At 75.6% G+C, this 56,290-nt stretch carries 48 protein-coding genes and 1 pseudogene (1 of these 49 only partly in view); 19 read left to right on the top strand and 30 right to left on the bottom strand.

The genetic code is table 11. From position 1 onward, the window contains the following. Both ACIRBY_RS02440 and ACIRBY_RS02435 read right to left on the bottom strand, forming a co-directional pair. Window positions 1-1,621, bottom strand: the 5' end (the start) of a protein-coding gene (locus ACIRBY_RS02440; RefSeq protein ID WP_403894860.1) for a hypothetical protein. The gene continues 1,913 nt to the left of window position 1, outside the view; 1,621 of the gene's 3,534 nt are visible here — the first part of the coding sequence; it begins with the start codon at window positions 1,619-1,621; the stop codon falls past the left edge of the window. A gap of 66 nt (window positions 1,622-1,687) precedes the next feature. Then, the gene (locus ACIRBY_RS02435) at window positions 1,688-2,347 is read right to left on the bottom strand and encodes a DUF4360 domain-containing protein (RefSeq protein WP_403894857.1); all 660 of its coding nucleotides are present in this window, start codon (window positions 2,345-2,347) and stop codon (window positions 1,688-1,690) included. A gap of 256 nt (window positions 2,348-2,603) precedes the next feature. Between ACIRBY_RS02435 and ACIRBY_RS02430 the strand changes: the two genes are divergently transcribed. After that, window positions 2,604-3,551: a nucleoside hydrolase gene (locus ACIRBY_RS02430; RefSeq protein ID WP_403894854.1), complete on the top strand. Its 948-nt coding sequence runs from the start codon at window positions 2,604-2,606 to the stop codon at window positions 3,549-3,551. Here ACIRBY_RS02430 and ACIRBY_RS02425 read toward each other — a convergent pair. Further along, window positions 3,548-4,369 carry a helix-turn-helix transcriptional regulator gene (locus ACIRBY_RS02425; RefSeq protein ID WP_403895263.1) on the bottom strand — a complete coding sequence of 274 codons (822 nt, stop codon included), beginning with the start codon at window positions 4,367-4,369 and terminating at the stop codon, window positions 3,548-3,550. The genes ACIRBY_RS02430 and ACIRBY_RS02425 overlap by 4 nt on opposite strands. 141 nt (window positions 4,370-4,510) lie before the next feature. On the opposite strand from ACIRBY_RS02425, the gene ACIRBY_RS02420 reads away from it, so the two are divergent. Then, window positions 4,511-5,926, top strand: a complete 1,416-nt coding sequence (locus tag ACIRBY_RS02420; RefSeq protein WP_403894851.1) for an MFS transporter — start codon at window positions 4,511-4,513, stop codon at window positions 5,924-5,926. Between the two features lie 213 nt (window positions 5,927-6,139). Here the strand turns inward: ACIRBY_RS02420 and ACIRBY_RS02415 are convergent. The 4 genes and pseudogenes from ACIRBY_RS02415 to ACIRBY_RS02400 all read right to left on the bottom strand — a co-directional run. Next, window positions 6,140-6,877: pseudogene (locus tag ACIRBY_RS02415) on the bottom strand (IclR family transcriptional regulator); the annotation flags it as partial. 893 nt (window positions 6,878-7,770) lie between these two features. Beyond that, window positions 7,771-8,349, bottom strand: a complete 579-nt coding sequence (locus ACIRBY_RS02410; protein WP_403894849.1) for an RNA polymerase sigma factor — start codon at window positions 8,347-8,349, stop codon at window positions 7,771-7,773. A gap of 401 nt (window positions 8,350-8,750) precedes the next feature. Further along, window positions 8,751-9,383: an NADPH-dependent FMN reductase gene (locus ACIRBY_RS02405; RefSeq protein ID WP_403895260.1), complete on the bottom strand. Its 633-nt coding sequence runs from the start codon at window positions 9,381-9,383 to the stop codon at window positions 8,751-8,753. 338 nt (window positions 9,384-9,721) lie between these two features. Further along, window positions 9,722-10,678 (bottom strand): hypothetical protein, encoded by a 957-nt coding sequence (locus ACIRBY_RS02400; RefSeq protein WP_403894847.1) that lies wholly within the window; start codon window positions 10,676-10,678, stop codon window positions 9,722-9,724. A gap of 309 nt (window positions 10,679-10,987) precedes the next feature. Between ACIRBY_RS02400 and ACIRBY_RS02395 the strand changes: the two genes are divergently transcribed. The 3 genes from ACIRBY_RS02395 to ACIRBY_RS02385 all read left to right on the top strand — a co-directional run bounded on the left by ACIRBY_RS02395 (window position 10,988) and on the right by ACIRBY_RS02385 (window position 14,405). Then, entirely contained in the window at window positions 10,988-12,094 is a 1,107-nt protein-coding gene (locus tag ACIRBY_RS02395) for a mechanosensitive ion channel family protein (protein ID WP_403894844.1), read from the top strand. 105 nt (window positions 12,095-12,199) lie between these two features. Further along, the gene (locus ACIRBY_RS02390; protein ID WP_403894841.1) at window positions 12,200-12,733 is read left to right on the top strand and encodes a hypothetical protein; all 534 of its coding nucleotides are present in this window, start codon (window positions 12,200-12,202) and stop codon (window positions 12,731-12,733) included. A 145-nt stretch (window positions 12,734-12,878) separates the two neighbouring features. Then, entirely contained in the window at window positions 12,879-14,405 is a 1,527-nt protein-coding gene (locus ACIRBY_RS02385; protein WP_403894838.1) for a glutamate synthase subunit beta, read from the top strand. Window positions 14,406-14,449: 44 nt separating this feature from the next. Here ACIRBY_RS02385 and ACIRBY_RS02380 read toward each other — a convergent pair whose 3' ends face one another. After that, window positions 14,450-14,944 (bottom strand): hypothetical protein, encoded by a 495-nt coding sequence (locus ACIRBY_RS02380; RefSeq protein WP_403894835.1) that lies wholly within the window; start codon window positions 14,942-14,944, stop codon window positions 14,450-14,452. Window positions 14,945-15,121: 177 nt separating this feature from the next. Between ACIRBY_RS02380 and ACIRBY_RS02375 the strand changes: the two genes are divergently transcribed. Next, window positions 15,122-16,036 (top strand): alpha/beta fold hydrolase, encoded by a 915-nt coding sequence (locus ACIRBY_RS02375; RefSeq protein WP_403894833.1) that lies wholly within the window; start codon window positions 15,122-15,124, stop codon window positions 16,034-16,036. Here ACIRBY_RS02375 and ACIRBY_RS02370 read toward each other — a convergent pair. Then, on the bottom strand, window positions 16,026-17,258 hold the full coding sequence (locus ACIRBY_RS02370) for a cation diffusion facilitator family transporter (RefSeq protein ID WP_403894830.1): 1,233 nt from the start codon (window positions 17,256-17,258) through the stop codon (window positions 16,026-16,028). The two genes, ACIRBY_RS02375 and ACIRBY_RS02370, sit on opposite strands and share 11 nt — an antisense overlap. 230 nt (window positions 17,259-17,488) lie before the next feature. Between ACIRBY_RS02370 and ACIRBY_RS02365 the strand changes: the two genes are divergently transcribed. Then, a complete protein-coding gene (locus ACIRBY_RS02365) occupies window positions 17,489-18,538 on the top strand; it encodes a methyltransferase (RefSeq protein ID WP_403894827.1) in 1,050 nt (349 codons plus the stop codon). Between the two features lie 21 nt (window positions 18,539-18,559). Here the strand turns inward: ACIRBY_RS02365 and ACIRBY_RS02360 are convergent, their stop codons facing one another. After that, window positions 18,560-19,108, bottom strand: coding sequence for a hypothetical protein (locus tag ACIRBY_RS02360; protein ID WP_403894825.1), 549 nt, complete (start codon window positions 19,106-19,108; stop codon window positions 18,560-18,562). Window positions 19,109-19,310: 202 nt separating this feature from the next. Here ACIRBY_RS02360 and ACIRBY_RS02355 point away from each other — a divergent pair, with 202 nt between their 5' ends. Beyond that, entirely contained in the window at window positions 19,311-19,982 is a 672-nt protein-coding gene (locus ACIRBY_RS02355; protein ID WP_403894820.1) for a hypothetical protein, read from the top strand. Window positions 19,983-20,110: 128 nt separating this feature from the next. Beyond that, window positions 20,111-21,655 (top strand): alpha/beta hydrolase, encoded by a 1,545-nt coding sequence (locus ACIRBY_RS02350; protein ID WP_403894814.1) that lies wholly within the window; start codon window positions 20,111-20,113, stop codon window positions 21,653-21,655. A gap of 10 nt (window positions 21,656-21,665) precedes the next feature. On the opposite strand, the gene ACIRBY_RS02345 is transcribed toward ACIRBY_RS02350, so the two are convergent. Both ACIRBY_RS02345 and ACIRBY_RS02340 read right to left on the bottom strand, forming a co-directional pair. Next, on the bottom strand, window positions 21,666-22,424 hold the full coding sequence (locus tag ACIRBY_RS02345) for an SDR family NAD(P)-dependent oxidoreductase (protein ID WP_403894811.1): 759 nt from the start codon (window positions 22,422-22,424) through the stop codon (window positions 21,666-21,668). A gap of 104 nt (window positions 22,425-22,528) precedes the next feature. Then, window positions 22,529-23,113, bottom strand: a complete 585-nt coding sequence (locus tag ACIRBY_RS02340; RefSeq protein WP_403894808.1) for a TetR/AcrR family transcriptional regulator — start codon at window positions 23,111-23,113, stop codon at window positions 22,529-22,531. A gap of 152 nt (window positions 23,114-23,265) precedes the next feature. Here ACIRBY_RS02340 and ACIRBY_RS02335 point away from each other — a divergent pair, with 152 nt between their 5' ends. Both ACIRBY_RS02335 and ACIRBY_RS02330 read left to right on the top strand, forming a co-directional pair. Further along, the gene (locus tag ACIRBY_RS02335; RefSeq protein ID WP_403894806.1) at window positions 23,266-23,700 is read left to right on the top strand and encodes a CBS domain-containing protein; all 435 of its coding nucleotides are present in this window, start codon (window positions 23,266-23,268) and stop codon (window positions 23,698-23,700) included. Between the two features lie 165 nt (window positions 23,701-23,865). Continuing rightward, complete coding sequence (locus ACIRBY_RS02330; RefSeq protein ID WP_403894804.1) at window positions 23,866-24,978, top strand: peptidoglycan recognition protein; 1,113 nt, start codon at window positions 23,866-23,868, stop codon at window positions 24,976-24,978. Window positions 24,979-24,995: 17 nt separating this feature from the next. Here the strand turns inward: ACIRBY_RS02330 and ACIRBY_RS02325 are convergent, their stop codons facing one another. The 4 genes from ACIRBY_RS02325 to ACIRBY_RS02310 form a co-directional block, all read right to left on the bottom strand. Further along, window positions 24,996-25,664 (bottom strand): DUF2278 family protein, encoded by a 669-nt coding sequence (locus ACIRBY_RS02325; RefSeq protein ID WP_403894802.1) that lies wholly within the window; start codon window positions 25,662-25,664, stop codon window positions 24,996-24,998. Window positions 25,665-25,763: 99 nt separating this feature from the next. Then, entirely contained in the window at window positions 25,764-27,278 is a 1,515-nt protein-coding gene (locus ACIRBY_RS02320; protein WP_403894799.1) for an alpha/beta hydrolase, read from the bottom strand. A 64-nt stretch (window positions 27,279-27,342) separates the two neighbouring features. Beyond that, window positions 27,343-30,555 (bottom strand): amidohydrolase family protein, encoded by a 3,213-nt coding sequence (locus tag ACIRBY_RS02315; RefSeq protein ID WP_403894796.1) that lies wholly within the window; start codon window positions 30,553-30,555, stop codon window positions 27,343-27,345. Between the two features lie 150 nt (window positions 30,556-30,705). After that, window positions 30,706-32,142, bottom strand: a complete 1,437-nt coding sequence (locus ACIRBY_RS02310) for a multicopper oxidase family protein (RefSeq protein WP_403894793.1) — start codon at window positions 32,140-32,142, stop codon at window positions 30,706-30,708. Window positions 32,143-32,467: 325 nt separating this feature from the next. Here ACIRBY_RS02310 and ACIRBY_RS02305 point away from each other — a divergent pair, with 325 nt between their 5' ends. The 3 genes from ACIRBY_RS02305 to ACIRBY_RS02295 all read left to right on the top strand — a co-directional run bounded on the left by ACIRBY_RS02305 (window position 32,468) and on the right by ACIRBY_RS02295 (window position 35,849). Continuing rightward, window positions 32,468-34,369, top strand: coding sequence for a hypothetical protein (locus ACIRBY_RS02305; protein WP_403894790.1), 1,902 nt, complete (start codon window positions 32,468-32,470; stop codon window positions 34,367-34,369). 33 nt (window positions 34,370-34,402) lie between these two features. Continuing rightward, entirely contained in the window at window positions 34,403-34,981 is a 579-nt protein-coding gene (locus tag ACIRBY_RS02300) for a TetR/AcrR family transcriptional regulator (RefSeq protein WP_403895257.1), read from the top strand. 82 nt (window positions 34,982-35,063) lie between these two features. After that, entirely contained in the window at window positions 35,064-35,849 is a 786-nt protein-coding gene (locus ACIRBY_RS02295; RefSeq protein WP_403894787.1) for an oxidoreductase, read from the top strand. Between the two features lie 75 nt (window positions 35,850-35,924). Here the strand turns inward: ACIRBY_RS02295 and ACIRBY_RS02290 are convergent, their stop codons facing one another. The 5 genes from ACIRBY_RS02290 to ACIRBY_RS02270 all read right to left on the bottom strand — a co-directional run bounded on the left by ACIRBY_RS02290 (window position 35,925) and on the right by ACIRBY_RS02270 (window position 41,131). Then, on the bottom strand, window positions 35,925-36,182 hold the full coding sequence (locus tag ACIRBY_RS02290) for a hypothetical protein (RefSeq protein ID WP_403894785.1): 258 nt from the start codon (window positions 36,180-36,182) through the stop codon (window positions 35,925-35,927). A 95-nt stretch (window positions 36,183-36,277) separates the two neighbouring features. After that, window positions 36,278-36,559 (bottom strand): ATP-binding protein, encoded by a 282-nt coding sequence (locus tag ACIRBY_RS02285; RefSeq protein WP_403894782.1) that lies wholly within the window; start codon window positions 36,557-36,559, stop codon window positions 36,278-36,280. A gap of 446 nt (window positions 36,560-37,005) precedes the next feature. Continuing rightward, window positions 37,006-38,193 (bottom strand): anhydro-N-acetylmuramic acid kinase, encoded by a 1,188-nt coding sequence (locus ACIRBY_RS02280; RefSeq protein WP_403894779.1) that lies wholly within the window; start codon window positions 38,191-38,193, stop codon window positions 37,006-37,008. Then, entirely contained in the window at window positions 38,190-39,686 is a 1,497-nt protein-coding gene (locus tag ACIRBY_RS02275; RefSeq protein ID WP_403894776.1) for an MFS transporter, read from the bottom strand. Before ACIRBY_RS02275 ends, ACIRBY_RS02280 begins: the two co-directional genes overlap by 4 nt. Further along, the gene (locus tag ACIRBY_RS02270; RefSeq protein WP_403894773.1) at window positions 39,683-41,131 is read right to left on the bottom strand and encodes an Ig-like domain-containing protein; all 1,449 of its coding nucleotides are present in this window, start codon (window positions 41,129-41,131) and stop codon (window positions 39,683-39,685) included. The genes ACIRBY_RS02275 and ACIRBY_RS02270 overlap by 4 nt, the downstream gene beginning before the upstream one ends. A 171-nt stretch (window positions 41,132-41,302) precedes the next feature. On the opposite strand from ACIRBY_RS02270, the gene ACIRBY_RS02265 reads away from it, so the two are divergent. After that, on the top strand, window positions 41,303-41,923 hold the full coding sequence (locus ACIRBY_RS02265; RefSeq protein WP_403894770.1) for an L-threonylcarbamoyladenylate synthase: 621 nt from the start codon (window positions 41,303-41,305) through the stop codon (window positions 41,921-41,923). A gap of 48 nt (window positions 41,924-41,971) precedes the next feature. Here the strand turns inward: ACIRBY_RS02265 and ACIRBY_RS02260 are convergent, their stop codons facing one another. Further along, window positions 41,972-42,622, bottom strand: coding sequence for a MerR family transcriptional regulator (locus ACIRBY_RS02260; protein ID WP_403894767.1), 651 nt, complete (start codon window positions 42,620-42,622; stop codon window positions 41,972-41,974). 88 nt (window positions 42,623-42,710) lie between these two features. Between ACIRBY_RS02260 and ACIRBY_RS02255 the strand changes: the two genes are divergently transcribed. From ACIRBY_RS02255 to ACIRBY_RS02240, 4 genes are all read left to right on the top strand, one after another. After that, entirely contained in the window at window positions 42,711-43,229 is a 519-nt protein-coding gene (locus ACIRBY_RS02255; RefSeq protein WP_403894764.1) for a DUF4188 domain-containing protein, read from the top strand. A gap of 8 nt (window positions 43,230-43,237) precedes the next feature. Continuing rightward, the gene (locus ACIRBY_RS02250; RefSeq protein WP_403894761.1) at window positions 43,238-43,870 is read left to right on the top strand and encodes a hypothetical protein; all 633 of its coding nucleotides are present in this window, start codon (window positions 43,238-43,240) and stop codon (window positions 43,868-43,870) included. A gap of 74 nt (window positions 43,871-43,944) precedes the next feature. After that, complete coding sequence (locus tag ACIRBY_RS02245) at window positions 43,945-44,178, top strand: DUF6296 family protein (protein ID WP_403894758.1); 234 nt, start codon at window positions 43,945-43,947, stop codon at window positions 44,176-44,178. 138 nt (window positions 44,179-44,316) lie between these two features. After that, on the top strand, window positions 44,317-45,207 hold the full coding sequence (locus tag ACIRBY_RS02240; protein WP_403894755.1) for a carbonic anhydrase: 891 nt from the start codon (window positions 44,317-44,319) through the stop codon (window positions 45,205-45,207). A gap of 85 nt (window positions 45,208-45,292) precedes the next feature. On the opposite strand, the gene ACIRBY_RS02235 is transcribed toward ACIRBY_RS02240, so the two are convergent. From ACIRBY_RS02235 to ACIRBY_RS02200, 8 genes are all read right to left on the bottom strand, one after another. After that, window positions 45,293-46,555 carry an MFS transporter gene (locus ACIRBY_RS02235; protein ID WP_403894752.1) on the bottom strand — a complete coding sequence of 421 codons (1,263 nt, stop codon included), beginning with the start codon at window positions 46,553-46,555 and terminating at the stop codon, window positions 45,293-45,295. Beyond that, window positions 46,552-49,110, bottom strand: a complete 2,559-nt coding sequence (locus tag ACIRBY_RS02230) for an ATP-grasp domain-containing protein (protein WP_403894749.1) — start codon at window positions 49,108-49,110, stop codon at window positions 46,552-46,554. The genes ACIRBY_RS02235 and ACIRBY_RS02230 overlap by 4 nt, the downstream gene beginning before the upstream one ends. A gap of 118 nt (window positions 49,111-49,228) precedes the next feature. Then, window positions 49,229-50,188, bottom strand: a complete 960-nt coding sequence (locus tag ACIRBY_RS02225) for a PLP-dependent cysteine synthase family protein (RefSeq protein ID WP_403894746.1) — start codon at window positions 50,186-50,188, stop codon at window positions 49,229-49,231. Window positions 50,189-50,369: 181 nt separating this feature from the next. Then, window positions 50,370-51,170 carry an RNA polymerase sigma-70 factor gene (locus tag ACIRBY_RS02220; protein WP_403895254.1) on the bottom strand — a complete coding sequence of 267 codons (801 nt, stop codon included), beginning with the start codon at window positions 51,168-51,170 and terminating at the stop codon, window positions 50,370-50,372. Between the two features lie 181 nt (window positions 51,171-51,351). Beyond that, entirely contained in the window at window positions 51,352-51,942 is a 591-nt protein-coding gene (locus tag ACIRBY_RS02215) for a HutD family protein (protein ID WP_403894743.1), read from the bottom strand. Window positions 51,943-52,026: 84 nt separating this feature from the next. After that, window positions 52,027-53,787, bottom strand: a complete 1,761-nt coding sequence (locus ACIRBY_RS02210; RefSeq protein WP_403895251.1) for a glycosyl hydrolase family 18 protein — start codon at window positions 53,785-53,787, stop codon at window positions 52,027-52,029. A gap of 117 nt (window positions 53,788-53,904) precedes the next feature. Beyond that, complete coding sequence (locus tag ACIRBY_RS02205) at window positions 53,905-55,320, bottom strand: VWA domain-containing protein (RefSeq protein WP_403895248.1); 1,416 nt, start codon at window positions 55,318-55,320, stop codon at window positions 53,905-53,907. A gap of 99 nt (window positions 55,321-55,419) precedes the next feature. Continuing rightward, the gene (locus ACIRBY_RS02200) at window positions 55,420-56,082 is read right to left on the bottom strand and encodes an NADPH-dependent F420 reductase (RefSeq protein ID WP_403894740.1); all 663 of its coding nucleotides are present in this window, start codon (window positions 56,080-56,082) and stop codon (window positions 55,420-55,422) included. Window positions 56,083-56,290 lie beyond the last annotated feature (208 nt).

The following is a 56,290-nucleotide window of genomic DNA, read 5'->3' as shown; positions in this document are numbered from 1 at the left end:
GCGCCGCCGGGGTTTGCGGCGGCTGCGGCTCCTGCTGCTCCCGGGGCCCGTCCGGTGCCGCCCGGCCGGCCAGGGCGATCAGTTCGCCCAGGGTGCCCCGGTGTCCGGGCAGGCCGGCGTCCAGTGCGGCCCATGCCTCGGGGCGGTCGCCGAGGTGGGTGCCGGTGAGGGTGCGCAGTTCGTCCAGGGCGGTGTCGGTGAGCAGGTTCCGCTCGGTCAGCCGGGCCAGGGCGGCCGCCGCGTGTTCGGCGGGGCGTGCGGTGCGGACCAGTTCGACGGGGTCCAGCAGTCCCGCCGCGGCCATGCCCTCCGCCCACGCCGCCGCCGAGTCGTCGAGCGCCTCCCGGGCCAGGCGCCGTTCGGGCGGCTCCGAGTTGCCGACGCGCCGGCCCCCGACGCGCCAGGGCTCGTTGAGGACGCCGAGCCGGAACACCAGGCGCTGGGCGTCGTCCGCCGCCTCGTGCCGGGCGAGTTCCTCGCAGGCCTTGGGCATGAACGGGGTCGTGGCGTGTGCCTCGGCGAGGGCCCGCATGTCGTGGGCGTACGGCTCGGACAGCAGGGCGGCGAGGGAGCTCGTGCCCCGGGTGGCGGCCAGCAGCCCGGGCAGCCGGGCGGGGTCCCCGTAGGGTTCGCCGCCCTCGCGCAGGCCCCGCAGGCCGTTGCCCGAGCCGTCCTCCGCGGCCAGGGCCGCGAAGACGGCGTCGAGGACGGGGGTGGTCAGGTGGCGCAGGACGTCCGGGCCGTCGAGCAGGGCGGCGAGCGCCTCCCGTCCGGCGGCCTCCCATACGCGGACGAGTGCGTACCGCTGGGCGACGCCGCGGACCTGCTGGGTCCTCAGCGCGCGCAGCGTGAGCTCCGGGTCCCCGGAGGCGAGCAGGGGGGTGAGCCAGGTGCCCGGGGGCAGCCGGGCGGGGTCGGTCAGTTCCGCGCGCAGGCCCTCGTCCATCGGGAGCTGCGCGAGCCGCCCGGCGACGGTGCGGCGCAGGGACATGGTGCAGCGCGGGTTGCGGTACACGGCGGCCGCGACGGCGGCGTCCCCGACGGCGAGCAGCCGGGCCAGTACCCGGGCGTCGAGCCGGGGGTGCCCGGCGAGGACCGCCCGGGCGGCCGGGTCGCCGTGTTCCGTGACGGCGGTGACGAGCACCGGGCCGGGGAGCGGGCCGCCCCCGAGCAGCGCGTCGCGGGTGCGGGCGGGCAGGACGGCCAGCGCGGCCGCGGCCCACTCGGGCCGGGCGTGCTCCAGCAGCAGGGCCAGGGTGGTGTGGACGCTGCGGGGCACGGGCCGGCGGACCTCGCCGGGGGCGGCGGGCGGTGCGGGCGGCGGTACGTCGGCCAGCAGCCCGGGCAGCGTGCCGCGGTGGCCGGCGAGCGCGTCGTGCACGCCGAGCCACCGGTCGGTGCGGTCCGCGAGCAGGTCGGCCACCCACCCGCGAAGCCGTCGCGCGGTGTCGCCGTCCACCCCGCCGGCGGCCGCGACGCCCGCGGCCACGGTGCGGGCGGGGCGGGCCTCCTCGACCACCCGGAGGGCGGCGCCGGGCGCGGCTCCGTCCGCTGCGGGGCGGGGCGATGCCAGGGCGGCACGCACCGCCCGGGAGACCGGACTGCTCTGCGAGTTGCTCATGGCGCCATGCTAGGGAGCGGGTCCGACAACGCCCCTCCCCCGGTCCGCGTCCGTCCCGGTGCGGGGTCAGCGGCGCTGGGGACAGCGCTTCCAGGAGAAGTGGTACGTGGTGTTGATGCTGCCGTCGGTGGAGTCCATCGAGATGAAGCTGGTGGCGGCCGGGCTGGAGGTGCCGGCCTGGGCGAGCAGTTCGGTGTTGATGTTCAGGTTTCGCTGCGCCCCGCAGGGGTGGAAGACGAGGGCCTCGACGGGGACGGCGTCGGTGGCCTGCCAGTTGTTCTGGAACGGGCCGCGCAGGGTGTGGCTGCGGCTGACGGTCTGGGACATGCCCTGGAAGTAGTAGCTGGCCTTCTCGGTGGCGGTGGCGCCCGTCTCGACGCTGGCGAAGCCGCGGTAGTCGGCCTGGGCGATGGCGTAGGTGTAGCCCTGCGGGACGTTGAGGCTGAGTCCGAGCTGGCAGTTCTTGCGGAAGTCGGTCGGACTGGAGCCGGGGCCCACCTTGGCCATGTAGTCGCTGTACGTCACGGTGAAGGCCGTGTTGTCCGGGGCGACGGCCACGGCGGCGGTGCCGGGGCGGCAGCCCGAGCCGTTGACCTGGACCACGTCGATGGTGATCTGCTCCGGGGGTACGAAGGACGGACCGCCGGTGGCGGCTCCCGCCGGGGGCGTGAGAGCGGCGGCGGCGAGCGCGGCGGCCGCGCCGGCGGTGAACACCGTTCTGAACATGGGGAGTCCTTCCGATCGCTGCGGTGCGTGATCGGCTCGAACGTTCCACACTCCCCGGGCCCGTCGGCGCAGGCGCGGCAGGCTCCGTCACCGGAGCGGCGCCGGGGCCACCCGCCCGGGGGAATCGTGCGACCGACGGACCGGTGCACGGGTACGCGCCACCGGTCCCGGGCGTTTTGGCGCACAAACGGCGGCCCGCGCGGCCCCGCCGGGGCAGACTGGGCGGGCCAGCGGCCCCCACCGGGAGGAACTGCCCGTGCCCGTCCCGATCATCATCGACTGCGACCCCGGACACGACGACGCCCTCGCGATCATGCTGGCGGCGGCCGATCCCGCGGTCGAGCTGCTCGCGATCACCACGGTCGCCGGGAACCAGACGGTGGAGAAGACCACCCTCAACGCCCGCCGGGTGTGCACCGTGGCCGGGATCACGGACGTGCCCATCGCCGCCGGGTGCGGACGTCCGCTGCTCCAGCCGCTGTCGGTCGCCGACGACGTGCACGGCGCGTCCGGCCTGGACGGCCCGCGGTTCCCGGCTCCCTCGGTCGACGTGGTGGCGGAGCACGCGGTGGAGCTGATCCACCGGATCCTCATGGAGCACCCGGAGCCGGTGACGCTGGTGCCCACCGCCCCGCTCACCAACATCGCCCTGCTGCTGACCCGCTACCCCGAGTGCGCCGCCCGGATCCGCGAGATCGTGCTGATGGGGGGTTCCACGGAGCGTGGCAACCGGACCCCCGCGGCCGAGTTCAACGTGTACACCGATCCGGAGGCCGCCGACATCGTCCTGCGCAGCGGCGTGCCGGTGACCCTGTGCGGGCTCAACGTCACCCACCAGGCCCTGGCCACCCCGGAGATCGTGGCGCGCTTCGAGGGTCTGGGCACGGAACTCGGCACCGTCTGCGCCGGGTTGCTGACCTTCTTCGCCTCCACGTACCACCGGCTGTGGGGCATGCCCCACCCGCCGCTGCACGACCCGGTCGCGGTGGCCCGGGTCATCGATCCCTCGATCGTGGACTGTGTGGACGCGCACGTCGCGGTGGAGCTGCGGGGCACCCACACGCGCGGCGCCACCGTCGTGGACCCGCACGGCTACCTGGGCCTGCCCGCGAACGCGCGCGTCGCGGTCTCCCTGGACCGCGAGGCCTTCTGGGACCGCATGGTCGGCGCGGTCGCCACCCTCGGCAGCGCCCGCGGACGCTAGCCCGCGACCGGGTACATGAGTCCGCGGCGCCCCTCCGGCGAGGTCAGCCACTCCAGCTTCTCGGCCGTGTCCGTGCCCGGCAGCGGGGTGTGCAGCACGATCGCCAGGTCGGGGCGCGCCGGGACGCGCAGCTGGGTCGACTCCACGTGCAGGGTGCCGACGACGGGGTGCTCCATCCGCTTGCGGAGCTGGCCGCCGGGCCGGATCTCCTGCCGGTCCCACAACTGCGTGAAGCGGGGGCTGAGTTCCCGCGCCTGCTCCAGGACGGCCCGGAAGCCCTCGTCCTCGGGGTGCTCGGAGCAGGCCGCCCGGAACTGGGCCACGACCTCGACGGCGATCTCCTCCCAGTGCGGGGAGCGGGCCATGTAGACGGGGTCGGTGAAGAAGGCGACCAGGCAGTTCTGCACGATCTCCGGCCGCATGCCCAGGACCAGCGCGGCCGCGTCGTTGTACATCACGGTGTTCCAGTAGGTGTCCATGATGTGTGCGGGGAAGGGCATCCAGGCGTCGATCAGCCGCTGCAGGCCCTGGCACATGTCCCGGTCGCCGGGGGCCACTTCGAGGGCGGGCGGGTTGAGCCCGGCGAGGACGTAGAGGTGCCGGCGTTCGGCGCTGGTCAGCTTGAGCACGCGGCTCACCGCGTCGAGGACCTGCCCGGACACCGTGATGTCGCGGCCCTGTTCCAGCCACTGGTACCAGGACGCCCCGACCCCGGCGAGGACGGCGACCTCCTCGCGGCGCAGCCCCGGGGTGCGGCGGCGGGCCCCGCCGTCCGGCAGGCCGGCCTCCGCCGGGGAGATCCTGGCACGCCGGCTCATCAGGAACTCGCGCAGTTCCGTACGGCGGTTCCGGTCGATCGGTATGGCCACGCTTTCCCCCTGTCCGGCTGCCTGGTGGTGGCGCCAACAGGATAAGTTCCCACTCTCCACGGTCGTTCCCGGGCCGCGAGGGTGGTTCCCATGACGACAGACACCCGGACCCCCGAGGTCACCGGGCCGCGCACGGCGGCCCCCGAGGACGCCCGGCTCTCCGGCCGGGCCCGGCTGGTCCTCTTCGTGCTCTGCGCCGCCCAGTTCATGGTGGCGCTCGACTTCTCCGTCCTCAACGTGGCCCTGCCGGCGCTGGGCAGGGACCTGGAGCTGAGCCCGTCCGCCCTCCAGTGGGCGGTCACCGCGTTCACCCTGCCGTCCGGCGGGTTCCTGCTCCTCTTCAGCCGGATCGGCGACCTGTACGGCCGCAAGAGGCTGTTCCTGGCCGGTCTCGCGCTCTTCGGCGCGGCCTCGCTGCTCGCCACCCTGGCCTGGAACCCGGCGGCCTTCCTGACCGGGCGGGCCCTCCAGGGCCTGGGCGCGGCCGCCGTCGTGCCGGCCGGCATGTCCCTGCTGACCACCACCTTCCCGGAGGGCCCGCAGCGCGACAGGGCGCTCGGCATCTCCGGCACGCTGCTGTCCCTGGGCTTCACCGTCGGCATGGTCCTCGGCGGGGTCATGACCGACACCCTCGGCTGGCGCTCGACGATGGCCCTGCTCGCGGTCGCCGCGCTGGTGGTGCTGGTCCTCGCCCCCGCCCTGCTGGCCGAGTCCCGCACCCCGGAGCGGCCGCGCCTGGACGTGCCGGGCGCCGTCACCGTCACCGCGGGGCTGCTCGCGCTGATCTACGCCCTGTCGACGGCGGCCGACCGCGGGTTCGGCGGGGCGGACGTCCGGGCCGGCCTCGTGGCCGGTCTGGTGCTGCTCGCCGCCTTCACGGTGGTGGAGTCGAAGTCCCCGGCCCCGCTGGTCTCCCTGCCGATGCTCAGGCGGCGCACCGTGGCCTGGGGCAACGCCGGCGGGCTGGTGACCTTCTCGATGATGTCGACGGTCGTGTTCGTGCTGACCCTCTATCTCCAGGAGACGCTGCGGCTGTCCTCCTTCCTGACAGGCCTGGTCTTCGGCGTCCAGGGCGTCGCCTCGGCCCTCGCCGGTCCGCTGGTCCCCCGGGTCGTCGGACGCTTCGGCGTCCGCCGCACCCTGGTGGGCTCCCTGGCCGGGCAGGGGCTGTTCACCGCGGCGCTGCTGGCCGTGGGTCCGGACTCGGGCGCGCTGGTGGCGACCGTCGCCGTGTCACTGGGCAGCATGTGCCACCTGGGCGCGATCATCTCGTACGGGCTGACCGCGACGAGCGGGGTGCCCGACGCGGAGCAGGGACTGGCCACCGGTCTGGTCACCACCACCCAGCAGGTCGGCCTCACCATCGGGATCCCGCTGCTGGGCGTCCTGGCCACGACGCGGGCGCCGCTCTTCGACGGGGTGCGCACCGTCCTGGCGGTGGACGCGGCCCTGGTGGTCGGCGCGGCCCTGCTGGTGGCCGTCGGCCTGGGGCGCCGCAGGGCCTGAGCCGTACGAGCGGGCCCGGTCCGGGGTTTCCGGTCCGGGCCCGCTCGGCTCCGCGCCCGCCCCGTCCGTGCGGGCGGGCGGGCGGTCCGGCTAGACGGTCGTGGACAGGAACGTGCCCGCCAGGCCCCGCGCCGCGGCCGGTTCGGGCGGGCGCCGGCGCGTCCCGCGGGGCTGGAACGCGGGCCGGACCGGGGTGGGGTGGGTACTGCCCGCGACGATCAGGGCCAGTAAGACCGCGGCGGCCTCGCTCTGCAGGATCCGGGCGGCCTGCCGCAGCCGCGCCGGGTCGGCGACGGGGATCGACAGGGCCACGCACTCGGCGTTCGGACCCGAGGTGATCGGTACGGCCGCGCAGACCGTGCCGACCGCGTACTCCTGGAAGTCGAGGAGGGGGGTGTTGGGCCGGCGGGTGTCGAGCTGGTGGAAGAGGGCCGCCTGGCTGGTGACGGTGTGGGAGGTGAAGCGGGACATCTCGTGCCGGGCGAGGTGGTCCTTGCGGTCGTCGTAGTCGAGCTGGGTCAGCAGGGCCTTTCCGACGGCGGAGGCGTGCGCGGCGGCGCGGAAGTCGACCCACTCGTGGACGGCGGGTGCGCTCGGCCCGTCGGCGTACTGGGTGATGGAGACCTCGCCGTCGGTGTAGCGGGCGACGTACACGGCCGCGCCGACCGCGTCCCGCACCCAGGCCAGGGTCTCGCGCAGGTGCCCCCCGCCCGTTCCGCCGGCCGCGTCGGCCAGCAGCAGGGCGTGGCCCGCGACGTAGGCGTCGGGTCCGGTGGGGGTGGCGAGGTCGGCGCGGACGAGCTGCTCCGTGGCCCGGGCGAGGACCAGCTGCGGCAGTTTCGTCTCGCGGGCGATCTGGCTGAGGCTGACGCCGCCCGAGTAGCGGTTGACGACCTCCAGGACGCGCAGCGCCTGGTGGACGCAGGCCAGTGCGGCGGGGGCCGGGCGCACTTCGGGGGTCTTGCGGGCGGCGTGGGTCAGCCGGGGCTGCCTGAGGGCCTCCAGGGCCCAGGCGTTCGCCTCGTCCGTCAGGTGCACGGGGTTGAGGCGGGCGTGCCGTGCGACGGCGACGGCGACCGGTGGGCTCGGTGTGACGATGTCGCCCAGCTCCGGGTGCTCCTTGCGGGGGCGCGCCGCGACGGCCTGGCGCAGCCGCGCCGGCAGCCGGTACGGGGGGCGCCCGGCCCGGCCGGGGCTGAAGGGGGTGAGGTCCCTGGTGCTGATCGGCGGGGAGGTCCAGATGACCGAGGCTCCCAGGGTCTCCTCCAGGTCCTCCGGGATCCGGGGCAGGGGCGGCAGGTGCTCCTCGGCGGGCAGGACGCGGGCCTGGTGCTTCCAGTGGCGGGCCGTACGCACCTCGGCGCGGGCCAGGTGGTGGAGGTAGAGGCACTGGGCGGCCGTGCGCGAGCCCGCGCCGGCGGCGTACTGGAACCAGAACTGCGCCGCCTCCTGCCGGTCCGTCAGGTGCAGCAGGCAGCCGAACAGCAGGGCCGAGTCCACGCCGTGGGGCCAGGACCGGACGTGCAGGGCGAGCTCCGCGAAGTCCCGGCTCTCGGCCAGGGACCAGGTCAGGTCGTCCAGGCAGCGCGCGGCCCGTACGTGGCAGGCGGCGTCCAGCACCAGGTCGTCCCAGGCGGCCGCCGCGGCCTCCTGCCCCCGGGCCGCGTCCGCCCCCGCGGGGGCGCCGAGCGCCGAGCGGGCGCGGTCGGCGGCGATGCGCCGGGCGACGCGGCGCCGGGCGGCCCCCTCGTCGTAGCCGGCGTACTCCTCGGCGAGCACCGCCGCGTCCTCCAGGGCCGCGTCCAGTTCGCGCAGCGGCATGTCACGGTCAGCGGGCATGTCGCTCACTGGTCCTTCTCCTCTCCGGGGATCCAGTCCACCCCGAGCTTGCGGGACAGGGTTCGGCGTGCGCCGCGGACGTGCGACCGGACGGTCGCGGGGGAGATCCCCATCATCCGGGCGACCGTGTCGGAGTCGTTGCCCAGCAGGAAGGCCAGCAGCACCACGTCGTACTGCCGCTCGGACAGTTCGGCGATCGCCGCGTACAGGCCGAGCTTCGACTCCAGCAGTTCGAGCCGCTCCCTGGAGGAGCGGCGCAGGGCCGAGAACCATGCCGTCTCCACCATGGCGACCTGGCGCCCGAGGGCCGCCAGCCGCCGTTCCACGTGTTCGCGCAGCACCGCCCAGGCGAAGCCGTGGAGGCTCGCCTCCTTGAGCGCCTGGCGCCACACCTTCAGCAGGAAGGTGAACACGTCGTCGACGACTTCCTCGGCGTCCTTGGCGTTGCCCAGTTGCAGGTGGGCGTAGCGCAGGTACGCGCGGTGCTGCTGGGAGTGGAACGCGGTGAATTCCACCGGGAGCACGCCCACCAGTTCGCTGGAGACCGTCTGGTCCCCCGATGGATCGAACTCGCCTTCACTCATGTGTTCCCCCACCGTTGCTCGTCGCCGCCCGTGCGGGCGGTGGGTGGCCGCGGGTGCCTGTGCACCCTGGTCGCATGGGTCGTGAGGCCCGCTCTCGGGTGGGAGCGGACCGCGGTGGCGTCTATCAGTACGAGGGCGGCGGTCCGTTCAGCGTTCACGTCGGCGTGGAACCTTCCCGGTGTCTGGTGAGTGGCGGCCGCCTGCCCCCGTGTCCGGCAGCCGTGGAGCGACAGGCTCCCCCCAACACCACCCCATCGGAAAAGGGGCCCGATCGTGCAGACCGACGTGGGAAATCTTCGGGAAGCGTCGCATCCGCCCCGGCGCGCGCCCCCCGTACAACCGCGCACGCCCCGCCTCCGGGTGGGGGCGGGGCGTGCGTCGGCGGTGGGGCGCGCGGCGGCTCAGTCCTGGGCGCGGCCGGTGACCGGCGCGTCGGTCCGGTCGCCGAGGAACTCGTACCAGCGGCGCTGCAGGCACAGGTAGCGGGTGTCGGCCTCGGCGAGGTCCAGGAAGGAGCCGACGGTCGACGCCAGCCGTTCGCCGAGGCCCCGGTCGGCGAGGGCGCCGTCCTCGGTGAACTCCTGGTGGGCCGCCGCGAGGCTGAACATGTCGGGGTAGACCCGTGCGCCGAGGTGTTCCAGCGGGACGCGCAGGGCCCACAGGCCCCGGTTGCCGCCCACCATCGACGGGGAGGCGGAGACCAGCAGGACCTGCTTGTCCTTGAAGGGCTGCGGCCGGACGCGCGAGACCCAGTCGATGGCGTTCTTGACCGGTCCGGGGACGGAGGCGTTGTACTCGGGCGAGGCGATGACGACGGCCTGCGCCGACTCGATCCGCTCGCGCAGCGCCAGGGCGCCCGGGGGCATGCCGTCGTCGGCCTCGACGTCCCCGTCGTACAGCGGCATCGGGAAGTCCCCGAGCAGCGCGGGCTCGGCGGTGGCCCCCGAGCGCACCACCAGGCCGGCGACGAGCGCCGCCAGACGGGCGTTGACCGAGCCGGTACGGGAGGACCCGGAGAGCACGAACACGTGCATCGAGGCACGGCCGGCGGGCTGCCCGTCGTGCGGACGGGCCGGATCCGTCGGGAAATGGGCCTGGTCGTTCGAGGTCACGGCTGTCTCCCTTGCCGGTGCGCGCCCCCGGCGCCGGAGGCGGAGGTTCCCAGCGGACTGTACGGGCGGGCGGACCGCGCCGGCCGGGTCCGCGCGCGCGTCCGTGCGCACGTCACCCGGCTGCCACGGGCGTCGCCCGGCGGTACGCGGCCGCCCGCTGCCGTGGCGGTGCCGCCGGCACGGTGCCCGGCCGGGGGAAGGGGGGCGGCCGATGCCCGCTCCCCCGGCCGGGGCCCGGCGGGAGCGGGCGGTTCAGCCGGCTACCACCAGATGACGACGTAGCCGGCGCCGCCCGGCTCTCCGGCCGTGCCAGGGGCGACGGGCGTGCCTCCCTCGCCCCCGTCACCGCCGTCCGCGGTGCCCGCGGGACGGCCGACGACGCCGTCGGGGGCGGTGCCTCCGACGGCCGCGGTGCCGTCGCCGCCGGGCAGGTTCACCCCGCCCGTGGAGCACGAGCCGTCGCCGCCGCTCCCCGGGGTGCCCTGGGCGCCGTCGGCGTCCGCCGTGCCGTTCCCGCCGGCGCCGCCCCCGGTCCCGCCGGTGGCGGCGAGGAGCACGGTGTTGGTGGCCGAGGCGACCAGGGTCGAGGTGCCGCCGGTTCCGCCGGTGGCACCCCGGGCGCCCGCCCCTCCCGCGCCGCCGACGTCCACGCCGTAGTCGGTGAGCGGGACGACCCTGAGGGTGCACCAGGTGAATCCGCCGGCGCCGCCGCCCCCGCCCCGGCCGCCCGTGTGGGAGGTGGAGGCCCCGCCGCCGCCCCCGCCCCCGCCGCCCGCGCCCCAGGCCTGGACGAACACGGAGGTGACGCCGGCCGGCGGGGTGAAGGTGTTGTCGGAGGTGAACTGCCGCAGTCCGTGCGCCACCGGGGCCGGCTTCTTCTTCTGCGGGTGCTCCCCCTTGTCCTGTTCCCGGCCCCGGTCGTCATCCCGGTCCCGGTCGCGGTCCGGGCCCGGGTCGCGGCCCCGGTCCTTGGCCGGGGGCCGCTGCTTCGCGGGGGGCTGCTGCTTCGCGGGCGTCCGCTGCTTGTCCGGGGTCCGCGGTCCGCCCGGGGCGGACGGCGCCGGGTTCTGGTCCGAGGGCTTGGGGCCGGCCGCGGTCGCGGCCGGAGCCGTCGCGACCAGGTGGCCGGTGAGGGCCGCCGCGGCGGCGAGGGAGGCGAGCAGGACCCGGGTGCGTGCCCGGGAGCGGCCGGTCTCCTTGTGCGCGTGGAGGTTCATGACTGCACATCCCACCGGCCCCGGCGGGGGCGGGTGGTCCGGCGGGGCCGGGGGTGTGGGCCGGGCAGGTGAGGAGTTCGCCGGGCCGGAGCAACTGCGCCGCGGGGGTACGGCCGGCTCCCGGGGGCCGTGGGGCGTCGGCTGCCCCGGCCCCGCTGCGGGCTCCGACGGCGCATGCGGCAGGATGACAGTCCGTTCGGAATATGTACGTCCGCTCGAACGAGCGCCCGCACAACGCGACCTGACAGGTGACATGGTGACGACACGACACATACGGCGGCCGGCCCTCGCGCGAGCGGAGGCCGTGCGGTGACCCGGGACCTCGTGCTGCACGACTGGGTGGTGGCCGCGATCGCGCTGGCCTCGGGGGGAGCGGCCGGACTGCTCCTGCGCGCCCTGCTGAAGTGGCTCGCCAAGCACGCGGAGCGGACCAAGTGGACCGGCGACGACATCATCGTCGACGCACTGCGGACCCTCGCCCCGTGGGCGGCCGTCATCGCGGGCGCGGCGGTGGCGGCGACGGCGCTGCCCCTCACGGCGCGGGTCGGGAACATCGTCAACCAGTCGCTGACCGCCCTGCTCATCATCTTCGCCACGTTCACGGCGGCCCGGGTCATCGCGGGGCTGGTCCAGTCCGTGGCGCAGTCCCGGACCGGGGTGGCCGCGTCCGCGACCATCTTCGTGAACATCACCCGGATCGTGGTCCTCACGATGGGCGTGCTGGTCGCGCTGGAGACCGTCGGGGTGTCCATCGCACCGCTGGTCACGGCCCTGGGCGTCGGCGGTCTGGCGGTCGCGCTGGCGCTCCAGGACACCCTGGCCAACCTCTTCGCGGGGGTGCACATCCTGGCCTCGAAGACGGTGCAGCCGGGTGACTACATCCGGCTCAGCAGCGGGGAGGAGGGCTACGTCGTCGACATCAACTGGCGCAACAGCGTGGTGCGCAACCTGTCGAACAACCTGGTCATCATCCCCAACGGGCGGCTGGCCCGGACGAACATGACCAACTTCACCCAGCCCGAGCAGAAGCTGTCGCTCCTGGTGCAGGCGGGGGTCGGGTACGAGAGCGACCTCGAGCACGTGGAGCGGGTGACGCTGGAGGTGGTGGACACCGTGATGGCCGACATCACGGGCGGTGTCCCCGACCACGAGGGCAAGGTCCGCTTCCACACCTTCGGGGACTCCCGGATCAACTTCACCGTGATCCTGGGCGTGGGCGAGTTCAGCGACCAGTACCGGATCAAGCACGAGTTCATCAAGCGCCTGCACCAGCGCTTCCGGGAGGAGGGCATCTCCATCCCGGCTCCCACGCGCACGGTCTCCTTCCGCCCGGAGGAGGACCCGCGCGCGGTCCTCTCCGCGCCGGTCCCGCACCAGCGCGACGGCTCGTCGTCGGCCCTCCTGACGGACCGCTAGCCGCCGGCCGCGGTGCCGATGGTCACGATGGGGTGAAGGCCCGGAAGAACCGGACGTCCGTTCCTATGCTGTTGCTCCTTTGACCGATTCCGGAGGATCGACGTGGTGGGGGTACGGATGTACGGCGCGGACAGGGGCGGGGCCATCGGGAACGGGCGCACGGGCGGGCGGTGGACGGGCCGGATACGGCTCGCGCTGGTCGCCGTGGTGGCGGCGGGGGTCGCCGTCGCGTGCGGGCCCGCCGAGGGAGCGGGCGGGCCGGCCGTGCCGCCGCCCCCGTCCTCGGCGGCGCCGACGACGGCCTCCCCGTCGCCGACGGCCTCCCCCACGCCGACGCCCACCCCGTCGGCGACCCCGTCGACGCCGCCGAGCCCCTCGGCCACCGCCGCCCCCGACGCGAAGGCCCCCTCCGGGGCCCCCGCCCCCACGCGGGCCGCCACCCGGCCCGCCCCGCAGCCGACGACGAGGGCGGCCGAGGAGCCGGCGAAGGCCTCCTGCGAGATCGTCTCCAACGCGGGCAACTGCTACAGCGCCGGCCAGTACTGCCGCAAGGCCGACGTCGGCCGCATCACCCACGCCGCGAACGGCCGCCTGATCTCCTGCCGCCAGGACGGCGGACAGCCCCGCTGGGGCTACTGAGCCCCGCGCGCCCGGGGCGGGCCGCCGGGACCGGGTGCCGGTTCGCCCGGGCGGCGTAATCTGGGGGAAAGGTGGCATACGGCGCGCTCCCGGCGCGCCGTACCGCGCCTCTCACCCTCTCGCACCCGGGCCAGGGAGGCGGCGCGTGACCGATCCGTTCGGCTTCCTCAGGATCCCCCGCAGGGCCGTGCCGCCGCGGCCCGTCGAGGAGCGGCTCGGGGACTGGCGCGAGGTGTACGCGGGGCAGGCGCTGCTCCCGCTCGTCCGCGAGCAGGCCGACCGCTGCATGGACTGCGGTGTCCCGTTCTGCCACACCGGCTGCCCGCTGGGGAACCTGATACCCGAGTGGAACGCCTACGCCGCCCGCTCCGACTGGCGCGCCGCGTACGAGCGGCTGCACGCGACGAACAACTTCCCCGAGTTCACCGGCCGGCTCTGCCCCGCGCCCTGCGAGGACGCCTGCGTCCTGGCGATCAACGCCGACCCGGTGACCATCAAGAACGTCGAGCAGACCATCGCGGACGAGGGGCGGCGGCGCGGCTGGATGGCCCCGCGCCCGCCCGAGCGGCGCGGCGGCAGGTCCGTGGGCGTGATCGGCTCCGGCCCCGCGGGGCTCGCCGCGGCCCAGCAGCTGACCCGGGCGGGGCACCGGGTCGTCGTCCACGAGCGGGCCGACCGGATCGGGGGCCTGCTCCGCTACGGCATCCCCGAGTTCAAGATGGAGAAGTCGCACCTCGACCGCCGGATCGAGCAGATGCGGGGCGAAGGCACCTCGTTCGTCACGGGCTCGGACGTCGGCGGCGCGGAACCGGCGGACGGGCTGCGCGGCCGCTATGACGCCCTGGTCGTGGCGGTCGGCGCCGGGGAGCGCCGGGAGCTGCCGGTCCCGGGGCGCTCGCTGGGCGGGATCCACCAGGCCATGGACTATCTGACCTGCGCCAACCGGGTGTGCGAGGGCGAGTTCCCAGTGTCGCCGGTGACGGCCGACGGCGTCCACGTGGTGGTCGTCGGCGGCGGCGACACGGGCTCGGACTGCCTGGGTACGGCCCTGCGGCAGGGCGCGTTGTCGGTGGTCCAGCTGGACATCAACCCCGAACCCGGGCCCGACCGCGCCGAGGGCGAGCCCTGGCCGGTCCACCCGAAGGTGTACCGGATCTCCCACGCGCACGAGGAGGCCCGGGGCCGCGCGGGCCGCGACCCCCGGCTGTTCTCCAGCGCCACCCTGTGTTTCGAGGGCGACGCCCGCGGCCGGGTGCGGGCGCTGCGGCTGACCGCCGTGGAGCCCGGGGAGCGGCGGCCCCTGGCGGGCAGCGAACAGGTGATCGAGGCCGGGCTGGTCCTGCTCGCACTGGGCTTCTCCGGCCCCGAGCGGGCCGGCGGCCTGCGCGAGCAGCTGGGGCTGGAGTACGACGGGCGCGGCAACTTCGCACGGGACGCGCACTTCGCCGCCGTCGGACGGGCGCCGGGCGTGTTCGTCGCCGGGGACGCGGGGCGGGGGCAGTCGCTCGTGGTGTGGGCGATCGCGGAGGGCCGCTCGGCGGCCTCGGCGGTGGACCGCTACCTGACCGGCTCCACCGTCCTGCCGGCCCCGGTGGCGGCGCACGACCGGCCCATGACGGCCCTGGGGCGCCTGCGCTACGGGCCCGACCCGGACGCTCCGCCGGAGGCGTAGGGGGCCACCGGGGGCCCGCACCGGCCCCGCCCGGGCGGGGCGGCTCAGCCGTCGGTCGGGAAGACCGTCGGAGGGGTCGGGGAGGGGTGCGGCTTGGAGCGGGCGCCGTCGCAGAGGAGGGTGATCACGATGTGCGCGGTGGGCTCCCCCGCCGCGGCGGTGCCGGTGAGCTCGGTGGTCGCCGTCCAGTCCGCCTTGCGGAGGCTGAGCATGCCGTCCGGGTGCCGTTGCGCCTCCTGCCATCCGTGTCCGCTGCGGGCCCGGGCGAAGCCGGCCCGCAGCGCCGCGTCGGCGCCCGCGGCGGGGTACTCCGCCGCCAGCACCTCGTGGCACTCGATCGGGCTCGTGTCCCGGGGTGCCCGGCGCACCGCGACCCCCTCCTCGGCCATGGCCGCCGTCAGGTCGGCCACCGCCTGCTCCGCGCCCAGCGGCGGGCCCGAGTAGCGCTCCGGCAGCGGGCCCAGGTCCTGGAAGGGGGCCCCGCAGGCCGTCGCCGTCGCCATGGCCAGCACCACCAGGGTCCGACGCCCCGCCCCCACCCGCATGTTCCCTCCCGCCTCTCGCATCCCGCGTCCACGCACCGGCAGTCTCGCACCCCTGGCGGAGCGGTCCCGCGAGGGGGTGCCGGCTCCCGGGCGGGAACATGCGGGTGGGGGCGCAGGACACGCGGCGTCCGCAGCGGCCCGTGCGGCGCCCGCGGCGTGTACAACCGGTGCATGACAGCGGTGAGCGAGCAGAGGGCCGTGGACGTCGGCCCGTCGGGCATCGAGGTCGCCTACGAGCGCTTCGGCGACCCGCAGGCGCCCCCCGTGCTGCTGGTGATGGGCCTCGCCCTCCAGATGCACGGCTGGCCCGACGGGTTCTGCGCCGAGCTGACCGGGCGCGGACTGCAGGTGATCCGGTTCGACAACCGGGACTGCGGCCTGTCCTCGCACTTCCACGACGCGCCGCTGCCCGACGTGCCGGCGGCCCGGCGCGGCGACCTGTCGTCGGCCTCCTACGACCTGTCCGACATGGCGGCCGACACGGTGGGCCTGCTGGACGCGCTGGGCCTGGCGGGCGCCCACGTCGTCGGCCTGTCGCTGGGCGGGGCGATCGGGCAGACGATGGCGATCGAACACCCCGGCCGGGTCCGGTCGCTGACCTCCCTGATGTCCACGACCGGCGCCCCCGGCGTCGGGCGGCCGGACCCCCGGGTGCTGGGGGTGCTGGCGGGGCCGCCGCCGGCGAACCGCGAGGAGGCCATCGAGCGGACGGTCCGGGCGGTACGGGTCATGGGCTCGCCCGCGTTCGCCTGCGACGAGGCCGCGCTGCGCGAGCGCGCCGCCCGCGCCTTCGACCGCGACTACGACCCCCTCGGCGTCGGCCGCCAGGCCGTCGCCTCGATCGCCTCCGGCGACCGGACGGCCCGGCTGGGCACGGTACGGGTGCCCGCGCTGGTGATCCACGGCGCCGCGGACCCGGTGTGCGACGTCAGCGGCGGGCGGGCCACGGCCGCGGCCGTCCCGGGCGCCGAACTCGCCGTCTTCGAGGGCATGGGGCACGACCTCCCCAGGGAGCTGTGGCCGCGGATCGCCTCGCTGATCGCCGCCTTGGTGGCGCGCGCCGAGCGGGCCCCCGTCAGCGGCTGACCGCCGCCCGTCCGGGGTGGGCGCCGGCATGGTCGGTGTGGACCGTCGCGGCGGTCATCCGGGGGATCGCGCGGATCAGGGCCCCCTCGGCAGCCACCGCCAGCCCGTGCGCCTGGACGACCGTCAGGTGCGGGCCGACCACGATGTCGGCCTCGGCGCGCAGGGCGTGGCCGATCCAGCGCATGCGCAGCTGGCCGACGTCCAGGACCCCCTCCACCCCGCGCAGCGCGCGTTCGGCGGTGTCGACGAGGACGGGGTCCACGGAGTCCATCAGGCGGCGGCAGACCTCGCGGGCGGCGCTCCCGAGGACCAGCAGGACGGGGAGGGTGATCAGCAGGCCGACGACGGGGTCGGCGGCGGGCCGGCCGAGCGCGGAGCCGGCCGCGCCCAACAGGACGGCCAGGGAGGTGAACCCGTCGGTGCGGGCGTGCAGGCCGTCGGCGACCAGGGCGGCGGAGCCGATCCTGCGGCCGGTGCGGATGCGGTGGCGGGCCACCCACTCGTTGCCGGCGAACCCGGTCACCGCCGCCGCGGCGACGGCCCACAGGTGGGTGACCTCGCGGGGCTCCAGGAGCCGCTCGACCGCCGCCAGGGCGGCGAGGGCCGCGGACACGGCGATGACCGCCACGACGCACACGCCCGCGAGGTCCTCGGCGCGCCCGTAGCCGTAGGTGTAGCGGCGGTTCGCGGCCCGGCGGCCGAGGAGGAAGGCGATGCCCAGCGGTACGGCGGTCAGGGCGTCGGCGGCGTTGTGGACGGTGTCGCCGAGCAGGGCCACGGAACCGGACAGGGCGGCGATCAGCGCCTGGACGGCCGCGGTCGCGCCCAGGACGGCGAGGGAGCTCCACAGGGTGCGCATGCCCTCGCGGGAGGCCTCCATCGCCGCGTCGACCTTGTCGGCGGCCTCGTGGCGGTGGGGGGTGAGCAGGTGCCCGAGGCGGTGGCGCAGCCGGGCCGCCGGACCGCCGGCGGGCCGGCCGTGACCGTGGTGGCCGCCACCGGTGCCGTGGTGGCCGCCACCGGTGCCGTGGTGGCCGTGACCGGTGCCGTGGTGGCCGGGCGGGTGGCCTTCCAGCGGACGGCCGTACGGGTGGCGGTCGCGGGTATGGCCGTGGGGGCGGTCGTCGGGGTGGTCGTCGGGGTGGCCGTGCCCTCGATTGCCGTCGTGCGGGTGGTGGTCGTCGTGGGGGTGGGTGCCGTCGGTGCTCCGGTTGCCCTCCATGCGTCCACCGTGGCACAGGGAACCCCTTGCGGCTACGGCCGTCTTACGTGCCGTGACCAGGTGCGAAGGGCTCGCAGGTGCGTGCGGGGAGCCGCCGGTGCCGTTCCCCCGTCCGGGTCTGCCCTGAACTCGACTTGACGGCGGGCGACCGCGCCGGAAACCCCCCGGACGGCGGACCCGCGCGGTCACCATGGCGGTGCGGTACCCCCTGAGACGACAGGAGCGCGCCCGTGACCGGCCCCGGCGATTTCCCCTCCCCCCTGTCCCCCGACCACCCGCCCGCCGCGTCCGCGCCGGCGGTGCTGCGCGACGTGATGTTCGGCCACGTCCACTCCGCGGCCCTGCGGGCCGTGGCCGTCCACCGGATCGCCGACCACCTCGCGGACGGCCCCCGCACACCCGTCGAACTCGCCGGCCTCACCGGCACCGACGCCGCCGCGCTGCGCCGCGTCCTGCGGCTGCTCGCGGTCCGGGGCCTGTTCCACGAGGACGCGCGGGGCGGCTTCCGGCTGGAGCCCGCCGGACAGCCGCTGCGGACGGACGCGGCGCACTCGCAGCACGCCGGGGTGCTGATGATCACCGATCCGATGATCGCGGGGTCCGCCGCCGAACTTCCGCGGGCCCTGCGCGAGGGCCGGTCCCCCTTCGAGCTGGCGTACGGAGGCCCCTTCTTCGAGCACCTGCACAAGTCCCCCGGGGACCGCGCCGTCTTCGACGCCGGGATGGCGGCGTTCTCCGGGCAGGAGGACGAACTGGTCGCCCGCGGCTACGCGTTCCCCGACGGGGCGCGGGTGGTCGACGTGGGCGGCGGCCGGGGCGGGCTGCTGCGGGCCGTGCTGCGCCGGGGGCCCGCGCTGGAGGGCGTGCTCTTCGACCGGCCCGACACCGTGGCGGAGCACCTGCTGGACGAGCCCGCGCTGGCCGGCCGGTGGCGCACCGAGGGCGGGGACTTCTTCGAGGCCGTGCCGCCCGGCGGGGACTTCTACCTGCTCAAGCACATCCTGCACGACTGGGACGACGAGGCCGCGCTGCGCGTCCTCGGTACGGTCCGGCGCGCGGCGGCCCCGGGGGCCCGGCTGCTGGTCGTGGACGCCGTGCTGCCCGGGGGCGGTGTTCCGCACCCGGCCGTGGAGCTGGACATCGTGATGCTGATGGTCGTCGAGGGGCGCGAGCGGACCGCCGCGGAGTTCGAGGAGCTGCTGGCGCGCGCGGGGTTCCGGCTGCACCGGATCCTGCCGACGCCCGCGCTGCCGTCGGTCCTGGAGGCGGTCGCGGTGTGACCGGCCCGCGCCCGGCCGGGGTCACAGGAGGGCGGTGGCGAGGGCGGCGAGCAGCGCGGCCGCCACGCTGAGCACGAACACGGCGGCCAGCCCGGCCAGCGCCGCGAGCAGGTGCGGCTCCGCGTGCGCGGCCCTCCCCCGGCGGGCGCAGGCGAGCAGCCAGGAGGCGAGGGCGAGGAAGGGGACGAGGAGGAAACCGGTGACGGCGCTGACGTGCCCGACCGCGGATCCGGACCGTTCGTACGCCGTGCCCCGGGCGATCCGTACCGGCACGGCGCTGCCCGGGCCGTACCGCGCGGCGGCGCCGTCCAGGACGACCTCGCGCGGCGGCCCGCCGGTCCGGCGCGGGGTGTAGAGGCCCCTGCACTCGGTTCCGCCCGGGTAGCCCTCCGCGTCGGAGGCGTCGTGGCACTCGGACACCGCCAGGGTGCCGTCCACGGGCCGCAGGCCCAGGACGGCCACCAGCTGGGGTCCGGGCAGGAGCCAGACCAGCCACCCGGCGAGGGCCAGGACCGCGGCGGATCCGAGGAGGGCCAGGGCCCGGACCGCGTTCCTTGCGCCAGCTTCCACGACTCCCCCTCCCGGGGGTGAGCCATACCCCCCGCGGCGGTCCCTCTCACGTCGGCCTTCCGGCGGGCCGGGCGGAGGCATCCGGACCGCCCGGTGTCCGCCATATGCCGTAAGGGGGAATGAACTGCCCCGTCCGGCTCCTAGGATGGGGCCGCCGCGGCCCGGAGCGGGGCGGCAGGGGCCCATATGCAGGGAGTTGAGCATGAAGCGGTTGCGTGTGCTGGTCGTCGCCGGGGTGCTGGCGCTGGGGCCGGCGGGGGCGGGCACCGCCCAGGCGAGCCCGGCGCCGTCCGCGGCTGCGGCCGCGGCCTGCCCGGACGGGGAGGTCTTCGCCACCGACAACACCGCCGTCATCACGGATCCGGCCGACCCCCGGCTGAAGACGCGGCTGACCCGCTTCGACCGCGAGGTCCGCGGGATCGTGCACGCCAACGGAGCCCTGACGGCGCGTTCGACCCTGCTGGACGGGGTGTTCTGGTCCGAGGAGCAGAAGCAGACGACCTACGAGCGCTCGCGCGAGTTCGACGTGAACGGGGTGGACCGGGAGGGGCTGCACCACATCGCCGGCGTCATCGCCAAGCAGTACCGCCAGGAGTCGGTCCTGACCTTCCGCTGCCTGCCGCGCACCTCCCCGGAGACCGACGCGGTAGAGGTCCGGGCCGCCGGCGTCAGCCCCACCCGTCTGCGCGAGGCGCTGGCCGCCGACCCCGAGGCCCGCGAGCGGCTCGGCGGCGGCTCCGTCACCCTCGGGGGCCGGCTGATCCTGATCGCACCGGTCGCCGACCTGCCGCTCGCGCAGCGGTTCGCGGCGGGGCTCGGGGTGGACTGGAGCAAGGCCGAAGTCCGTTACGGGGACGAGGAGTTCGTCGCCTAGTCCGGTAGGCCGCAGGAGGACGGGGTGGTGCCAGCACCACCCCGGATACGGGCAGTAGGAGGATCGTCCGGGCGGCCGGGCTCGCGGAGGATCGGGGTGTACCGCACCGACCGGGGGGAACCACCCACATGCACCTCTTCAAGAAGCCCGCGCGCTGGGCCACGGCCGCCGCGTGCGGGCTGCTCGCCCTCGCCGCCCTGCCCGCGGCCCCGGCGAGCGCCGCCGCGAAGGACGCCGCGCCCGCCGCGCCGGCCCGGTACGCGCAGCAGCGGCTCGACTGGCAGCCCTGCCAGTCCGGCGCTCTGGAGTGCGCCGCCATGACGGTGCCGCGCGACTGGTACCACCCCGGCGCGGGCGCGGACCTGACCGTGGCGGTGTCCCGGCACCGGGCCTCGGATCCGGCCGCGCGCCGGGGCGTGCTGATGATGGCGGCCGGCGGGCCGGGCGCCTCGGGCCTGGGCCGGCCGGCGGGGCTGGCGGCGTACTCGCCCAAGCTGGCGGCGGCGTACGACATCGTCGGCTTCGACCAGCGCGGGGTGGGCGCCAGCACGCAGGTGGTCTGCTCCGACCAGGACACCGTGGACGCCCTGTTCACCAGCGGCGACCTGCGCGACCGGTCCCCGCGGGCCGTGGAAGCCACCCTGGACCGCGCGCGGGGCTTCGTACGGGACTGCGAGCGGCAGTCGGGCGGGCTGCTCCCCTACGTCACCACCAACCAGGCCGTCCACGACATGGACCTGTTCCGGTCGCTGCTCGGCGAGTCGAAGATCTCCTACTACGGCCCATCCTACGCCACCTTCCTCGGCGCCTACTACGCCACCGAGTTCCCGCGCCGGGTCGACCGGGTGGTGCTCGACAGCAACATCGGCTTCACCGGCAGCTGGCAGGAGTTCCTGACCGGCCAGCCGATGAGCTTCCAGCGCCGGTTCGAGCAGGACTTCCTGCCCTGGCTCGCCGCGAACGACGCGACCTACCACCAGGGCCGGACCCCGCAGGAGGCGAAGGCGTCGTACGAGCGGCTGCGCGGCGCGCTGGGCGAGCACCCGCTGGACCTGGAGGGGACCCTGGTCACCCCCAACCACCTGGACGCCGCCGCGACGTCCGTCATCTACAGCGGCGACCGCTTCCCCGACCTGGCGATGGTGCTCGGCGTCCTCCAGCACCCGGACGCGGCCCCGCCGGCCGCCCGCAAGGCCCTCGCCGAGAAGCTCAGGCACCCGCTGGGGGCGCAGTTCGCGGCGGACTTCTTCTCCGTGATCTGCCAGGACACCCCCTGGAACCACGACAGCGACTCCTGGGTGCGCCGGAGCGAGGCCGACAGCCGCGCGTATCCGATGGCCGGGGCCCGGGAGCTGACCTTCGCCTCGGTCTGCGCCTCCTGGCCGCGCTCCCGGGCGCCCCGGGTGCAGGTCACCGGGCGGGGACTGCCGTCGATGATGATGCTCAACTCGCTGCACGACCCGGCCACCCACTACGAGGGCGCGCTGCGGGCCCACCGCGAGACGGCCGGGTCCCGGCTGATCACGGTCGGCGGCGGCGACCACGGCGTCTACCAGGCGCACAACCCCTGCGTGGACGCATACGTCGAGGGCTTCCTCGTCGACGGCCGGATGCCGGCCGAGGACGCCTCGTGCGAGGGCAGGCCGCTGCCGGACCCGGCCGCCGGCCGGTAGGCCCGGGCCGTCAGGCCGAGGAGCCGCTGTCGACCACGAGGTCGGTGCCGACGACGGCGCCGGCCTGCGGCGAGGCGAGGTAGAGCACGGCCGCCGCGACCTCCTCGGCCTCCGCGAGCCGGCCGAGGGGGTTCTCGTGCCTGATCCGCTCGACCCGTTCGGCCTCGGTCTCGCCCGGCCGCAGCGACATGGGCGCGGCGGTCGCGCCGGGGCTGACCGCGTTGATGCGGACGCCCTCGCGAATGTGGTCGAGGGCGGCGGCGCGTGTGAGGGCGGCGACGGCCGCCTTCGAGGTGACGTAGGCGGCGGCGTTCGGGATGCGCGCGTGGGCGCCCAGGTTGGAGGAGACGTTGACGATGACACCGCCGCCGTTCTCGCGCATGTGCGCGATCTCGTGCTTCATCGCGAGCCAGACGCCGGTGACGTTGGTGCGCAGCACCGCGTCCCAGTCCTCCTCGGCGATGTCGGCGGCGGGGACGGTGCCCCGCAGGATCCCGGCGTTGTTGACGGCGACGTCGAGCCCGCCGAAGCGGTCCACGGTCGCGCGCACCAGGCCGGCGAGCCGGCCGGAGTCGGTCACGTCGGCGGGGACGGCGGCGGCCGTGCCGCCCGCGGCCGCGATGAGGGCGACGGTCTCCTCCAGCGGGGCCGCGGTCCGTCCCGCGGCGACCACGCGGGCGCCCTCGGCGGCGAAGGCGAGGGCGATCGCGCGGCCGATGCCGGAGCCCGCGCCGGTCACCAGGACGGTCTTGCCGGTGAAGCGGTTCATCTTCGGTGACTCCCTTGAGGGCCGTGGGGCCCATATTGGAACGAACGGTTCAGTATGAGGGCGTACGGAAGCGCACCCCGGAGGGGCTCCCGCGAGCGGTGCGGTCAGTCCAGCAGGGTCAGGGCCTGTTCGGCCGCGTCCCGCACCCGGGCCGGGTCGTCGCAGGCCTTGCCCACGACGCGGACCCCCTGGAGCAGGACCAGCAGCATGCGGGCGAGCGCCCGCGGATCGCGGCCCTCGGGCAGCTCGCCCTGGGCCCGGGCCCGCAGGAGCGCGGAGTGCAGCAGGGTCTCGAAGCGGTCCCAGTCGGCCTCTACCCGGCGGGCGGCGCCACCGTCGTGCGCGGCCAGCTCGGCGGCGGTGTTGGTGACGAAGCAGCCGGCCTGCCGGCGCCCCGGGGCGACCGCCTCCGCGGCGAAGCGGCGGACCACCTCCCGCACGGCGGGCAGCGCCGGGCCCGGCCGCGACAGCTCCGACAGGAGCAGCGGGTTCTGCGTCTCGGCGTAGCGGTCCAGCGCCTTCAGGTAGAGCTCGCGCTTGCTGCCGAAGGTCGCGTAGATGCTGGCGCGCCCGATGCCGAGATGCTCGACGAGGTCCGCGACCGACGTCGCCTCGTACCCGCGGCGCCAGAACAGCTCGAGGGCCGACTGGAGCGCGGCGTCCGGATCGAATTCCTTGGTCCTGGCCACGTCGAAGATCATAAAACGATCTGGAACGATCGGTCAAGAAACATGGGGCGCCGGGACCGCCCGTTCGGCGCGCCGCGCGGGCCCATCCGTGCTGTGCTCGTAGGGAGGGGTGCACACGGCCGCGGACACACTCGGAGAGCCAAGGAGGAACCATGACCAGGAACCTGCGGGCCCGGGACATCATGACCAAGGGTGTGCAGTGCGTCCGGGAGGAGCAGAGCCTGCTGGACGCGGCGCGCATGATGCGCGACCTGAACGTCGGCTGCCTGCCCATCTGCGGGGACGACCAGCGCCTCCAGGGGCTGATCACCGACCGCGACATCGTGATCAAGTGCTGTGCCGAGGGCAAGGACCCGGCCTCGACGAAGGCCGGGGAGCTCGCCGGGACGCTGCACTGGGTGGACGCCGCCAGCAACGCGCAGGAGGCGGTGGACACCATGGAGGTCCACCAGATCAAGCGGCTGCCGGTCATCGACGTCGCCGGCGGCCACCGGCTCATCGGCATGATCACCGAGGCCAACCTGGCGAAGAACCTCTCGGACGCGGAGATCGCCGAGTTCGCGGTCCGCGTCTACGCCGCGAACTGACCGCGGACCGCACGCCGCCCGACCGGCGGCCGCATTCCCCGCCGACCGCCCGTAACCCCCTGCCGACCGCCTCGTTGAAGTAACCGGTCAGCGAAGTGGCGGTGCGCCCGCCGGGCTCCCGGAGCCCGGCGGGCGCATCGTGTGTCGACGAGGGGGAAGCACCGCGTGCGCAGCCGCCGATCACGGCGCACCCCCGCCGCCGTCACCGTGACCGCCGCCGTGGTCTGCGCGCTCACCGCCACCGCCGCGACCGGTGACCAGCCCGCCGGCCCTCCCCCGGCCGCCGCCCGGGCCTTCACCCTCACCGCCGGCGGCGCGGCGGCCGCCCTCACCGCACCGCGCACGGCGGGCTTCAGCATGCTGGCCGTCGCCGCCCCCGCCGGCCGGCCGCCGGCCCCGGGCGGATACCGGGTCCGCACCAGGGCCCGCTCCTCGGGCGCCTGGTCCGCCTGGACGGTGCTGGAGCCCGGGGAGCCCTGGTGGGCCGGGCCCTCCACCGGGGTCGAGGTACGGGCCGCCGGCACGGACGCCCCCCTGACCGCCGGGCTGCGCCTGGACCTGGTCGACCCCGGCCCGGACCCGGCGGCCCGGCCCGGGAGCGGTCCGGCGGCCGGGGCCCTCCCGGCGGTGTACGCGGGCGCGGGCGCGGTCCCCCGCAGCCCCCGGGTCGTGCCGCGCGCCGACTGGGGCGCGGCGCAGGACGGCGGCCCGGTGGTGTACGGCAGGGAGGTCGAGGCCGTGTTCGTCCACCACACCGCCCAGACCAACGCCTACGACTGCGCCGACTCCCCCGCGATCGTGCGCGGGCTCCAGACCCTGCACCGGCGGGCCAACGGCTGGAAGGACCTGGGCTACAACTACGTGGTCGACAAGTGCGGCACGGTCTTCGAGGGCCGGGCGGGCGGCTCCGACCGGCCGGTCACCGGCGCGCACACCCTCGGCTTCAACACCGACACCCTGGGCGTCGCCGTCATCGGTCGGTACACGGACGAGGAGGCCCCGCCCGCCGCCGTGGAGGCCGTCGCCCGGCTCGCGGCCTGGGCCCTGCGCCGGTACGGGCACGACCCGGCCGGCACCGTGACCCTGACCTCCGCCGTCGACAACGGCCGCTTCCGGCGGGGCGAGCGGGTGACCGTGGGGCGCGTCTCCGGGCACCGCGACGTGTTCGCCACCGAGTGCCCCGGGACGGCCCTCCACCGCCGGCTGCCGGCCGTGCGCGCACGGGCCGCGGACCCGCTCGGCGGCCTGCTGCCCGGCTTCGGGGGCCTGCCCGTCTAGCCGTTCGCGACGGACCGTCAGGGCGTCCGCACGGGATGCCCGTTCGCGTCGGTGCGGTCCGCCTGGCTGGAGAACTTGTTCAGGAAGACGTCGTAGCGGCCGTCCGGGCGCTTCGTGAGGGTGGCGCCGTCCTGCCAGGTGCCGTTGTCGGGCCACCACTGGCTGCCGTACGGGTCGCCCTGGTTCTGGTGGACGTCGTGCATCCCGAGCCCGTGGTCGAAGGGCTCGCCGAAGACGAGGATCTCCCGCCCGGGCACCAGGATGGGCTCCAGGGCCTGGGCGGCGTCGAGGTTGGATCCCGAGACCCACGGGCGCGGCGGGTGCAGCCGGTCCAGGAGGGCCTGGAGCCGGGCGGGCGGCCTGCGGACGAAGAGGCAGCCCGGACGGTCCACGAGGGCCGGGTGGCGCAGGTAGTCCAGGGCGCCCGAGCCGGAGGACGGCGAGAGCTCGTGGTAGCCGGGGCCCATGGCCGGCACCGGGTCGAGGATGGAGGCGGCCAGGACGAACACCTTCCACTGGACGCCGGTGGCGGACTGCTTGCTGTCCACGTCGACGGCGCACCGGTAGCGGCCGGCCGGGGCGTCCACCTCCAGGTTGACGTGGAACCAGCGCCCCATGGTGTCGGGCTGGTCGCGGAAGTGGCGGTGCAGCGTCCCGGAGAGCACGCCGTAGGAGTCGAGCGGCATGCGGCCAGTCAACCACCGGCCCGACGGGGAAGCGGGTGACGCGCCGGGGGCGGGCGGGCCGCGGTCGCGGTGGAGGTGGAGGTGGAGGTGCCGGCCCGGTCAGTTCGGGCAGTCGGTGTCCCGGGCGGGGCGGGCGCCGGTGGTCAGGAAGCGGGTGACGGCGCGGTCGCCGCAGGCGTTGCCGTTGCCGAGGTACATGCCGTGGCCTCCCTGCTCGACCCGGACCATCACCGCCCGGCGGCCCAGGGCCTCGCGCATCCGCAGGCTCCCCGCGTACGGGGTCGCGGGGTCCTTGCGGCTCTGGATCATGAGGATGTTCGACGGGCCGTGGTCGGTGATCCGGGTGGGCGGGGTGGCGGGCGGGGTCTTCCAGAAGGAGCAGGGGGTGACGTTGACGGGCATGCCCGCCGTCAGGGGGCGGCGGCCGCGGTCCTCGTCGACCGCGTGCTGGAGGTCGGCGGCGGGCGGGTTCGGCCAGGCCACGTCGTTGCAGACGACCGCGAGGAGCTGCGAGGCCTCCGCGTCGGGCAGTGGCTGGGCCAGCTCCGGCGGGAGGACGGGGGTGGCCTGCGGGTCCCGCAGCGACAGGAGCAGCCGGGCGAGGCCGGGGAAGGCGGAGTCGCGGTAGAGGGCGTTCTGGAGGGCCTGGCGCAGGTCGTTGCCGGTCAGGGGCGTCCCCGGGGTGGTGGACGGGCGCGGGGACCGGTCCAGGGCGTCGGCGAGGGAGAGGACGAGGGGCCGCACCTCCTCCGGGCTCCCGGCCAGGCGCAGGCCCTCGCGGTCGCGGTCGGGGTGGGAGGCCCAGGCGGCGAAGTCGGGGAAGCGGTCTTCGGCGCCCCGGCCCATGTTGGCGAGCCAGCCCCGGGCGACCCGCTCCGGGTCGGGGTCGCCGCTGCTGTCGAGGACCCAGCGGTCGGTGCGGCCCGGGTAGGTCTGGGCGTACACGGCGCCCACGTAGGTCCCGTACGAGACGCCCCAGGCGGAGAGCTTGCGCTCCCCCAGGGCCTCGCGCAGGCGGTCCATGTCGCGGACCTGGTTGGCGGTGCTGAAGCTGCGCAGGACGGGTCCGCCGGCGGTGGCGCAGGCCTCGGCGACGCGCCGGGCGCGGGCGAGGTTGGGGGTGGTGTCGCCGCCGGGGCCGGGCCAGGAGCGCAGGGTGGTGAGCCGGCGGTCCTCGGGGGCGATGCCGCAGGCGGCGGTGGTGCTGCCGCCGACGCCCCGGGGGTCGAGGGCGACGAGGTCGTAGGCGCCGGCGAGTTCCTTCCCGAGGGCGGCGCCCTTCTGCGTCAGGCGCTGCACTCCGGAGCCGCCGGGCCCGCCGGGGATGACGACGAGGGTGCCGCGGCGGGCCTCGGGGCGGTCGCTGCGGATGCGGGAGACGGCCACGCTGATCTGCGGGCCGGCCGGGTCGGCGTAGTCGAGGGGGACGGGCAGGTCGGCGCACTCCTGGGCGGCCGGGCCGTCCGGCTTGGCGCAGGGGCGCCAGTCGAGGCGGGGGGTGCCGGCGCGGGGGCGGTCCGGGGGCTGTGGCGCCGCCGTCGCGGTCGTGGCCGTGGCCACGGCGGTGGCGGTGCAGAGGGCGAGCAGCAGGGCCTTGTTCCGTCGGTTCGTCATGCCGCAAGCCTCGTCGGCCGGGGGCCGGGGGCCCATCCGGCAGCCCGGTGGCCGCCGGGTGGGGTTAACCCCAGGCGTGGGAGGGGGTGTTGCAGCAGGCGTCGCGCTGCATCTGGTGGCGGACGGGGTGCCAGGCGGCCGGAACGGGGGCCGCGGGGACGGCGGGTGCGGGGGGCTCGGGGAAGGAGGCTTCCAGGGCGCTGCGTTCGTGGAGGGTGCCGGCGCGCAGGACGGCGCGGATCCGGACCAGGTCGGCGAAGTCGGTGAAGGGGTCGCCGTCGACGAGGGTGAGGTCGGCGTACTTGCCGGGTTCGACGGTGCCGAGGTGGGTGTCGGCGCCGAAGACGCGGGCGGGGGTGCGGGTCGCGGTGGTGAGGGCCTCGGCCGGGGACAGGCCGTACCGGTGCAGGGCGCGCAGGGCGAGGTGGAGGTGGAGGCCGACGGGGGTGAGGGGGGCGTCGGTGCCCAGGGCGACGCGGCCGCCGCCGGCCAGGACGGCGCGGTAGACGGAGACCTCGCGTTCCAGGGCGGCGAGCTGGTCGGCGCCGGGCGGCTGCCCGGCCGCCGCCCGGATCGCGGACGCGTCCCAGGGCGGCATCAGGGCGGTGACCCGGCGGTCGGCGGCGAGGGAGGGGTCGGACCCGATGAGGGGCCAGGCGGTGAAGGGGGTGGCGATCAGGTCGAAGGCGCCCCCGGTGTACACCTCCAGGGTGTCCTCCTCGGTGTGGCCGCCGGGGGTGGCTCCGTGGCCGTACTCGGCGCGTTCGGTGGCGATCAGATGGGTGGTCAGGTCCTGGCCGGACTGGATGCCGGGGGCGCACAGGTGGGACCCGGCCAGGACACCGAGCCGTTCGTGGGCGAAGCGGGCGGCCCGTTCCATGAGCTCGTAGGGGGCGCGGACGTAGGTCTTGACGAAGTCCCAGTCCAGGGCGGCGGCCCGGGCCAGGGTGCGGGCGAAGCCCTCCGGGGTGCGGTGGGCGCGGCCCATGCTGTAGGCGACGCGGGATCCGTCGAGGAGTTCCCCGCCGGCCAGCAGCCGGGGCGCGGCGAGCCGCCCGGCCCGGATGTCCTCGCGCAGACGGGCCTGTTCGTAGGCGGAGCCGCCCAGGGAGACGGCGGTGGTGACCCCGTAGGCGAGGTGGAGCACGCCCTGGCGGGCGCCGTAGGTGTAGGGGTACGGGTGGACGTGGGAGTCCCACAGGCCGGGCAGGACGGTGCCCGTGGAGGCGTCGACGGTGCGGGCGGCGCGGCGGCCGGGGCGGTGGGGTTCGACGCCGGTGACGCGGCCGCCGCTGACGAGGACGTCGACGTCGGCGCGGGGCGCGGCGCCGGTGCCGTCCCACAGGAGTCCGGCGTGGACGACGGTGTCCACGGGGGCGGGCCGGCGGTGGGTGAGGGCGACGGGCACGGTGCGGGGTGCCGCGCCCGGGCCGCCGTCGGCGTCGAGGGCGAGCAGCCGCAGGCGGCCCGCGGACTGGTAGAGCAGGGTGCGGGAGTCCCCGGACCAGCTCGGGTGGTCGGCGCTCTCGTCGGTGAGGCGGCGGGGCGCCCCGGCGGGGGTGCCGTCGGGGGCGACGGGCAGCAGCCAGAGGGCCGACTCGCTCACGAAGGCCAGGAAGCGTCCGTCGGGCGACCAGACGGGGCCGGAGGCGTAGCGGTCGGAGAGCGAGGTGTGCGGGGCGGGGGCGTACAGGCGGGCGGCGCCGGTGGCGGTGTCGACGATCCGGATCAGGTTGTAGCCCTCGCGGAAGCGGTGGCTGAGGCGGTTGCGGTCGCAGAGCGCGAGGTGGCGGCCGTCGGGCGACCAGCTGGGCGGGCTGGGCAGTCCGCCGCCGCCGAGGGCGGTGGCCAGGGGCTTCTCCTCGCCGGTGGCGAGGTCGCGGACGAGGAGCCGGCCGGAGAGGTCGAGGGCGGCGAGGCGGGTGCCGTCCGGGGAGAGCGATCCGTAGACGCGGCCGGCCGGGGACAGGACGGTCTCCCGGCCGTCGGCGAGTTCCCTGCGGCGTACGGTGTTCAGCCCGTCGCGGTCGTCGGTGTAGAGCAGCGCCCGCCCGTCCGGGGTCCACACCGGGTTCTGGGGGTAGGCGGTGGTCTTCGCCCGGAGGATCCTGCGCGGGGCCCCGCCGGTGACGGGCGCGACCCAGAGGGCGCCGAGCGCGGCGAAGGCCACGCTGCGGCCGTCGGGCGAGAGGGCGGGCAGGTGGATCCCGCGGACGGGCAGGGGCCGTTCGGCCTCCAGGACGTACTCCTTGACCCGGTAGCGGGGGCGGTTCACTTCCAGGGTGGCGTCGAGGGGGATCTCCTCGCCGGTGCGGTCGCGGTGGGGGCGGACGGTGCGGAACCGCCCGTCGAGGGTGACCAGCAGGCGGTCGTCGCCGAGCCAGCGCGGGGGCGCCGGGGCGAGGTCCCCGTCGAGGGGGACCGGGCGGCCGTCGGCCCAGAGGGTCAGGTACTCGGCCTTGCGGGGGCCGGGCATGGCGCAGAGCCAGGCGGTGCGTCCCGCCGGGGAGAGGGCGGGGGCCAGCAGGCTGCCTTCGGCGGCGGTGTGCTCGGTGCGGACGGGGCCGGCGCCGTCGGCGGCGGCCGAGGCGAGGGTGCGGGCGGTGAGGGCCTCGCCCGCGAGGGCGGCGCGGACGAACAGCACGCGGGAGCCGTCGGGGGTGAAGACGGGGTCGAAGTCCTCCCAGGCGCCGCCCTGGTCGGGTCCGTCCTGCCCGGGCAGGCCGGTGAGGCGGCGCAGGCCGCCGTCGCCGAGGGCCACGGTCCAGATCCGGTAGGGGCTGCCCGCCACGGGGTCGCCGCCGCGTTCGGAGCAGAAGGCGAGGGTACGGCCGTCGGGCGACCAGGCGGGGGCGCGGTGGTCGAAGGGGCCGTCGGTGAGGCGGCGCAGGCCCGTGCCGTCGGCGCGCATCACCCAGATGTGGAAGTTCCCGCCGCGGTAGGCGCTCATGGCGACGCGGCCGCCGTCCGGGGAGAGCACGGGGCGGCCGGGTTCCAGGTCGGGCGGGGTGAGCCGGGCCGCCGGGGAGCCGTCGGGCGGCAGGGACCACAAGGCGCCCTGGACCTCGGCGATCACGCGGTCCCCGGCGGCGGTGGCGGTGGCGGCGCCGTTGGTCGCACGGGTGAACCGCAGCCGCACGGGCGCCGCCGGTTCGCCGGGGGCCGGGCCGGGTGCGGGGGCCGGGGCTCCCGCGGCCTCGGCCGGGGGGTGCCCGAGGAGCGCCGCCAGCGCCCCCGCCGAAGCCGCCCCCAGTACCGTCCTGCGCGCCATCCGCATCGCGAACGCCCCTCCCGTCCCCCGGGCCCGCCCGCCGGTCCCGTCGGACGGTCGAACGACCCGGCCCCCGCCGGGGCAACGGGCCCGGACACGGGCTCACCCCGGCGGGCCCATCGGCCGCCGGGGTGAGGATATGCGGGGGGCTGGACGTCAGGAGATGCGCATATTGGCCATCATGCCCATGGCGCCGTGGTCGAACAGGTGGCAGTGGTACACGTAGGTGCCCCGGTAGCCGGTGAAGGTGGCCTGGAGCTTGACGGTCTCGCCCGGCTTGAGCGGGACGGTGTCCTTGAGGCCGGTCTCGGGGCCGGAGGTGACCGGCTGGCCGTTGCGCTCCAGCACCCGGAACTGGACCAGGTGCATGTGGAAGTTGTGCGGGGCGATCTTGTTGGAGTTGTGCACGGTCCAGATCTCGGTGGCACCGTAGGCGATCTCGGTGTCGATCCGGTCCATGTCGTACGTCTTGCCGTTGATGTACGCGCTGCCGCCGGGGGCCTCGTCCATGCGCATGTCGAACTCGCGGTTGACGGTGGCCGTGCCCAGCGGGGGCAGGGTGCGCAGCCGCTCCGGGACGGAGCTGTGGTCCGGGGCGGTGCGGGTGACCCGGAACTGGAGCACCTTGCCGACCACGTCGGCCGACTCGAAGGGGGCGATGTCCTTGTTGCGGAGCTCGATGACGGTGCCGACCGGGTAGCGGGAGAAGTCGATGACCACGTCGGCGCGCTCGCCGGGGCTGATCTTGACGACGTTCGTGCGGTACGGGGCCGGCAGCAGGCCGCCGTCGGTGCCGATCTGCACGAGCTCGGAGTCGTCGGCCAGCGACAGGTCGAAGAAGCGCTGGTTGGAGGTGTTGGTCAGGCGGAAGCGGTACTTGCGGGACGCCACCTCGAAGTACGGCCAGGACCTGCCGTTGGCGAGGATGACGTTGCGCTTCATGAAGTCGCCCATCGCGTAGACGAGTTCACCGTTCTCCAGGAAGCGGGCGTCGCGCAGCGAGATCGGCACGTCGTACTGGCCCGCGGGCAGCGGCAGCCGGCGCTCGGCGTCGTCGGTGAGGATGTAAGTGCCCGTCATCCCCCGGAAGACGTTCTCCGACTCCATGTGGTGGGCGTGGTCGTGGAACCACAGGTTCGCGTGCGGCTGGGTGTTGGGGTACGTGTACGTCTTGGTGCCGCCGCCGGAGGGGATCAGGTCCATCGGGGAGCCGTCGCTGTCCTGCGGGACGTGGGCGCCGTGGAGGTGGATCGAGGCGGGGACGGCGAGGTTGTTGGTCTGCTTGATCACCACGCGGCGGTTGGACTCCGCCTTGATGACCGGGCCCGGGAAGGAGCCGTTGAAGGTGCGCAGCGGGGTGCGCAGCCCCGGCACGATCTCCTTCGTGGCCTCCTTGAGGGTCATCCGGTAGTAGCTGGTGCTGCCGGTGTTGAGGTAGGGCGTCAGGACCGGGGGCAGCGGCATCTTCTGCGCGAACTTGGTTATGCCGGCGGCGTCGAGCTCGGCCGCGGCGGCGCGGGCGGGCTCCTTCGCGGTGGCGTTCACGACGGGCAGCAGCATGCCGCCGGTCCCGACGACGCTGGTGGCCGCCACGCCTGCCTTGAGTGCGGTCCGTCGAGTGATCACTGTTCCCCCGTGGGTACTGGCCCGGCGCCTCGAGTGCCGGTCGATCGGCTGGCCGCACGGATGCGCGGTGGTGGACGAGGAGAGCCTGCGCGAGAGCGGTGGTGCCCCGCTGGTGCGGCTGTGGAGGACCGGTGAAGGGCTCGGCCGAACGGGCGACTTGGCGGAGTGTCTGGCGCGTGATCTGCGGATACGGGACCAACGTGGCGCCCTGGCCGGGGATATTGGATGAATAGCGCCGTCCACGCGCTCTGCCTGGATTTTTGACGGTTCATCACAGTGGAGGCAATGCGTGATGCGCACACGGTCCGTTCTGGCGGCCACCGCCCTGCTCACGACGCTGCTGCACGCCGCGCACGGGACGGCCGCCGCCGGCGGTCCCCCCGACCGGTCGCGGCGGGCGGCCCCGGACCGGCAGGCCGGGCACGACGCCGCCCTGGCCGGGATCAGGGGTGCGGGGAGCGCCGGGGCCCAGGAGTTCAGCACGGCGGCCGGCCGGCTGGACCGGGTGAGCCTGTACCTGGCCAGCGGGGCGGCGACCGGGAGGGTGCGCGTGCAGGTGCGCACCGTCCGGGAGGACCCCGGTTCCGCGGTCGCGGACGCCGCCGTCGACCTGGCCCGGCTGGGCGGGGCCGGGGCGGGCTGGGTGGAGGTCCCACTGGCGGCCGCCGTGCGGCCGGGCGCCCGCTACTGGCTGTTCGCGCAGGCCACGACCGGCGGGGACGAGCCGGTCGTCTGGTACGGGAGGCGCGGGGACGCGGCCGGCGCCCCGGCCGCGTCCCGGTTCGACGGGGCGGCGGGCGGCTGGCGGGAGGGCGGGGGGCGGTTCGCCTTCTACGTGAACCCCACGGGGGCGGAGCGGTGCGGCGAGGCGGAGGCCTGCTACGTCCCCGCCTCCCTGAAGCCGGCCCGTACGGCGGGCCTGCTCACCGACGGGCGCGGGGCGGTGGAGGCGGTCGACCCGGCCTTCGCCGTCGGCGCCCGCTACCTGCCGGGCAGCAACGTGCTGGAGCTGCCGTCCGGGCGGTGGCGCCACCTGCCGGCGGGCGCGGCGAAGTCCCGGGTCGTCGGGGCGCAGGACCCGGGGGCCCTGGCGCAGATCGCCGAGTCCCGGCGCTGGCTGGCCTCGGGGAGGGTCCCGGGCGGGTCCGCGGCCCGGCGCGAGGGCGCCGAGCGGGCGCTGCTGTCGATGCGGGCGCTGCTGCGGCCCAACGGGGCCTTCGCCGCGGCCTGGTACCCGTTCTGGGACTTCTCCTGGCCGCGGGACTCGGCCTTCGCCGCGGCGGCGTTCGCGCACACGGGCCACGACGAGGAGGCGTACCGGATCCTGCGCTACAACGCCGGGACCCAGCGGCCCGACGGCACCTGGGAGGCCCGTACCCGCCTCGACGGGTCGGGTCCGCCGGACAACCGGCAGTGGCAGCTCGACGCCAACGGCTGGGTCCCCTGGGCCGCCTGGCAGTGGTACCGGACGGCGCCCGCGGCGGGCCGGGCGGAGCGGCTGGGCGCCCTGTACCCGGCGATCGCGAAGGCGGCCGACTTCACCGCCGGCTCCCTGGACGCGGAGGGGCTGCCGCCCGCCTCGCCGGACTACTGGGAGCTGCCGACCGCGACCGCCAACATCGGCACCGCCGCCCCGCTGCTGGCCGGGCTGAACGCCGCCGCGGACCTCGCGCGGGAGCGGGGGCGGGACGCGGACGCCGTGCGCTGGGCGCAGGCGGCCGGGCGGCTGCGGGCGGGCATCGCGAAGCGGTTCGCCCCGCTGGGCTACGCGCGCACGGTCGACGGACTGCACGGCCGCGACAGCGCGGCGGCGTTCATGGCCCCCCCGTTCAACACGGCGCCCGCCGGCCTGGCCCGGGCGCTGGACGACACGTTCCGCGAGCTGCGGCGGCCCAACGGCGGACTGGTGCCGGGCAGCGACCCCGGCGCCCCCTGGGGGAACATCTCCTGGACGGCGAGCACCTCGTTCTTCGCCCTGGCCTGGACCTCCTCGGGCGAGCGGGCGAAGGGCGGCGCGGTGCTCGACTGGGTGCTGGGCCAGCGCAACCTCCTCGGCGAGCTGCCCGAGACGGTGGACCCCCAGGGCCTGCCGAAGGCCGTCGTACCGCTCGGCTGGACGGACGCGCTGGTGCTGCTGACCCTGGTCGCGCAGGAGGGCCCGGGGCTGCCGACCCCGCCGCCCGCCCGTACTTGACCTGAGAGTCCAGAATGATGTTGAATGACGATCATGGGAAGGCCGAAGCAGTTCGATCCTGAAGCCGCCGTCGAGCAGGCCATGCAGGTGTTCTGGCGCCAGGGTTACGCCGCCACCACGCCGCAGGACCTGGTCGACGCGCTCGGCATCGGCAAGGGCAGCCTGTACCACGCCTTCGGCAGCAAGCACGCCCTGTTCGAGCTGGCCCTGCGCCGCTACCGCGACAGCCAGGCGCTGGCCGTGATCGAACTGCTGGGCGGGGACGGCCCCGTGAAGGACCGGCTGCGGGCCGCCCTGAGGATGCTCGTCGAGATGGACCTCACGGATCCCGACCGGCGCGGCTGCATGGCGGTCAACACCGCCGCGGAGCTGGCGGGGACCGACGAGGCGGCCTCGGAGCTGGTGCGGCGGATGTTCGACCGCACGGAGGAGGCCCTGCGGGCGCTGGTCGAGGAGGGCCGGCGCTCCGGGGAGATCGCGCCGGAGCGCGACGCGCGCGCCGTCGGGAGCATGCTGCTGAGCACGGCCGTGGGCCTGCGGCTGCTGGCGCGCGTGGCCGAGGGGCCCGAGCGCCTCGCGCTGGTGGTCGAGGCCACCGTCGACTCCCTGTAGGACCCGCCCCGGGGCCCGCCCGGCGAGGGGCGGCTTCCGCCTGCCCATGTTTTGTACCTGTAGCTCAAGAACTGGGGAAACGATGAAGCTCGGACTGCACGACAAGACCGCCGTCGTCACCGGCGCCAGCCGCGGCATAGGCCTCGCCACGGTGCGGGCGCTGGTGGAGGAGGGCGTGCGCGTCGTCGGCGCCGCCCGTACGGTCACGCCGGAACTCGCCGCCTCCGGCGCCCTGGGGGTCGCCGCCGATCTGGGCACCGCCGCCGGAGTGGCCGCCCTCGCGGAGGCCGCGCACGCCGAACTGGGCGGCGTCGACCTGCTCGTGAACAACGTGGGCGGCGGCGACCCGGAGGGCGGGCTCACCGGCTTCCTGGACAGCGACGACGCCCAGTGGGCGCGGTACCTGGACCTCAACCTGATGAGCGCCGTGCGCCTGACCCGCGCCGTCCTGCCCGGCCTGGCCGAGCGGCGCGGGGCCGTCGTCAACGTCTCCTCCGTCTGCGCGCGCCTGCCCGCCACCGGCCCGGTGGCCTACAGCGCGGCCAAGGCGGCTCTGGGCGCGGTCACCAAGTCGCTCGCCGAGGAGTTCGGGCCCCGGGGCGTGCGCGTCAACACCGTCTCCCCCGGTCCCACCCGCACGGCGGTCTGGGAGGACCCGGAGAACTTCGGGGGCCTGGTGGCGCAGGCCGCCGGGATCGGGCACGCCGCCCTGCTGGAAGGGCTCCCGGCGGAGTTCGGCCTCACCACCGGCCGGATGACCGAGGCGCGGGAGGTGGCCGCCGTCATCGTGTTCCTGCTGTCCGACGTCGCCGGCAACGTCACGGGCGCCGACTACGTCGTCGACGGCGGGATGGTCAAGACGGTCTGACGGCGGGCCGGCCCGCCGCGGGGCCGGGGCCCGGGACCGGCGTCCCGGGCCCCGGCCCGCGGGGATGGCCTCCGGTCAGGACGTGTAGTAGTACAGCCACCACTTGTAGTGCTCGTAGGAGCAGCGGTAGCTCTTGTAGTGTCCGTAGCGGCCGGCCGACTCACAGGCCCCCTTGCTGGAATAGGGGCCCTTCTTCCCGGACGACCGGTGGTCCACGACCGAGGCGGCCGAGGAGGTCCCGTGCTGCGGGGCCGCCAGCGCCACCGGGCCGGAGAGGACCACACCCGCGGCCAGGAGCGCGGCCGGGACGATGCGAGCGATCTTCGTGTTCACGGCGGTTCCTTCTTCCTGTTCCTCCGGGCCCGTCCGGCTCCGGAGCACCAACGTACGGAGGCCCGGGTCCCGGGCACATGGTCCCCAGGTCCCGCTCAGGTCCCGGCCGTACGCGGGAGCACCGCCCCGACGGCGGTCCCGGTACCCGAGGCGACCAGGGCGAAGGTCCCGCCGAGCTCCTCGGCGCGCTCGGCCATCGAGCGCAGCCCCACGCCGCGGGCCCCCCGCCCGCCGCCTCCGGGGACGCCGGCCCCGTCGTCGCGCACCTCCACCGTCACCGCCTCCGGGGTCGGCACCACGGCGGCGTGGGCGTGGCCGCCCCGCGCGGGCCGGACCACGTGGTGGAGGGCCTCCGAGGCGATCCGGTACAGGGCCACCTCCACCGCCGCCGGCAGGCCCGGGAAGGGCTCGGGGGCGAGGCTGACGGTGGTGCGCAGGGTGCGTCCCAGGTGTTCGGCGAGCCGGCGCGGGGCCCGGGGCAGGTCGGCGCCGTCCAGGGCGGCGGGGGCCGGGCCGCCGGTGTTGCGGGACGTGGTCCGCGGCGCGGTGGAGCCTGAGGTGCTCCGGTGCCGGGTGGTGCAGGTGGGTGAAGGTGACCACGCCCCAGGTGATCGCGGAGACCATGGTGAGGACGCAGACCGCGTGCGCGGGCAGCATCTGCGGCCCCGAGCGGGGCGTGCTCGCCGTGGTCCGGTGCGCTGTGCGCATGTCGGCCTCCCCGGCCGCTCGGTGCGTCGGTTCCCATCCTGGTGCGCCCCGCGTCCCGGTCGCATGAGGCGGGGGTCCCGGCCCGGCCGGGACCTGCGGGCCCGTTGCCCGGCCGTCACCCCGGCGGCGGTCCGACGGCCAGCCGCAGCGGCGGGCGGGCCGGGGCGGGGGGCAGCTGCAGCGGGCGGTGGCCCGGGGTGAGGGAGCCCAGCACCCGGGGCCCGCGGGCGCCGGTGCACGCGGGGGCGTTGCCGGGCAGGCCGTGCAGGGTGAGGAAGCCCAGCACGGCGAAGGCGTACGCCTCCTTGGCCGCGGCGGGCAGGCCGAGCGCCTCGGAGCCCAGCAGGGCGGTGCCCGGGGGCAGTTCCTCGCGGAGCATCCGCATCAGGACCGGGTTGCGGGTGCCGCCGCCGGAGGCGATGACCTCGGTGGCGCGCAGCGGGCGCAGGGCGTCGGCGACGGTGCGGGCGGTGAGCCGGGTGAGGGTGGCGAGGAGGTCGCTCGGCGCGAGGGGGCCGAGGCCGTCGAGGGCGGCGCGCAGGTGGCCGGGGTGGAAGAGCTCCTTGCCGGTGCTCTTGGGGGCGGGCAGCCGGTAGTACGGCTCGGCCAGCAGGCGCCGCAGGAGCGGTTCGTGGACCCGGCCGGCGGCGGCGAGGGCGCCGTCCTCGTCGTATCCGAGGCGTCCGGCGGTGAGTTCGCGCACGGCGGCGTCGAGCAGGGCGTTGCCGGGGCCGGTGTCGAAGGCCACGGGCGGGGCGGCCGGGGGCAGGGCGGTGACGTTGGCGATCCCGCCGATGTTCAGCGCGGCGGGGGCGCCGGGGCGGCCGCGCAGGAGCATCAGGTCGACCAGCCCGACCAGGGGGGCGCCCTGGCCGCCGGCCGCGATGTCGCGGGGGCGGAAGTCGGAGACGACGGGGCGGCCGGTGGCCTCGGCGATCCACGCGGGGCGGCCCAGCTGGAGGGTGCCGTGGATCCGGCCGCCGTCGCTCCAGTGGTAGACGGTCTGGCCGTGGGAGGCGATCAGCTCGGCGCGGCCCCCGCACAGCTCGCGGTCGGCGCGGGCGGCGAGCTCCGCGAAGGCCCGGCCGATGAGGGTGTCGAGGCGGCACACGTCGGCCAGGGCGGTGGGCGCGGGCGGCAGGGCCGCCGCCAGCCCGGCCCGCAGGGTGTCCTCGTAGGGGGCGCTGACCATGCCGAGCGGGTCCAGGCGCAGGGTCTCGCCGCCGTCCTCCAGGGTGAGCCGGGCCGCCGCCGCGTCGACGGCGTCGTACGAGGTGCCCGACATCAGGCCGACGACCTTCACCGCAGGGCCCCCCGGTGGCCGTCGCGCAGGCCGGCCAGGGCGAGGGCGCTGAGGGCGCAGGTGCCGGCGGCGTAGTAGGCGGGGACGTCGCCGTCGCCCGTGGCGGCGGTCAGGGCGGTGACGACGAGGCCGGCGCAGCCGGAGAACACCGCGTTGGCGAGGGCGTACGCGACGCCGAGGCCGGTGCAGCGGACGCGCGCGGGGAACATCTCGGCGAGCATGGCGGGCCCCGGCCCGGCCAGCAGCCCGACGGCGGCGCCCGCGCCGACGACGGCGGCCGCCTTGGCGGGGGCGGGGGCGGCGGGGTCCCGGAGGAGGTGCAGGAGCGGCAGGGCGAGGAGGGTGACGGCGAGGGCCCCGGCGAGCATGACGGGGCGGCGGCCGACCCGGTCGCTGAGGATCCCGGCGGGCAGGATCGAGGCGGCGAAGCCGAGGTTGGCCAGGGCGGTGGCGGCGAGGGCCTCCCGGAGGGAGGCGCCGGGGGTGGCCTGGAGGGTGGAGGGCAGGACGACGAGGAAGGTGTACCCGGCGGCGGACCAGCCCATGACCCTCCCGACCCCGAGCACGACCACCCACCCGACCGCCACCGCGACCCCGGAGCCGGGGGCCGGGTCGGGACCGGGGGGCACGGCGGTGGCCGGGGTGGCGGCGGGGGCGGGGTCCGGTTCGTCGGGCCGGCCTTCGGGTGGGCCGGATCCCGAGGCGACGGCACGGCCCCGCAGGGGGGCGGTGGCTGCTGCGTCGGCGCCCGCCGCCACGGGTACGGGGCCGGAGGGTGCCGCCAGGGGTGTGCCGTGCCCCCGGCCCCCGCGCAGGTCCCCGGTGTCCGGGGGCGGGGTGTCCGGGAGGTCGCGGCGCAGGTGGAGGGCGGTCAGGCCCAGGGGGAGGGCCAGGAGGAAGGGGATGCGCCAACCCCAGGCCATGAGGGCCCGCGGCGGCAGCAGCGCGGCCAGGAGCGCGGCGGTGCCGGCACCCGCGAGGAGGCCGAGGGCGACGGTGAAGGACTGCCAGGCCCCGTACCGGCCGCGCCGGCCCGGCGGCGCCTGCTCGGTCATCAGGGCCACCGCTCCGCCGAACTCCCCTCCGGCGCTGAGCCCTTGCAGGGCGCGCAGCGCGGTGAGCAGCCAGGGCGCGGCGGCCCCGGCTGCGGCCCGGGTGGGGAGCAGGCCGATCAGGGTGGTGGCGAGGGTCATCAGGCCCACGACCAGCACCAGGGTGGGGCGGCGGCCGATGCGGTCGCCGAGGCGGCCGAAGAGCAGGGCCCCGGCCGGGCGCAGGAAGAAGGCCACCGCGAAGGAGGCGTACACGGCGAGCAGCGGGCCGGTGCCCGCCGGCCCCGTCCCGGGGTCGGGGGTGAAGAAGTGGGCGGCGAGGACCGTCGCGAAGCAGCCGTAGACCCCGAACTCGTACCACTCGACGAAGTTCCCGGCCGCGCCCGCGAGCAGCACCCGGTGCGCCGGCGGGGGCGCGGGGCGCGGCCCGAGGGGGGTCACGTCGTCGGGTCGAGGCGGGAGGCGGCGGTGTCGGTGCGGGGGGCGGGGCGGGCGGCGGCGGGGGTCAGTGCGCTGCCGGCCAGCCAGGTGCGCCAGTCCACGTTCCAGTCGCCGAAGCCGTTGTCGAAGGGGGACATCCGGTCGCCGCCGCTGTTGACCACCTCGACGATGTCGCCCTCGCGGACGGTCTCGTAGAACCAGGCGGCGTCCTCGGTGGACATGCCGGTGCAGCCGTGGCTGACGTTCTCCGCGCCCTGCGCCTCGACGGACCAGGGCGCGGCGTGGACGTACTCGCCGCTCCAGGTGACCCGGGTCGCGTAGAGGACGGGCAGGTCGTAGAACTCCTTGGTGCCCTTCTGGATGCCGACGGTGTCCCCGCGCATGCGGACCTTGGCCTCCTTGCCGAGGACGACCTTGATGCCGCTGCGGGTCAGGAAGCCCGCCTTGCCGGTGGTGACCGGGATGGTGCGGATGACCCGGCCGTTGCGGCGTACGGTCATCTCGTGGGCGGCGGAGTCGGTGACGGCCTCGATCCGGTCGGCGACGGTGAACTCCAGGGGCTCGGAGGGCCCTCCGTAGCCGTGCTCGCCCAGTTCGACCCCGTCGAGGCCGCTGCGGACGCGGACCACGGTGTGGGCGGGCCAGTAGGTGCGGGGCCGGAAGTGCAGGGTGGTGGCGTCGACCCAGTGCCAGGCGCCCTCGACCTGGGGTTCGGAGGTGACCTGGAGGGCCTGTTCCACACGGGCGCGGGCCTCGGGGGCGTCGGCGGGCACCGGGTGGCTGAGTTCGGCGGTGACGATCTCGCCCGCGCCGTAGGTGCCGGGGCGGGGGCCGAACTCGGCGGTGAGGCGGCTCCCTTCGGCGGCGGGCCGGGCGGTGCGGAAGGCGAGGGTCACGCCGACCGGGGTGCCGTCGCCGTCCTGGGCCCCGACCTGGAGGGTGTAGGCCTCCCCCGCGCGCAGCGGTTCGGTGTTGTGCCAGCGGCCGCTGCCCGGGGCGACCTCCCCGGCCAGCCGGCGCCCGTGCCCGTCGCGGACGGTCACGTCGGTGAGGCGGCCCGCCTCGGCGTGGGCGAGGGCGACCTCCAGCGGCCCGCCGGCGGCGGTCGGGAGCGTGGCGGTGGTGCCGAGGGCCGGGTTCCACAGGAGGGACGCGGCCCCGTGGGCGGTGGCCCGCACCCGCTGCTCCCGCCAGGCGCCGCACGGCCCGCTCGCGAAGGCGGGGGCGGCGCACCAGCGGGCGGCGGGCGCCCGGCCGCGGTTCAGGGCCCGTGCGTCCAGGCTCCGTCCCACGAGCAGGGTGACCGCCGCGTCCCGTGCCGCGGGCGCGTCCGCGCCCTGCGGGGTGCCGGCCCCCGCGGTCCGGCCCGGGGCGGCGGCGACGGCCAGCAGGGCCCCCGTCACCGCGGCCGCCGTGCTCCACGCCTTCGTCCGCGACACAGCCACGCGGCCCTCCCGGTTGTCGTACGTCCGCAGGGCAGCATCAAAAGCGACAGGAAGCCGAACCGATGATCGTAAACCCGGTCCTGCGGCCGAACGGGCACCGCAAGTGAACCCGGACGGAGCAGGGGACGGCCGGGCGGAACGGCCCGCTCCCCCGTCCCGTAGGCTCGGCGGATGGCGAAGTACTTCGACGTGCACCCCGAGAACCCTCAGCGGCGCACCATCAGCGGCGTGGCCGACAGCATCCGCTCCGGCGCGCTCATCGCATATCCCACGGACTCCTGTTTCGCTCTGGGGTGCCAGCTGGGCAACCGGGAGGGCCTGGCGCGGATCCGGCAGATCCGCGAGCTCGGCGACCGGCACCACTTCACGCTCGTGTGCCAGAACTTCGCGCAGCTGGGGCAGTTCGTCCACGTGGACAACGACGTGTTCCGCGCGATCAAGGCGTCGACGCCGGGCCCGTACACGTTCATCCTGAAGGCCACGTCGGAGGTGCCGCGCCAGCTGCTGCACCCGAAGAAGAAGACGGTCGGCGTGCGGATCCCCGACCACGTGGTCACCCAGGCGCTGTTGGAGGAGCTGGGCGAGCCGCTGCTCTCCAGCACCCTGCTGCTGCCCGGCGAGGACGAGCCGATGACCCAGGGCTGGGAGATCAAGGAGCGGCTCGACCACGTGGTGGACGCCGTCGTCGACTCCGGGGACTGCGGGACCCGGCCGACCACCGTCATCGACTTCTCGACCGGCGAGGCCGAGATCGTCCGCCGGGGTGCCGGCGACACCGACCGCTTCGAGTAGTCCCGGGCGGTACGGCCGCCGGGCCCGGCCGGCGTCCCCGGCGGCCCGTCAGGTGATCCCGTACCGGCGGACCGTCTCCTCCTGCTGCGCGATGCGGTGCATGGCCCGGAGGATCGGTTCGAGGAGGATGGTGGCGGCCACGGCCGCCTCCACCCGCTCCGCCTCCGAGGGGTAGGTCTCCACGAAGTCGAGGTCGTGGACGGCGACCTGGTGCATCATCCGGGCGTAGGGGGTCATCATCTCCGCGTTCCACGGGTAGCCCAGCCTGATCAGCGAGGCGACCGCCTCCACCAGCGAGGTGTGGTCCGGGTTGAGGGGGGCGAGCTCGCGGGCGCTCTCCCAGCCCACCTCCTCCAGCAGCCGGTCGACCTCCCGGCGCGCCGTCGCCCGGGCCGCGTCGTCCTCCTCGGCGTCCGGCGCGGCCGGGTGCGGCAGCGCCCACAGGGCGGCGCCCAGGCGGATCGACCGGCCCAGCGCGTCGTCGTCCACGTGTCCCAGCACCTCCCGGGCCGTGGCCACCGACAGCCCGCCGACCTGGAGCAGGGTGCGGACGAGGCGCAGTCGGCGCAGATGGGCCTCGTCGTAGTCGGCGGTGGTGGCGCTGACCCGCCGCCCCGGCGCCAACAGGCCTTCGCGCAGGTAGTACTTGATGGTCGCGGTGGAGACGCCACTGCGCTCGCTCAACTCTGACAGCCGCATCCCTTGCGCCTTTCCTCGGATAGCGCCACTATCCCATTGCGCCCTGTTGGACAGTGGCGCTATCCAACCGCATACATCCGGAGGCCTCGTGTTCGCCAAACCGGTTCCGGGCCGCACCACGGCAGCCCTCGAGGGTGACGCCGTGGTGCTGCTGATCGGGATGCGCATCAACCACTTCTGGGCCGTGCACTCCTGGCTGCCCGTGTTCACGGGCATGCCGCGGATGCTGCGCGAGCTGAAGAAGGACCGGGCCCGGGGGCTCCTCAACCACGTCCTGCTGACGGCCTCGCCGCGCACCTACTACGTGGTCCAGTACTGGGAGTCCAAGGAGAAGCTCTACGCCTACGCGGCGGCGCCCGACGCCCTGCACCACCGGATGTGGGCCGCGGTCAACCGCAGGGAGCGGGCCGGCCGGATGCGGCGGCACGTGGGGCTCTGGCACGAGACCTACGTCGCACCCCAGGGCTCCTACGAGGCCGTCTACTTCGACATGCCGCCCTACGGGCTGGCGGCGGCCACGGGGGTGCTGCCGCTGGAGAAGCGCGGGCGCCGCGGCGCCGACCGCTTCGCGTACCGCCCGGCGGCACCGGACGCACCGAAGCGATAGGGAGAACGATGTTCCAGCACGACAGCACCCGGCGCACCGCCGCCCGGCGGGCCGGCCTCGTGGCGGCGCTCGGCCTGGGCCTCGCGCTCACGGCGGCCTGCGGCGGCGGGGACGGCCCGTCCGGGTCCTCCTCGTCCTCGAAGGGCCGCAGCGGGTCCTGGCAGGTCGGCGACTGCGGCGGCCCCGACCCGAAGCAGGCCCCGGACGGCTACCGGCCGCTCGGCTGCGACGAGGCGGGCGCCACCTTCAAGGCCCTGGAGATCGCCCCGGCCGGGATCCTCCCCGGTTCGGTCCGGTGCCCGGCCGGGACGGACCTGATGATCCGCGTGTCCGTGTCGTACGGGTCCTCCGCCAAGGACGGGTCCAAGGGCGGCGGGATCCCCACCCACACGGTGTGCGGGCGCAACCTCTCCGGCGACCACCCCGGGGACGCGGGGGCCGGCGGCGGGCAGCTGGTCAAGGGCGACTGCGTCTCCTCCTCCGCCCAGGAGGTGGCCTGCGCGTCCGCCGGGCGCGACGCCTTCACGGTGCTCGACCTGGTCGAGGAGAAGGGGCAGTGCCCGGCGGGCACCACCGAGCCCATGGAGCTGACCCTGTCGATCGGGCGCCCGTACGACGTGATCTGCACCGCGCCCGTCTAGGCCGCCGCACGGCCGGGGCAAAGAGGGGGCAAAGCCGGAAGGCGGGGCGGGCCGGGGCGGCCCACGATGGAGGCATGAGCGCTGGACGGTACGAGCTGACGTTCCCCGGCGGCGCCGGGACGGACGGGGACACCGTGGTCGTGGACCGCACGGAGTCGACCGGGCCCGGCGGGCATCCGGTCTACTCCGATGCCACGGGCATCGTCCGCGCGGAGATCAGCGACCGCGGCGAGGTGCGCATGCTGGCCTCGGGCGGCCACCAGGCCCCCTCCCAGCCCGTGACGGCGCGCCCGGTGCCGGCATCCTGACCGGCCCTCCGGGCTGGGCCGACGGTGCGAAACCGGGCCGCCCCCGCTCGCGCCTGGAGCCGCCGTACCCGCACCGCGCCGGATACTCGCCTGGGTCGCCCCGTACGCGACCCGCACGGCGACCCGGAGGAGCACGCGATGGACAGGGCAGGACCGCCGCGCCGCTCGGCCCTGCTGGCCGGCGGCCTGGCGCTGGCCGCGGGCACGCTCTCCGCCTGCACGGCCACGACCGGCGGGCCCGGCCGTACCCGGGCCCGGCCCGAGCCCGCCGCGCCGAACCCGCAGACGGACACCCCGGCCGAGGCCTACGCGCGGCTGATGGCGGGCAACCGGCGGTGGGTGGACGGCGCGCTCCGCCACCCCGACCGCGACCCCACGCGCCGTGAGCTGGTCGCCCAGAGCCAGACGCCGTACGGGGTGGTCCTGGCCTGCATCGACTCCCGGGTGCCGCCCGAGCTGGTCTTCGACACCGGGCTCGGGGACCTGTACGTCCTGCGCACGGGCGGCCAGGCGGTCGGCCCGGTCGTCACCGGCTCCGTCGAGTACGGGCCGATGACCTCCGCCACCCCGCTGGTCATGGTGCTCGGGCACCAGCGCTGCGGGGCCGTCCAGGCCGCCTACGAGGCGGCGCGCGACGGGAAGCGGCTGCCCGGCAACCTGGAGGCGATCGCGCGGGCCCTGCGGCCGGCGTACGAGCAGACGGTCCGGCAGGGCGGACCTGACCCGGTGGACCGGATGATCCGCAACCAGATCACCCTGACCGCGGACGACCTGCGCGCCAACAGGGACCTCGCCCCCCTCGTGGCGAAGGGCGCCCTCGCGGTGGTCGGCGGCTACTACTCCCTCGACACGGGCCGGGTGGAGGTCCTCACGGGCGCCCCGACCGCCGCGACACCGGGCCGCACGGGCACCCCGGGTACGACCGCCACCCCCAGCCGGACGGGCGGGCCGGGCCGGACGAGCGGCCCGGAGCCCGCCGGGACCGCCGTCCCGGGAGGCACCCTCCTTCCGACCGGCCTCCCGTCCTGAGCCCGCCGCCGGAACGCGCACGAGCCCCCCGCCCGGCCGCGGGAACGCGGCCCGGCAGGGGGCTCGGGGCACCGGCCGGCGGCGGTCAGGCCGCCGGCGCCGGCTCGGCCGGGACGCTCTCGGCCGGCTGCGGGGCCGGGTAGACCGCCTCCCGCGGCAGCCTGGGCTCCAGGCGCAGGACACCCAGGGCCGAGACGGTCGCACCCACCGCCAGGACCAGCCACATCGCCGTCGGCGACAGCGTGAGCAGGGCCGTCAGGACGGCCGGGGCCAGCGCGCTGGGCACCGCCCAGGAGAGCTGGTAGACGGCGAGGTGCCGGCCCCGCGTCTCCTCCGGAGCGGCCTGCGCGCACAGGGCCGAGGCCGTGGCGCCGTGCATCAGCTCGCCCGCCGTGAACAGGACCGTCGCGGCGAAGATGCCCACCATGATGACGGACTTGTCCCCCACCGCGGCGAGGGTGGCGAAGACCACGAACGAGGCCGCGAACACCGCCGCGCCCAGGGCCACCGCACGGGAGCGGCGGAAGGCGACGAGCGCCCGGGTGACGGGGATCTGCAGCAGGGCGATCCCGACCGTGTTGACGGCGTACAGGACGCCCACCAGCGAGGTGGACGCGCCCAGGTCCTGGGTGACGTACGCCGGGATGCCGACGGCGAGCACCGTGTAGCCGAAGGCGGTCGGCACGTTGAGCAGGGTCAGGGCCAGGAACGGCCGGTTGCGCGCCACGAGCCGGTAGCCGCCCTTGCGCGAGACCCGGGGAGCCCCCTCGCCGGGCGCCGTCCGCGGGATCGGGATGGACCCGAAGCAGACGGCGGCCAGCACGTATCCGGCGGCCGTGCAGAACACGATCACGTAGTAGAACGCGTCGCTCCCGAGCGCGAGGACACCGCCCGCGATCAGACCGCCCACGCCCAGGCCGGCGTTGCGCAGGCTGCGCTGCGCTGCGAGCAGCTTGTCCCGCTCGGTGCCCTTGACGAACTCCGCGATGAACGACTGGATCGCCGGCGGGAACGAGGTGTCGCCCAGCGCCACCAGCAGGATCACGAAGAACATCGTGTAGCCGTTGTCCACCAGCGGGTACGTGCAGAAGCCCGCGGCCCTCAGCAGGTACCCGCCGGTGACGACGGCCTTGGCGCCGAACCGGTCGATGAGGACGCCCGCCGCCGGGTTGCTGATCAGACCGATCACCGCGGCGGCCGTCATCAGGGTGCCCACCTGGGTGAGCGGCAGCCCCGTCACGTGGTGGAAGTACAGCAGCGACAGCGGCAGGTACATGCCGGCGCCGGTGGCGTCGACCACCATGCCCAGCATGTACCGCGTCTTCGCCGACAGGCGGGCCCCCGTCATGACGCGTCCCCGATCACGCTGTGTTCGCGCACCCACTCGCCGAGCTCGCGCAGCCGGCGCTCGCACTCCGTGCGGTCGGGCGCGGTGCCCACGGCCGCGGCGAGGAAGTCGGAGGAGCCGGAGGCCGGGGCGATGACCTGGCCCACCTCGGCGTAGAGCCAGAACCCGTCGAGCCAGGGCTCGTCGGGGACGGCCGGGAGCTCGCGCACGAGCCCGGGCCGCTTCATCATGAGGAGCTGGCCCGCCATGTGACGCGGCCTCGGCAGCCCGGCCGGGTCGTCGCCCCGGCGGACGGCGTCGTGGAGCGGGTGGCCGGCGTCGGCGCGCACCGCGTACTCGCCGAGGTGCACCCCGAACAGGCTGTGGAAGACCTCGCGGATCTTCGCACCGCCGGGGCGGCAGGCGATCTCGCACAGCACCAGCCGGTCGTCGGGGGTGAGGAAGACCTCCATGTGGAAGGCGTGGTCGCGCAGCCGGGAGCCCTCGGGGGCCAGGGCGGCGAGGACCCGCTCGGCGAGGTCGAGCAGGCGCGGGGTGACCGGGTCGTCCTCGTCGAGGGTGAGGTCGATGCGCGGGCCCGGGTCGGAGGCGAAGGAGGACAGGTCGTACTGGTACTGGGAGGGCCAGGCCATGGCCAGCCGGCCGTCGCGCACCACGCCGTCGACGTGGCACATGCGGCCGGGGACGAAGGCCTCCAGCAGGACGTCGTCGCGCTCGCCGGCGGCGTACGCCTCCGTCAGGCTCTCCTCGAAGGAGGCCTCGTCGCGCAGGATGCGCAGGCCGATCGCGTTGAAGCCGCTGCGCTCCTTGAAGACCAGGGGGAAGCCCTCGGCCTCGGCGAAGGCCCGGGCCTCGTCGGCGGTGCGGGGCTGGACCCAGGCGGCGACCTCGATGCCCGAGGCCTGGGCGCGGGTCTTCATCAGGGCCTTGTCGCGGAAGGGCTTGACGTCGTCCTGCCAGGGGCCGCGCAGCCCGAAGCGCTGGCGCAGCCGGGCGGCGAGGTCCATGTCGCCCTCGTGCAGAACGGTCACGCCGGTGATCGCGTGCTCCTCCATGAGTTCGAGGGCGCGGGCCTCGAACTCCGGGGAGTCGAAGTCGTCGTGGACTTCCAGGCGGGTGTAGCCGAGGTTGCCGTCGGGGACCTTCTCGCCGGCGAGTTCGATCTTCTCGCGGTTGGCGAGGACCACGATGTCGCCGGTGTGGTCCGGCAGCCAGGAGCGGTACGGGAACGGCTCCAGCGGGTTGCGGTGGATGATCAGCAGGTTCTCGCGCGGGGCGATCTCGGAGGGCTGCGCGAGGACGGTGGCGCCGTCGGGGTGGGCGAGGGTGATGCGGATGTGCTCGCGGATCACCTCGGCCCCGCGGCGGATCGCCGCCGTGGTGTCCTCGGCGGAGACGGCGATCAGGCCGAGCCGGTCCCAGTTGTCGGTGAGCACGCGCACGCCGTCGCCGGGCTTGGCGCCCACGGTGACGGAGATGACGCCCTCGGCGGCGCGGGCCCCGTCGAGGCCGGCGACCGACTCGACGGTGGTGCCCGGGGTGCCGACCAGGGCGCGCACGGCGGCGCCGCCGTGCGCCTGCGGCCGGTCGGGCAGCTCCTCGACCAGGCCGAACGGCTGGCCGACGGCGAGGGTGACGAGGTCGACGCCGAAGGCGCTGCGCACCAGTTCGGGGATGGAGTCCCCGCCGATCCGGTTGTGGCCCTCGATCACGCGCGGGCCCTTGGCCGTGAGGCGGACCTCGGTGTGGCAGACGCCGTCGCGCATGCCCATCACGTCGAGGAAGCCGCGTATGCCCTCGCGTATCGCCGCGTCGTCGGCCTCGGAGAGGCGGGCCGGGACCGCGTGGCCCAGTTCGGCGAAGTGGCCGTCCGAGGTGAACTTCTCGGTGATGGTGACGATCACGTGGCGGCCGGCGAAGCTGAAGGACTCGACGCTGAACTCGGGGCCGTCCAGGAACTCCTCCATGAGGAAGTCCTTGAGGACGAAGAGGGAGGAGACCCGGTCGGTGCGGGTGCCCGACAGCCGGGTGACCTCGTCCCAGACCCGGTCGGCGTCCTCGGGTCCCTGCACCCGCATGACGCCGATGCTGGCGGTGGCGTCGACGGGCTTGACGATGAAGGGGAAGCCGTAGGAGGCGCCGAAGGCGTCCAGGTCCTCACGGGTCTTCAGGGAGCGGGCCCCGACCGCGTGCTCCGGGTCGTGCTCGGCGACGTAGCGGCGCATGGCGGCCTTGTCCCGGATCCGGGCGGTGACCTCGTAGCCGGTGCCCCCGAGCCCGTACAGGTCGTTGATCCGGCCCGCGTTCTCGAGCCCCGGCTCGGTGAGGGAGACGACCGCGGCGAAGCCGGGGCTCTCGTGCCAGGCACGCACCAGGGGCTCGACGAGGGACCACTCGGTGAAGTCGACGACCTCGACGGCGGCGGCGAGCCGGTTCTGCACCTCGCTCACCTTCGTCGGGTGCTGGAGGAGCAGCACGTTCAGCCCCAGGTCGTGGGCCTTCTGCACGGTCTCGTCGGTTCCACCGACGAGCAGCAGGGTGCGCTCGGGGTTCATTCGCTCTCTTCTCCCCCTGCGGCGGCAGGGAATTTCAGGCTCGTACTCGGGCAGGCGTGGGGGTGGGGAAGGAGTGGGGGCGGGCCCGGGTGCGCCGTGCTGCGGCCCGGGCCGCCGTTCAGGGCCGGTCAGCGGACGCCGCCTCCGGCCACCAGCTGAGGTAGCGCTCGCCGCTGTCGGGGAACACGGTCGCCACGACCGTGTCCGACAGGTCGTGCCGGCGGGCGAGTTCGCGGCAGCCGTGGGCGGCCGCGCCCGCGGAGATCCCGACCAGGAGCCCGGTGCGGGCGGCGATGGCGCGCGTGGCGGCGGCGGCGTCCTCGTCCTCGACGGCGATCACCTCGTCGATGAGGTGGACGTCGGTGACGGGGCTGATGAAGCCGCCGTTGAGGCCGGGGACGCGGTGGGGGCCGGGCTCGCCGCCGGAGAGGAGTGCGGAGCCCGCGGGCTCGACCGCGACCACCTTGAGGTCGGGGTTGCGCTCGCGCAGGTAGCGGGCGATGCCGGTGATGGTGCCGCCGGTCCCGATCCCGCAGACCAGGTAGTCGACGCGGCCTCCGGAGTCCCGCCAGATCTCGGGGCCGGTCGTCGTGTAGTGGGCGCGGACGTTGTCGGGGTTCTCGTGCTGGCGCGCGTACCAGGAGCCGGGCATCTCGGCGTGCAGCTGTTCGGCGCGCTCGCAGCAGGCGCGGAAGCCGAGGGTGTGGTCGGTGAACTCGACCTCGGCACCCAGCATGCGCAGCGTCAGCACGCGCTCGCGGGAGGCGTTGGAGGGGAGGACGATCAGGCACCGGTAGCCCCGGGAGGCGGCGAGCGCGGCCAGGGCGATGCCGGTGTTGCCGGAGGTCGACTCGATGACGGTGGCGCCGGGTACGAGCGCGCCGGACTCCTCCGCGGCCCGCAGCATGAAGAGGGCGGCCCGGTCCTTGATGCTGGACAGCGGGTTGGCGGACTCCAGTTTGGCGAGGACCCGGGCGGTGGCGGGCAGGCCGTCGAGCTGGAGTTCGAGCAACGGCGTCTCGCCGACGAGATCCTCGAACGATGCCGCGATGCGGCCGGCGGTGAGCGCGTTGTTCACGTGGCTCCCCCTTTGGTGCTGGACGTGCGGTCGGTCTCCGAAAGGTAGCCAGCTGCGGTGGTGCGCGATTGGTGCCCGGCTCGGGGGGAACTCGAGCCTCGCTCGCGCACCGCGCCGCGGCCGTGACCGGCGCCCCGCCCGGGCCGGCCCGCGCGGGGCGGGGGCCGGCCCGGGCGGACGGTCAGCCGCGCAGGCCCGCGAGCTTGTCCGGGTTGACCTGGACGCGGAGGTTGCGGAGCAGGCCGTTCTCCAGGTCGAAGGTGACGGCGGCGATCGGGGTGTCGCCGACCCGTGTGAGCAGGCCGAGCTCGCCGTTGATCAGGGCCGGGGTGATCACGGCACCGGCGTTGCCGGGCTTGGACAGGACGCCGAACAGCCAGCGGGCCACGTGGTCGGGGCCGTGCAGCGGGCGGCGGGCGGCGGTCACCTTGCCACCGCCGTCGGACCAGGCGGTGACGTCGGGGGCGAGCATCTCCAGGACGGCGTTGATGTCGCCCCCGGCGCAGGCGGCCAGGAAGCGGTCGGTGACGCGCTCGCGCTCCGCGCTGTCGGTGTCGAAGCGCGGCCGGCGGGCCGCGACGTGCTTGCGCGCGCGGGAGGAGATCTGCCGGACCGCCGGCTCCTCGCGGTCGAGGAAGCCGGCGATCTCCGCGTGCGAGAAGCCGAAGACCTCCCGCAGCACGAACACGGCGCGCTCCAGGGGCGACAGGGTCTCCAGGACGACCAGCACCGCCATGGAGACGCTGTCGGCGAGCTCCCGGTCCTGCGCCACGTCGGGCGAGGTGAGCAGGGGCTCCGGAAGCCAGGGGCCGACGTACTCCTCGCGGGTGGCCCGGGCGGAGGTGAGCCGGTTCAGGGACAGGTTGGTGACCGTGCGGACGAGGTACGCCCTGGGGTGGCGCACCTCCGAGCGGTCGGCCTTGTTCCAGGTCAGCCAGGCGTCCTGGACGATGTCCTCGGCGTCGCTGACGGTGCCCAGCATGCGGTAGGCGGTGGCGAACAGGAGCCTTCGGTGTGCGTCGAAGGGGTCCGTCTCGGGTTCGTTCGTGATCACCGGTCGATTCTGCACGGGGCACCGGACCCGCACGCCCCCGGGGGCCGCCGGGGCGTGGGGAGTTGGGGCGCGCCGGCGGTTGCCCGGAACACCCGTGTGACGGGTTCGTTCACGCGGGGTGCGTCCGCAGTGCGACGACGGCCGTCCGGCCTGCGGTGCGGACCCGGCAGGGGGCCGCCGGGCCCTCCAGCAAGGCGGCGTCGTACGGGCCGAGTTCGACGGTCCCGCCGCAGTGGTCGAGGCGGGCCGGTCCCTCCAGGGCGACGACCAGGAGGACGGTCTCCGGCGGGACGGCGAGGGCGAGTCCGCCCCGGACGACGGCGCTGTGCGCCTCGACCCGGCCGCGCCGGTACATGACGTTGAAGTTCACGACGGGACCGTCCAGCAGCCGGCACCCGGTCGGCTCGTCGCCGGGGAAGTCGCAGGGCGCGTAGCGCTCGTCGACGCGGCGCAGGACGCCGGAGACCGTGAGGTCCATGCCGGCGCCCTCGGCGAGCGTGAGGATGCGGTCGACGCCGGGGAACTCCGAGAAGGGCCCGTCGGATGCCACTTCGGCGAGGCTGACCCGCCAGCCGAAGTCCTCCGTCCCGGCCCCGTCGGGCGCGGCCGCGACCTCGCGGGTGACCCCGCCGCCGTTCTTCCAGGGCACCGCCGTGCGGTCGGCGGCGCGCAGGATCCTGACGGCGGCGGGGCCGGGCATGCGGGTTTTCCTTCCCTCGGGTCCGTACCGCCCGGCGGGGCGGTACGGACCCCGGGCGGTGGGGCCGAGCCTAACCCGGGGCGGCTAGGCGACGGTGAAGTCGTCGCCGCGGACGGGGCCCTGGCCGTACCAGCCGTGCAGGTAGACGGTGACGGTCCCGGAGGCGCCGGTGGTGAAGGGCACCGTCAGCCTGGTCCAGCCGGTGGCGCTGGTCCAGGTGCTCGCGTTCGCGCCGCCCCGGACTCCGAGGTAGGCGTAGCCGCCCTGGACCCAGCCGCTGAGGGTGTAGGCGGTGTTGGGGGCGAGGGTGAGGGTCTGGGCGCATTCGCCGGTGTGGGCGGAGTCCGGGTTGCCCTGGACGGCGTACGTGCCCGAGCGGACCGGTGCCGTGACGACCGAGCCGCCGTTCTCGCAGGCCCAGGGGGCGAGGGAGCCGGTCTCGAAGCCGCCGTTGACCAGGGCGCCGCTGCCGCCGCCGGGGCCGGAGACCGTGAGGGTGAAGCCGGCGGCGTGGCTCGCCCTGCCGGCGGCGGTGACGGTGAGCGGGTAGGTGCCGGGCGCGGCGGTGGCCGAGGCGGCGACGGTGAGCCGGGCGGTGGCGCCGGCGGTGACCGCGTCGGGGGTGAGGGTGGCCGTGACGCCGGCCGGGGCGCCGGAGACCGTCAGCGCGAGGGGTTGCGCCGCGCCGGAGGTGACCTGGGTGGACACGGTGGCGGTGGTGGTCCCGCCGGGGGTGACGGAGGCGGAGCCGGGGGCCACGGAGACCGAGAAGTCGTCGGCGACGGGTCCGCCGCCGCCGGTGAACGGGGCGAAGGCGTGGGTGAAGTACCAGGTGTCCTGGGCGATGCCGGAGCAGGTGTCGGAGCCTGCGGTGCCGGGGCAGCCGCCGTTGTCGCGCTGGAGGGCCCAGAAGGAGAGGGTGTTGATGCCCTTGGAGACCGCCCAGTCGTAGACGGCGGTGGCGTCGGCCGTGGTGAAGGTCTCGGCGGGGCCGTAGTCGTCGATGCCCGGCATCTCGGTGACGCCGATCGTGCCCCACAGCTGCGCGGGGGTCCGGTCCGGGTAGAGGGCGGCCAGCTGGTCGTAGAGGCCGGAGGCGGCGGTGCGGGTGTCGGCGGCCATGTCGTGGGCGGCGCCGTCGTAGTAGTCGAAGGTCATCAGGTTGACCACGTCGACCCGGGCCCCGGCGGCCTTGGCGCTCTTGAGGACGGCCAGTCCGCTGCTCGCGAGGCCGCTCGTGGTGGTGGGGAGGGTGTAGGAGATCTGGAGGGGGCGGCCGGCCGCGGCGGCCCAGTCCTGGAGCTTCTTGATGGCCTGGTTGCGGCGGTCGACACCGGCCTTGTCGGTGAGGGACTTGTCCTCGATGTCCATGTCGAGGCGGCTGACGTCGTAGGTCGTGACCAGCTTCTGGTAGGCGGCGGCGATCGAGTCGACGCTGGTGCAGCTGTCGGCGATCTCGGTGCCCCCGCTGTCGGCCGCGTAGCCGCCGAAGGAGGGGATCACGTCGCCGCCGCGGGCCCGGATGGCGGCGAAGTCGGCGCCGAACACGGAGTCGGCGACGGGCTGCTGGGTGGAGCCGTTCCAGTACGGGGTGCAGGAGCCCTTGGCCTCGGTCTGGACGAAGGCCATCGTCAGGTACTTCGCGCCGGACTTCTGCGCGAGGTCGGCGGGGCTGTCGGAGGAGTAGGCCTCGAAGTAGGGGGCGAAGACGTGCGCGGGCAGTGGGGTGGCCGCGCGGGGGCCGGCCGCCTGGGCGGGCCCCGCGCCGGCGGCGGCGAGCAGCGCGGCGGAGGTGGCGAGGGTGGCGCAGGCCGCCGCCAAGCGGCGGAGGGCGTGCGGACGCAGTCTCAACGAAGGCTCCCGGTGGGGCGCGAGCGAACGGGCGGACGCCTCATGATTGGTCTGGACCAGCCTCGGGTCAAGGGGTCCGACCGGTCCGCGCTCCGCCGGGAGCCCGGACGCTCAGCGCAGGATGCCCGCCTGCCGGGCGGCGCGGATCCAGGAGGGGAACTCCGACAGCAGCCGGTCGTACAGGTCGGGGTCCGAGATCCGGTCGATGTCGTCGACGGCGAAGAAGCCGACGTTGTCGACCCGGCGCCCGGGCATGGTGTCGAAGCGCTCCAGCACGCCGAAGCCGGCCCGGCCGAGACCGACGAACTGCCAGAACACCGGCTCCTCCACGGCCTCCCGCAGCTCCCGTTCGATCTCGGCGTTGCGGTAGACCCCGCCGTCGGAGAAGAAGAGCACCAGGGTGGGCGCGGGCACGGGGTGGGCCCGTACGAAGGCGCGCACCTCGGCGATGACCTTCTGCTCCTCGTTCTGGAAGCCGACGTGCCGCATGTCGACCTGGCCGGGGAGCAGCCCCTTGGGCGCCCTCTTGCGGCCGAAGACGGCCATCTGGCCGACGCGCACGTGCAGGCGCAGCCACTCCGGGAGGTCGCCGATGGCGAGGTCGGGAAGGCGGGCGGGGTTGGTGGCGAACGTCCAGGCCTGCATCTCGCCGTCGTCGTCCAGCTGGGCGGCGACGGCGGCCATCCGCTCGACCACGCCGGCGACCGTGCCGCGGGAGTAGAGGGTGCTCATCGAGCCGGAGGCGTCGAGGACGAGGACGACGCGGGCGGTGACGTCGGCGGCACCGGCCTTGCGGAGGCTGACGGCCACCTGCTCCTTGCGCAGGGAGAGGCGGCCGCGCATCTCCGGGGGCAGCCACTCCTCGCCCTTGACCAGGCGTACGGCGCTCTCGGCGGGAGCGGGAGCGGGGACCGCGGCGGGCACGGGGGCGGGGGCCGGCGCGTGACCGGCGGCGGGGGCCGGGGGCGGCACGGGTGCGGGCGCCGGGGTGGGAGCGGGGGCGGGGGCGGGGGCCGGCGGGGCGTCGTCCACGGTGATGCCGTAGTCCGTCGCCAGTCCCGCGAGCCCGCTCGCGTACCCCTGGCCGACGGCCCGGAACTTCCAGACGCCGGCCCGCCGGTAGAGCTCCCCGCCCACCAGGGCGGTCTCCGGCCCGGCCTCGATCGCGAAGTGGGCCACCTCCGCCCCCGACCCCCCGTCGAGCAGCCTCAGGTGGAGCCCGGGGACCTGCCCGAAGGTGCCGCCGTCGGCGGAGGCGCAGAGCAGGACGCGCGCGACGTCCGGCTCCAGGGCGGCCAGGTCCACGTCGAGCGTGTCGGCTCCGGGCCGCTTGCCCACGTGGCGTACGGCGCCGGAGGCGTGCCGCGGCTGGTTGTAGAAGACGAAGTCCCCGTCGGAGCGGACCCGTCCGCTGCCGGCCAGCAGCAGCGCGGACGCGTCCACGTCGGGCACGCCCGGCCCGCTGGACCAGCCGAGCACGGCTCTGACGGAGGATGCCGCGACCGGCAGATTGGCGCCTTTGCTCATAGTCGTCACGTCGGACAGTCTGCCCGGTGGACCCCGGCGCGGGCAGCCGAACCCCTGGGACGGCCCGGACCGCCAGGGCCCGGGCCGCCGCCGCGCGGCTCAGCCGCGGAACTCCTCCGTGCGGGCGGGCGAGGCCTCGGCCAGGGCGCGGGTGACCTCCTCGGCGCCCGCGCGCAGCCCGTAGACGGGGGTGCCGGGCTGCTGGCGCCAGGACTCGTCGATGCCGCCCGCGTCGACGGTGTCGAAGCCGAGCTCGTCGATCAGGGCGCGGACGGCCTTCTTCGCCGCCTCGTCGTCGCCGGCGACGGGCAGGGCCATGCGGTCCGGGTCTCCGGCCGGGCGGGGCCGTTCGAGGATGTCGATCGCGTACGTGCCGTTGAAGGCCTTGACGACCGGGTGGCCCAGCCGGCGTTCGGTCCAGCGGCTCTCGGTGAGGCCCTCGTCCTCGACGGCGGCGATCCGGCCGTCGCGCTGGCGCGGGTAGTAGTTGTTGGTGTCGATGACGGTGAACCCCTCGGCGGCCCCCTCGAAGAGCCCGGCGGGCAGGTCGGGGAGGTTCTTGAAGGGGACGGTGACCACGACGATCTCGGCGCCGCGGGCCGCCTCGGCGACCGTGACGGGGGTGGCTCCGGTCTCCTCGGCCAGGTCGGCCAGGGTGTGGGGGCCGCGGGAGTTGGCGACGCGGACCTCGTGTCCGAGGGCGGTGAGCCGGCGGGTGAGGTTGCCGCCGATGTTGCCGGCGCCGATGATGCCGATCTTCATGAGCTCTCCAGTGCGTACGGAGTCGGATATCGCGTCCGTCGCAACCCCGGCCCGGGCCGCCGCATTCCGCCGCCGCGCGGACGCGGGGGCACAGATCGCCCGTACGAGCGAAATCTCGCCATTTCCCGGACAAGGAGAACCCGTTGGCGGCGGCTCCCCGTCTTCCCGGGCAGCCGGGGACCGTACCGGCAGCACGTGATCACGGGGA

Source organism: Streptomyces sp. NPDC096136, from assembly GCF_044763325.1.
In the GTDB taxonomy this organism is placed as follows: Bacteria; Actinomycetota; Actinomycetes; order Streptomycetales; family Streptomycetaceae; genus Streptomyces.
Note: the sequence above shows the minus strand (reverse complement) of the source record. Positions and strands in the feature narration are given on the sequence as shown.

Excerpts from the sequence above, each read along its gene's own strand:
- ACIRBY_RS02435 (WP_403894857.1), bottom strand. The coding sequence starts at position 2,347 with ATGTTCAGAACGGTGTTCACCGCCGGCGCGGCCGCCGCGCTCGCCGCC.
- ACIRBY_RS02425 (WP_403895263.1), bottom strand. The coding sequence starts at position 4,369 with ATGAGCCGGCGTGCCAGGATCTCCCCGGCGGAGGCCGGCCTGCCGGAC.
- ACIRBY_RS02420 (WP_403894851.1), top strand. The coding sequence starts at position 4,511 with ATGACGACAGACACCCGGACCCCCGAGGTCACCGGGCCGCGCACGGCG.
- ACIRBY_RS02410 (WP_403894849.1), bottom strand. The coding sequence starts at position 8,349 with ATGAGTGAAGGCGAGTTCGATCCATCGGGGGACCAGACGGTCTCCAGC.
- ACIRBY_RS02405 (WP_403895260.1), bottom strand. The coding sequence starts at position 9,383 with ATGCACGTGTTCGTGCTCTCCGGGTCCTCCCGTACCGGCTCGGTCAAC.
- ACIRBY_RS02400 (WP_403894847.1), bottom strand. The coding sequence starts at position 10,678 with ATGAACCTCCACGCGCACAAGGAGACCGGCCGCTCCCGGGCACGCACC.
- ACIRBY_RS02375 (WP_403894833.1), top strand. The coding sequence starts at position 15,122 with ATGACAGCGGTGAGCGAGCAGAGGGCCGTGGACGTCGGCCCGTCGGGC.
- ACIRBY_RS02370 (WP_403894830.1), bottom strand. The coding sequence starts at position 17,258 with ATGGAGGGCAACCGGAGCACCGACGGCACCCACCCCCACGACGACCAC.
- ACIRBY_RS02355 (WP_403894820.1), top strand. The coding sequence starts at position 19,311 with ATGAAGCGGTTGCGTGTGCTGGTCGTCGCCGGGGTGCTGGCGCTGGGG.
- ACIRBY_RS02350 (WP_403894814.1), top strand. The coding sequence starts at position 20,111 with ATGCACCTCTTCAAGAAGCCCGCGCGCTGGGCCACGGCCGCCGCGTGC.
- ACIRBY_RS02345 (WP_403894811.1), bottom strand. The coding sequence starts at position 22,424 with ATGAACCGCTTCACCGGCAAGACCGTCCTGGTGACCGGCGCGGGCTCC.
- ACIRBY_RS02335 (WP_403894806.1), top strand. The coding sequence starts at position 23,266 with ATGACCAGGAACCTGCGGGCCCGGGACATCATGACCAAGGGTGTGCAG.
- ACIRBY_RS02325 (WP_403894802.1), bottom strand. The coding sequence starts at position 25,664 with ATGCCGCTCGACTCCTACGGCGTGCTCTCCGGGACGCTGCACCGCCAC.
- ACIRBY_RS02320 (WP_403894799.1), bottom strand. The coding sequence starts at position 27,278 with ATGACGAACCGACGGAACAAGGCCCTGCTGCTCGCCCTCTGCACCGCC.
- ACIRBY_RS02315 (WP_403894796.1), bottom strand. The coding sequence starts at position 30,555 with ATGCGGATGGCGCGCAGGACGGTACTGGGGGCGGCTTCGGCGGGGGCG.
- ACIRBY_RS02305 (WP_403894790.1), top strand. The coding sequence starts at position 32,468 with ATGCGCACACGGTCCGTTCTGGCGGCCACCGCCCTGCTCACGACGCTG.
- ACIRBY_RS02300 (WP_403895257.1), top strand. The coding sequence starts at position 34,403 with ATGGGAAGGCCGAAGCAGTTCGATCCTGAAGCCGCCGTCGAGCAGGCC.
- ACIRBY_RS02295 (WP_403894787.1), top strand. The coding sequence starts at position 35,064 with ATGAAGCTCGGACTGCACGACAAGACCGCCGTCGTCACCGGCGCCAGC.
- ACIRBY_RS02265 (WP_403894770.1), top strand. The coding sequence starts at position 41,303 with ATGGCGAAGTACTTCGACGTGCACCCCGAGAACCCTCAGCGGCGCACC.
- ACIRBY_RS02260 (WP_403894767.1), bottom strand. The coding sequence starts at position 42,622 with ATGCGGCTGTCAGAGTTGAGCGAGCGCAGTGGCGTCTCCACCGCGACC.
- ACIRBY_RS02250 (WP_403894761.1), top strand. The coding sequence starts at position 43,238 with ATGTTCCAGCACGACAGCACCCGGCGCACCGCCGCCCGGCGGGCCGGC.
- ACIRBY_RS02245 (WP_403894758.1), top strand. The coding sequence starts at position 43,945 with ATGAGCGCTGGACGGTACGAGCTGACGTTCCCCGGCGGCGCCGGGACG.
- ACIRBY_RS02240 (WP_403894755.1), top strand. The coding sequence starts at position 44,317 with ATGGACAGGGCAGGACCGCCGCGCCGCTCGGCCCTGCTGGCCGGCGGC.
- ACIRBY_RS02235 (WP_403894752.1), bottom strand. The coding sequence starts at position 46,555 with ATGACGGGGGCCCGCCTGTCGGCGAAGACGCGGTACATGCTGGGCATG.
- ACIRBY_RS02230 (WP_403894749.1), bottom strand. The coding sequence starts at position 49,110 with ATGAACCCCGAGCGCACCCTGCTGCTCGTCGGTGGAACCGACGAGACC.
- ACIRBY_RS02220 (WP_403895254.1), bottom strand. The coding sequence starts at position 51,170 with ATGCTGGGCACCGTCAGCGACGCCGAGGACATCGTCCAGGACGCCTGG.
- ACIRBY_RS02215 (WP_403894743.1), bottom strand. The coding sequence starts at position 51,942 with ATGCCCGGCCCCGCCGCCGTCAGGATCCTGCGCGCCGCCGACCGCACG.
- ACIRBY_RS02205 (WP_403895248.1), bottom strand. The coding sequence starts at position 55,320 with ATGAGCAAAGGCGCCAATCTGCCGGTCGCGGCATCCTCCGTCAGAGCC.
- ACIRBY_RS02200 (WP_403894740.1), bottom strand. The coding sequence starts at position 56,082 with ATGAAGATCGGCATCATCGGCGCCGGCAACATCGGCGGCAACCTCACC.